Below are 55,499 nucleotides of genomic sequence, written 5' to 3' on the forward strand. Positions count from 1 at the left end.
GCCCCTCAAACGGGCCGAGCACCGCAACTGGACACCACCCGCACCGGACACCGTCACCATCACTCGGCGGGACAGAACCTAAGTCACCGGCATTGGCCCTAGCCGTCCCGCCCCCACGGCCGCAGCTTCTCCGGGTTGCGGACCACCCAGATCCGGGTGACGCGCCCGTCGGAGACGTCGAACGAGGCTACGGTCACGACGGCGCCGGCACGCTGGGCCACCAGGCCCGGCACACCGTTGACCGACCGCTCCAGGAGTTCCAGACCCGGAGCCTTGTCGGCAATGGCGGCCATGTACTGGGCGATGCGCGCGCCGCCTTCGATCGGGCGCAGGACGGTACCGACCATGCCGCCGCCGTCGGCGGTCATCACGGCGGCCGGGTCGAGGAGCCCGACAAGGGCCGCGATGTTCTTGGTCTCCCACGCCTCCTTGACATGCCTCACCACGTCGGCCTGGCCGGCCGCCGTCCCCGGAGCCCGCGCGACACTCACCCGCCGTCGGGCGGAAGCCGCCAGCTGCTTGCAGGCCGCAGGGGTACGGCCGAGAACACCGGCGATCTCGGCGAACGGATACCGGAAGACATCGTGCAGGACGAACGCCACCCGCTCGGCGGGGGTCATCGACTCCAGGACCACGAGGAAGGCCATGGTCACCGATTCGTCCAGGACCATCTGGTCGGCGGGGTCGGTGCCATGGACGCGATCCCACTCGGCGTGGTCGGGCAGCGGATCGGGCAACCACGCGCCGACATAGCGTTCACGCCGGGCACGCGCCGAGCCGAGAACGTCCAGGCAGATGCGGCCGGTCACCGTCGTCAGCCAGGCGCCGGGGGATGCGATCTCGTCCTGCCGACTTCGTGGCAGCGCGTACCAACGCGCGTACGCCTCCTGCACGGCGTCCTCGGACTCGGCCAGTGAACCGAGCAACCGGTAGGCGACATTGATCAGTTGGCGCCGCTCACCGGCTATCTCGTCGGTGCTCGTCCCAGCCGTCCCCATGCTCCCGACCACCCTCTCGCCTTACCTTTCGCAGACCCGCGTCGTCGGGTTGGTGAGACCTTATCGATCTACTGCCCCCCGGGGGCGGAAAAGGGGACCGTGGCATGGCGACCCAGGCGACGGCACGGCGTCACATCTCGTTTCTGCAGATCGCGGTCACCCTGCAGACCCTGACCATCTTCCTTCAAGCGGTCTCCGCCGGACTGCTGCTGACCTCGTCCTACGGAGAGACGCTGCACAGTGTCGGAGCCCGCGTGATGTACGGGGCGACGATGCTGTACGTGCTCGCGGCGGTGCTGGCATGGAAGCCGGGCGGCGGCTCGCCCCGGCCCGTCTGGCATGCGTCCGGCTTCCTTGTCCTCGCCTCGGTCCAGGTCGTGCTCGGCATCGCGCACATACCGTCGGTCCATCTCCCCCTGGGTGTCCTGATGTTCGGACTGAGCGTGCTGGCGCTGGCGCGGCGCTGAAGTCTGGTGCGGGGTACAGCGGCTGGGGACCTCCTTGCCCAGCGTCGGCAGCGTGGTCTGGGCGAGGCGGAGCCGATTCCTCATCGCGCGGACGCCTACACGTACTTATCCCGGCCGACCGCGCGGCCCGCGGGCGTCACACCGCGGAACCGGTGACGTCTGTCTGCACACAGCGGAACCGTCGTTGCGCTGTGGGTTCGCCACGTTGACGGCCGAGCAGGTGGCCCGGTTGTCGAGGCACTGGACATCGGCACCGTGGTGAGCAGGCGCGGCACACGTCCGGTCCCACGGATCCGTGCCACGCCACGACGGACTGGCCGGTCCCCGGGCAGCCGGCGGAAAGCCCGTCCGCTCGTCCGGCCTCCTCTCTCTCGTGCCTCACGTGTGTGCCGACAGAGCCGCGCGGAGTGCGTGCAGGAGCCCAGGAGCCACTTCAGTGCTGTCAGCCCTGCTTTCCGCGCCCGGTCAGCATGTCGCGCAGGCGGTCGACCATGCCGGTACCGGGCGCGAGGAGTTTGTTCGCGGGTGGGGTGTCCGGTGCGGACGGGTGCGGGCGGGTGGGAGCGTGCTTCTTGGCCGAGCGGACCTTCTCACCGAGCTCCTCCAGATTGTCGGCGGAGCAGGCGTCGGCCAGCATCGGGAAGAGCCGGTTCTCCTCGTCGCTGACATGGGCCGTCACGGCGTTCTTCAGCCGCAGAATCAGCGTGTCGAAACGCCCGTCGCCGGGCTGACAGCCTTCGAGTTCCTTGAGCATGCGCTCGACTTCGCCGTGGTCGGCGATCTCCTTGTCGGCGAGATCGTCGCCCCCGTCGACGTACCGGCGCACCACCGGGTACAGGTACTCTTCCTCGGCCACCGAGTGCCGGATCAGCTCCATGGTGAGCCGGTCCGCCAGATCGCGTCGCTGCGGGTCGTCCCCGGGCAACATCTCGATCTGCGAGAAGAGGTCGTCCACCTCGCGGTGATCGGCGGTCAGTTCCTGGATGACGTTTCCGCCGTGTCCCATGGATTCTCCACTCTTTGTCGTCTGAGGCCGGTCGTCGATCGCCGTGTGCAGCGCCGTGCGTCGGGCCGTCCGTTCCGCGGGGTGGGGTCTGTCGACAGGCGCAGGAGCAGGAAGGAGCAGTCCTTGTCCAAACGATCCACCGGCTGGCACCGCACGGATACTTGCCACGCACACACCGGCGACCTCGCGCTGGTCCGTTACTTCACTCCGGTGGCCGACAGGGCAGGGCCCGGCCATGTGTCGCGGAGAGCACGTCCCTGGAGCCCGTGGTCGATCGCGCTGGTCATCTCTGTCGGTCGGCGTGATCGCCGCTGTCCGGGGCGACCGTCGCACGGCATCCAGTGCCCTGGGTCCGGCGCGTGGTGCGCTTCCAGGGCCGTCCAGCAGTGTCAACCAGACAGCCGGTCAGCCGGTCGTCATCCGGTCATCCGGTCGTCCGCTGTTCGGGAGTGCCCTACGCCGGTGGTCCGTATCCGGCAGGCCAGTCGTCCACGTCTGCCCCCGTGGAGGGCCCCACAGGGGTGATACGGCGGTAGGCGGCGCGGGCATGGACGATCCTGGCCAGCACCGTGCCGACAAGAGCCGCGGCACACAGGCAGGCGAGCCAGAACGTGTCACGGTGGCCGGCCCAGCTGAGGGTGCCGACAGGCGGGATGGCGAAGCCGTTGAGGATCAGCCAGCACAACACAGCTGTACCGGGGGCCGCAGCGAAGCGCGCGTAAACACCGAGCAGGGCGGCGAGCAGGGACAGCGCGGCCAGAGCGGGCGCAGGACGGTCCAGGCCTATCAGGGTGTTGTGCAGGGCCACCAGGGGCAAGGCCCCGACGAAAGCCGTGACCCACACCAAGGGCGTGGCGACGGGCTGAGGGACGGGCCTTGCACCGACCCTGAGGGACACCAGCTGGATCACCCTCCATGCCTCCCTTCGGCCCTCCCGATGCCTGCCGGGCACCGGCCGCCACGGCAGCGTGGGCCTCCGCACAGATTGTCCCACCGGCCGTCGCGCACACTCCCCGCGGGACACGGCCACAGTGCTGAGGCCGGGTTCAGCTCTGGCGTAGGCAGGAGTGAGCCCGAAGCCGCGTGGCCCGTCTGTGGCAGGAACACCGGGACGTGGCTCTGCACAGGTTCTGCGGCGGACCACGGAGCCGGACGGTTCCACCTGCCGGCAGCGCCCGCGTCAACTGGTCCGGCTCGGATCGGATCGGATCGGATCGGGGCGGGGCGGGGCGGGGCGGAACCCGGCCGCTACCCATGGGGTGCTCGTGTCGGCCGCCGGGAGCACCATGGATCCATGGACAGTCGCACGGGTCAGGTGGATTCATCCGGGTCACTGGATGACATCAGCACGCCGGGGCGCGTCGCAGACCCCGCCGAGGGCATCAGCCACGAGGAACTCGCCCTCGCCGCCCGCAATCACGGCCTTCCCCTGGAGGCCCTGCGCTACGACGTCACACCTGCCGGGCTGCACTACATCCTGACCCATTACGACATCCCGGTTCTGGACGCCGCCGCATGGACGCTGACCGTGCGGGGCCGGGTCCGTACGCCCCTGACGCTGGACCTGGCGGCCCTACGCTCCTTCCCGCCCGTCACCCACCGGGTGACCATGGAGTGCGCGGGCAACGGCCGCGCCCAGCTCACTCCGCGCCCCGTGAGCCAGCCCTGGCTGGTCGAGGCGGTCGGCACCGCCGACTGGACGGGCGTACCGCTGCGGACGCTGCTCGGCGAGGCCGGTGTGGAGCCGGAGGCCGTAGAGGCGGTCTTCACGGGAGCCGACCACGGCGTGGAGCGCGGCGTGGAACAGGATTACCAGCGCAGCCTGTCTGTCGGCGACGCCATGGCCACCGACCCTGAAGTCCTGGTCGCGTACGAGATGAACGGCGCCCCGCTTCCTCCGCAGCACGGACACCCTGTGCGCCTGGTGGCCCCTGGCTGGTACGGCATGGCTCATGTGAAATGGCTGCGCGACATCACCCTCACCGACACGCCGTTCACCGGCTTCCAGCAGACGGTGGCATACCGCTACCGCCAGTCCCCCGACGAGCCGGGCTTCCCGGTCACCCGGATCGCGCCCCGGGCGCTGATGATTCCGCCCGGCTTCCCGGACTTCATGTCCCGCACCAGGGTCGTACGGCCCGGTCCGCTGGACCTGGAGGGCCGCGCCTGGTCAGGCCGCGCTCCCGTCACCAAGGTCGAGGTCAGCACGGACGACGGCCACACCTGGCACGAGGCGGAACTCACCCCGCCGGACTTCCACTCCTGGTCCTGGCGGCACTGGCGCGCGCCGTGGACGGCCGTCCCCGGTACCCACGTCCTGACCGCCCGCGCCACGGATGCGGAGGGCGACACCCAGCCGGTCACCCAGCCCTGGAACCGCGGCGGCTTCGGCAACAACGCGGTGCAGCGCATCGCGGTGCTCTGCGTACCTCGATGACCCCCGCCCAGCACCCTCTGGGCTGACAGGTTGTCAGCCGTTCCTTCGCGGGCGGCATGCGGTCGTGCGTGCGAGGCAGCGCACGCCCCCGTCCGCGGTGTGCCGGACAGACCGAGGCCAGAGCACAGCTCTGAGCGCTCTTCAAGACAGCAGGTGAGAGCCGACCAGGCTGCCCTCACCCCCTTCGCGTACGTTCATGTTCGTGAATAAGAATCAAGTACGCGTCTATTGACGTGTCCGCAGCAAGCACCTAGCTTCCAAAGAAAGCGCTTGCCTTGCCGCAATAAGGGATCCGGCCATCTGGGCCATTCATGTTCTCGAACGACCGCATCGTCGCATCCAGGAGCCGCCACAGAAAGGGGTCAGCCACATCGACCTGCCCTGCGGCAGGTCGGCGCGGCGGGTCGGCAACCTCGACGGCCTGCCGGACGGCCACGGCAAGTAGCAGCACCACCCACCATCCGAAGACGAATGGGGAGGCGAAGATGAGACGATCAGTCGCACTGCGACTCTATGCGGCGCTGGCCACGACGGCCCTCGCGGCCGCGACCGGTGCGGTTCTGTCGATACCCGAGGCGGCGGCAGCGACCGGCAGCGCCACCGGCTACGCGACCCAGAACGGCGGGACCACCGGCGGTGCGGGCGGGCAGACGGTGCGGGCCACCACGGGGACCGCGATCCACGCGGCACTGTGCGGCCGGGCCAGCAGCAGCACCCCGATCACCATCCAGGTCGAGGGGACCATCAACCACGGCAACACCACCAAGGTGTCGGGCGCCAGCTGCAACACCGCCGCCGGCGTGATCGAGCTCAAGCAGATCAGCAACGTCACGATCATCGGGGTCGGCAATGGAGCCGTCTTCGACCAGCTGGGCATCCACATTCGCGACGCCAGCAACATCGTCATCCAGAACGTGACCGTCCGGAACGTCAAGAAGTCGGGCTCCCCCACGTCCAACGGTGGTGACGCCATCGGCATGGAGAGCAACGTCCGCAATGTCTGGGTCGATCACACCACCCTGGAGGCTTCGGGTGGCGAGTCGGAGGGATTCGACGGCCTCTTCGACATGAAGGACAACACCCAGTACGTGACCCTGTCCTACAGCATCCTGCGCAACTCCGGCCGCGGTGGCCTCGTCGGGTCCAGTGAGACCGACCTCTCGAACAGCTTCATCACGTACCACCACAACCGGTACGAGAACATCGACTCCCGCGCGCCCCTGCTGCGTGGCGGCACAGCCCACATCTACAACAACCACTACGTGGGCCTCAACGAGTCCGGCATCAACTCCCGAGCCGGGGCTCGCGCCAAGGTCGACAACAACTACTTCAAGGACTCCAAGGACGTCCTGGGCACCTTCTACACCGACGCGGCCGGTTACTGGCAGGTCAGCGGCAACATCTTCGACAATGTGACATGGTCCAGCCCCGGTAGCGAGAACAACCCCGCCGGTCCCAACCCGCAGTCCAACACCACTGTCAGCATTCCTTACGCGTACCCCCTCGACGGTGCCAGTTGCGTGCCGAGCATCGTGAGCCAGACGGCCGGCGCCAACAAGGGTCTGCAGGTGTCGAACGGCAACTGCTCACCGCAGACGCCGACACCGACGTCAACCCCGACCCCGACCCCGACCACGCCCGGACCGACCCAGCCCAGCGGGACCAACCTCAGTATCGGGGCCGGCTCCGACGGTTCCGGCAAGGCCGACGGTACGAGCTACGGCAACGTGCGGGACGGTGATCTGAGCACCTACTGGTCGCCGGCCGGCTCGACCGGCTCCATCTCGATCAAGTGGGGCTCCTCCACACCCGTCTCCGCGATCAACATCCGAGAGGCGTCAGGCTCCGCAGGCGGCATCGGCTCCTTCAGGGTCATCAACGCCGACACCGGCGCCGTCCTCACCTCCGGCAGCGGGGCGGGACTCATCACCTTCCCCCGGACTTCGCTGCAGAAGATCACCTTCGAGATCACCGGCTCGACCGGCACGCCGAAGATCGCCGAGTACGAGACGTACTCCGGGTAGGAGCGCGCTCCCGCTGCCGCGCGGGGGTCGGCTTCCCCCCAGGACCCGCCGGGCAGCAGCGGGGGCTCGCGCTCAGCAGAAGTGCGGACAACCGTCGGACGGCGCAGGAGTTCTCAGGCGAGGCCCAGAAGGAAGTCCGAAAGGGTGGTGCACAGGGATTCAGGCTGTTCCAGGTGCAGGTCGTGGCTGGTGCCGGGGATGCTCAAGGACACGGTGGCGGGCCGCTCCCGGAGCATCTCGTCGGCTTCCTGCGCAGGAATGAAGCTGGATCGGGCCAGGACCACGAGGGTGGGGCACGTGACGTGCCTCCACTCGTGGCGGAAGGAACGCCGGGCGATGTCGGTCAGCGACCGGACCATCACGTCCCGGTCGAAGCGAGGCCACCATCCGTCCTCGCGTTCCTCCAGCCCGGCCGCCCAGCCTGCACCGACCGGCCCGCCGCCGAAGAACTCGGCTGCCGCCTCGCGTGAGGGAAACGGGGTCGGCCACGAGTCGAGCCATCCGCCCACGTCCGCGGGGGCGTTCGGGTGTGGACCGCCGACGCCGGCCTCGATGAGCACGAGCGCGCGGACCAGTCCGGGATGTGCAGCGGCCGCGAGCATGGCCGTGTGCCCGCCCAGCGACTGGCCCACCAGAACAGGCCGCCGGAGCATCAACTGCTCGGCGACGGCGAGGGCGTCGGCGACATAGGCGGCGCGCGAGACGTCCTGCGGGCGGCGCTCGCTGGCACCGTGCCCACGCTGGTCGACCGCGACGACCCGGTACCGGGAGCTCAAGCACCGTGCCGGCACGTCCCATTCACCCGCATGACCGGCGAGGCCGTGCAGCAACATGACGGGCTGTCCCGGCCCGCCCCAGTCCCGGCAGACAAGCCGGACACCGTCTCGCCTCACCACGTGCTCCGACCATGCCACCTGGGACCTCCGGAGGGATCGGCGGCCTCGATGCCGCGAGTGAATGCCGTAGGAGTACTCGTCGAAGTGCCCGGCGGCCTGCGCGAGCAGGTGCGCTGTGTCGTACACGACGACTGCGCCGGGGCCTCCCGGCCCTCAGGTGACCGGCCAGGTGACCGGCGGAACAGGGCCGTCCACCCGCGGCTTTGTCGGGACGGCCGACGCGGGCAGGGCCAGGACGCGCGCGAGGGCGGAGGTGACCGGGGTGAAGTGATCGGGCAGGTACTGAGACGCCCAGTCAGCGGCCAGGGCGAGGAAGTCGGTCAGGTCACGCTCGGCGCCGTGGAGCAGGCGGCGGAGCTCGGTGACGGACAGTTCGATCACCGGGCTGTCGCTCTGCTCCGCGTCGACGGTCAACCGGACGGTTCCGGCGAGACGCTCGGCGCATGGGTCGGGGTCGTGGCCGAAGGAAGCTCGGCCACTGCCGTCGACGACCTCGCGCCAGTCACGCCAGTCCTCCAGCCCACTGCAGCAGCCGGGCAGGAAGGTGATGCCATGGCGGCTGTCCGTGACCCGCATGCCGCCGGCCGCGAAGAGGTTGTCGAAGGTCAGCAGTCCGTGCAGGAAGGATCCCAGCGGGTCGGCAGGCCGCGGCGGTCGGTCATCGTGCTCGGGGTCGATGTCGTTGCAGTCGGCAATGCGCATCACCGCTGTCCCGACCTCGACGGGCGTGAGCTCACCGCTGAGGGGCAGATGGCTGAACGGCACGATCTCGGCGACGGGCCAGAGGGCAAAGCCGTCGGGGGTCGAGATCTCCAGGACGGGCTGCATCACGATCACCTGGGGAAGTGTTCCGCATATCCGTCCTCGTCCGCTCCCGATTTACGCCGAGCACTCACACGTCAACACGCGGAAGAGGGAAGGAACTGGGTGTTAGTCGCCGTCCAGCGCGGCAAGTTGGTAGGGGTCCGCATCCTGCTCGTGACTGCGCTGCTCCCGCGCACGAGCCGAGCCGGAGCCGCATAGTTGGGCACGGACCGCTCACCAGTGGGCTTCCCGACCCCTTTTGGTCACCTGCCGCCGACGCTCACATCGACGTCCGTCACTTCGACATGATGAAGTCCAGGGCATAACCGGAGGCCGTCGTCCAGTAGGTGACCAGTTGACCGTCGTCCGCGTACAACATGTCGACGGGCATGGGGACGTCGATCGGCTCGCCCGCCTTGCTGCCGAGCTTGCTGCCCTGGAGGGTGAGGGTGATGCTGTTCGCCTCGTACTCGTCCCTGGCGCCGCCGGCGACGAGCAGAGCGGCGTGCGCCTCCTCACCCGGAGCGATCGTCGTGGGCTCCCCCGGGTCCGTGCTGCTGTCCTTGATCACGGGGGTCGAGGCCTGTGCGTCACCGATCTCGATATGGGGATAGTGGTAGACGTCGCACTTCTTGTCGCCGGCGTTCTGGACGGTGATGAGGAGGTGCCTCGCGTCGTCGTCGTCCGCGCGTTCCATGGTCGCGGAGACCCCGAGTTCGTCCGCGGTACAGGCAGCGATGGTGCCACTGTCGCCGGTGCTGTTGTCCTCACTGCCGCCGGTGTTCCCCGTGCCGCCGCCCGGCTTCGCCGAGCCCGTCGCGCTCGCCCGGTCCACGGGCTTGTCGTCGCCCGAGCCCTCGGCCGCGCCCGGCTCGCACGCCGTGGAGGCGAGCAGCGCGGCGACCGCCGCGGCTCCGAGGACGCAGGACTTCCAGCCCCTGGGGCCTTTGTGGTTCTTGCGGGCAGCAGCATTCATGGTGTTCCCCCGTTGTCGGACGTACGCGTCCGCTTTCGACTCTCGTTCGCGAGCAGAGTCTGCACCAGGAATTCGCCTCAACGCGTTGCCCCGTAGGTCTGTTACCGAGCACGTACAAGGAAGGGGAGATTCCGCCAGAAGTTCACAGACATGGGTTGGCTGTGCGATCAACCGGTGTGCGTCTCGTCCACCTCGACGCGAACAGCGGGGGCGGGGAGATTCACCTGACCCCCGGGTCGCTGGGCGCTCGGGGCGCGGCCGCCCGCGCCCTCACGGGGCGCACGCCTCGGCGATCGACAGGCTGTTCTCGTAGAGGTGGTGCCGGGTGATCCGGCCGTCCTCGACGGTGAGGTGCAGCGCGAAGGGGCCCTCGAAGGACTTTCCGGTCGCACGTACGGTCCCCGACAGATGCCCCATCAGGACGGCGTCGGTGCCGTCGACCAGGAAGGTGTCGACGGAGGCGCGCGCGTCCTCGGGCACGGTGTGTTCCATGAGGTCCGTGAACTGGGCGGCGCATTCGGCGGCGGTGGACCGCGGGCGGATCCACGGCACGGCGGGGTTCTCGGCGAGCAGCCAGTCGACGTCGTCGGCGAAGAGCGCGACGAGCCGCCCCGTGTCCCCGGCCAGCCGGGCGGCAAGGAACTCCTGCACAACGGCCCGGGTGGCCTCGGCGACGGAGCTCGCGGTGGTGACTGAACTCGTCGTGATCGTGGCTGATTTGACGGACATGACGCTCTCCTCGCGGGTGCGGCTGGATTCCGGCGGGGATCCCGCCGATGTGCTTGATCCTGCCGGGGGAAGGGAGGACGGTCGATTACCCCGGAGGTAAGGGCCCGTCCACGTGTGTTCGCCGGTGGTGGAGCCGGCAAGGATGCGCCCGATCCACGCGGGGACGGCCCCCGTTCGGATGTCGCTCCGTCCGCCTGCCCCACCCTTGTGTGGAGCGTCTCGCTGCGGCCGGCGCACCCGCTCGTCAGCTCTGCACGACACCCGAGGCCGCCTGACGCCGGTGCGGACCTCCGCCGAACCGCTGCGCCCGCCGACGGCGCCGTCAGCGAGTCGCCACCGCTCTGCCTGAGCCGGTACGGACGGCTGTCGCAGAGGGTAGCTGCCGAAGAGCCGAAACTTTCGTGTAGCCGGCAACCCTTTCCTGAGCGAGGGTGACTGACGCATCCTCAAGGCGAGCACCTCCGACCCAGACCGGGGCGACGGCCCCATGAAGGAAGCAGATGACGCGGAAGAACGCCCTGGTCGTCCGAGGCGGATGGGAGGGACACCAGCCGGTCGAGGCCACGGAGCTGTTCCTCCCCTTTCTCCAGCACAACGGATACGACGTCCGCGTCGAGGAGTCGACCGACGTCTACGCCGACGCCGCCGAAATGGCCGTCACCGATCTCGTCGTGCAGTGCGTCACGATGTCGGAGATCACCGCCGGGCAGCTGTCGGGACTGCGTGCGGCGGTCGTGGCCGGCACCGGCTTCACCGGCTGGCACGGCGGCATCGCCGACTCGTTCCGCGCCTCGTCCGACTATCTGCACCTGGTGGGAGGCCAGTTCGCGACCCACCCGGGCAAGGAGCCGTGTGAACGTCAGGGGGACGCGGCGGACAACTACCTGCCGCACACCGTCAACATCACCGAGCTCGGCCGCGAGCACCCCATCACCGCGGGCATCGAGGACTTCGAGCTGTACACCGAGCAGTACTGGGTGCTCCACGACGACCTCATCGACGTCCTGGCCACCACCACCCACCCCACCCGGCCATGGCACCCCTGGCACCGGCCCGTCAGCTCGCCGGCCGTCTGGACCCGTCGGTGGGGCGCCGGGCGCATCGTGGTGACGACAGCGGGGCACAGCCTCGACGTGCTCGAGAACTCCCAGGTCCGCACCATCATCGAAAGGGGCATGCAGTGGGCGACGCGCACCGCATCGGCGTCGTAGGGCTCGGAGTCATCTCCCGCGCGTACCTGGACACTCTGCTCGGCCATCCCGCGGTGCGTGTCACCGCCGTCGCCGACCTCGACGCCTCCCGGTCGGCCGCCGTCGCCGCCGAGCTGCCGGGCGTCCAGGCGCTGACGGTCGAGGAGTTGCTGAGCAGCCCGGACGTGGACACGGTGCTGAACCTGACCGTCCCCGCCGCACACGCCGAGATCGCCCTCGGCGCCATCGGCCACGGCAAGAACGTCTACGGAGAGAAGCCGCTGGCCGCCAACCTTGTCGACGCCCACAGCGTCCTGGAGGCCGCCGCGAAGGCGGGAGTCGGTGTGGGGTGCGCGCCGGACACCGTCCTGGGCACCGGAGTCCAGACGGCGCGGGCGGCTGTGGAGGCCGGAAGCATAGGACGCCCCCTGTTCGCCTCGGCCGTGATGGTCACCCCGGGACACGAACGCTGGCACCCCCACCCCGACTTCTACTACACCGCCGGGGGTGGCCCCCTGTTGGACATGGGGCCGTACTACCTCGCGTCCCTGGTCCACCTGTTGGGTCCGGTGCGTGCCGTGATCGGCGCGTCCAGCCGGCTGCGCGCCGAGCGCGTCATCGGTTCCGGCCCGCGCGCGGGCGAGCGGATACCGGTCGAGGTGGACAGCCATGTCTCCGGGGTGCTCGAGCACGTGAACGGGGCCCTGACGACCATCACGACGAGCTTCGACGGCGTGGCCACAGCGGCGGCTCCGATCGAGGTCCACGGCGAGGCGGGGACGCTCACGGTTCCGGATCCGAACCGCTTCGACGGCGACGTACAGCTCTTCGAGCTCGGCGACAAGCGCCGGCGCACGCTCCCGACGTCGGCCGGCTACGTCGGCAGCGCACGGGGCATCGGTCTGCTCGACTTCGTCGCCGCCGACGGGCAGCGGGCGCCCCGCGCGAACGGCGAACTCGCCCTGCACGTGCTCGAGGCCATGAGTGCTCTGCTCCGCTCGTCGGCCGAGGGGCGACGCATCGAACTGACGACGTCGACAGCGCCGCCCGTCCCCGTTCCGCTGACAGCAGCCGAGGAGTGGAGGGGACACACACCCCGCCGACCCACCTCGCCGTGAAGGACGAGGGCTTCGATCGGCGCGGCAGGCCCCGCCACCCGGTTCGCACCGGCCGCCTCCGTGCGGTGCGCGTGGCAACCGGACGGAGAAGTGATGGTCAAGACTTGCACATGAACGCTTGTGGGCCCCTGGGAGGCGGCAGATCATTGGCCGGATCCCGCCCGTCCCACGAGCACGCAGGAGCTCCACGTGGCCGCTGGCCCCATCACGTCCGAGCATGCCGAGGCACCGACCGCGGCCCGGACGGAGCGCCAGAAGCTGCGCAAGCACTTCGGCCGCTTCGACATCCTCTTCTTCCTCCTGTGCACCATCGTCGGGGTGGACACCATCGGCACGGTGGCCTCGTCCGGTGCCGAGGCGTTCACCTGGCTCATCGTGCTGGCCGTCGTGTTCTTCGTGCCCTCCGCACTGCTGACCGCCGAACTCGGCGCCGCGTTCCCCGACGAGGGCGGCCCCTACATCTGGACCAGCCGCGCCTTCGGGCGTCTGGCCGGTGCCGTCAACAACTTCCTGTACTGGATCACCAACCCGGTGTGGCTCGGCGGCACGCTCTCCGTTTCCGCCGTCACGGCCTACACCACCTTCTTCAACGACGGAAAGGACCTGAGCACGCCGGCCTTCTACGCCTTCACCCTCGTGTTCGTCTGGGTGGGCGTGCTCGCCGCGATCCTCTCCTTCGACGTCGGCAAGTGGATTCCCACCATCGGCGCCTGGAGCCGTTTCGTCCTCCTGGGCCTGTTCACCCTCACCGTCGTCATCTACGGCGTCCGGCACGGCCTGCACGGATTCGGCCTCGGTGACTTCTCCCCGACCTACGCGGGATTCGTCGCCCTGGTGCCCGTCCTGATGTTCAACTACGTCGGCTTCGAGCTGCCCAGCACCGCCGGCGACGAGATGACCGACGCCCAGAAGGACGTGCCCTTCGCCATCTTCCGCAGCGCCGTCCTCGCCGTCGTGCTCTACGCGCTGCCGATCCTCGGCATCCTGCTCGTCCTGCCCGTCAAGGCCATCACCGGTCTCGGCGGCTTCATCGACGCGATCCGGCAGGTCTTCACCGTGTACGGCGGCCACGTCTCCGCCGACGGCACCGCCACGCTCACCGGCACCGGCAGCCTGCTCGGCGACCTCGCCGCGCTCCTGTTCTTCCTCACGGTGCTGTCCTCCGGCGTCACCTGGGTCATGGGCTCCGACCGCGCCCTCGCCGTCTCCGGTTACGACGGCGCCGCGCCCCGCTTCCTCGGCGTCATCTCCAGCCGGTTCGGCACCCCGGTACGGGTCAACATCCTCAGCGGGCTGGTCTCCACCGTCGTCCTCGTCCTGGCGCACCAGCTGACCGACGGCAGCGCCGCCAAGCTCTTCGGCGCCGTCCTCGGCCTCGCCGTCTCCACCACCCTGGTCAGCTACCTGGGCATCTTCCCCGCACTCGCGGTACTGCGCCGCAAGGCCCCGGACGTGCCGCGCCCCTACAAGGCACCCTTCCCCCGCACGATCAGCGTGGTCCTCACCCTGCTCGTCCTGTTCGCCGGCGTGCAGCTGGTCGCCCCCGGACTCGGCGACCACTGGTTCGGCTCCGCGTACGCACCGGACGGCTGGAGTCACGGCGAGCGCTGGAAGTACCTGCTGACGGAGGTCGTCCCAATCATCGGGTTCGTGCTCCTCGGCGTGCTCTTCTGGGCTCTGGGCAAGCCGACGCGCACGGCATCCGCCGCCGCCCGGTAGCGCACGGCGTCGCTCTTCCTCCGGGCGGGCGGACCGGCGAGCTGCCTCACCGGTCGGCCGTGCGGCTCCCCTTCTGTCACTGGGTCCCGTCGCTCACCTCCGGCAGGGTGCCGGTGCGGGCCACGTCGGCGTACCACCGCGCGCTGGCCTTCGGAATGCGCTTGCCGGTCGGGTAGTCGACGTAGACGGCACCGAAACGCTTGCTGTAGCCGTAGCCCCACTCGAAGTTGTCCAGCAGGGACCACAGGAAGTAGCCCCGCACGTCGACGCCGGCCACCATCGCCCGGTGCACGGCCGACAGATGGCCGTGGAGGTAGGCGATGCGTTCGGGGTCGGACACCTCGCCCTCCGGGTTCACATAGTCGTCGAACGCGGCCCCGTTCTCGGTGATCATCACAGGCAGCGCGGGGAAATCGGCCTTCAGCCGCATCAGCAGGTCGTACAGGCCGCTGGGGTCGACCGCCCAGCCCATCGCGGTCGTACTGCCCGGGGGCCGGTGGAAGGCGACGTTGTCGGCGCCGGGCCAGGGGCTGTGCTCGCTCGCCCCGTGGCCGTCGGAGCCGTGGCTGGCCTCGCCGTCGGCGGCGGACACGACCGTGGGCGTGTAGTAGTTGACGCCCAGGAAGTCCAGCGGCTGGTGGATCGTGGCGGTGTCGCCGTCCCGCACGAAGGACCAGTCGGTCAGGCTCGCCGTGTCCTGGAAGAGATCCTGCGGGTACTGACCCTCCAGCACGGGGCCGGTGAAGACCCGGTTGGCCAGGGCGTCGATCCGGCGGGCCGCGTCGACGTCCTCGGCGGAGTCGGTCAGCGCGCGGAGGTGGTGGATGTTGAGGGTGATGGACGCCTGCGCCCGGGAGGGCAGTTCGGCGCGCAGCGCCTGAACGGCCTTGCCGTGGGCGAGGTTGAGGTGGTGCGCCGCGCGCAGGGCCGCGACCGGGTCGGTGCGGCCGGGCGCGTGGACACCCGAGCCGTATCCGAGGAAGGCGCTGCACCAGGGCTCGTTGAGAGTGATCCAGGTCTTCACCCGGTCCCCCAGGGCATGTGCCGCCAGAGCCGCGTAGTCCGCGAACCGGTCCGCGGTGGCGCGCTCCGGCCAGCCACCGGCGTCCTCCAGCTCCTGCAGCAGGTCCCAGTGGTACAGCGTGACGACGGGTTCGATGCCCTTCTCCAGCAGTGCGTCGGCCAGGGCGCGATAGAAGTCGAGTCCCCTTTCGACGGCCGGGCCACGGCCGGTCGGCTGCACGCGCGGCCACGACAGGGAGAACCGGTAGGCGCTCACGCCGAGGTCCGCCATGATCGCGACGTCCTCGCGCCAGCGGTGGTAGTGGTCGGTGGCGATGTCACCGGTGTCGCCGTTGCGCACCCTGCCGGGCGTGTGCGAGTACGTGTCCCAGATCGAAGGGGTACGTCCGTCCGCGGAGGCGGCACCCTCGATCTGGTACGCGGCGGTCGCCGTGCCCCAGGTGAATCCCTGCGGGAATGTGAGGGCGGTGGTGTTCTCCGGGGCGGGCTCGACACGACGGGTTGCGGTGGTCACGTGGGTCCTTCCAGATGGGCTGCGAGGAGGGAGGGGCGAAGCGGGGTGGCCGGCGTCGAAGGGCCGCGGCAACGGGGAGAGGGCAGGGTGCTCACCCCTTGACCGCGCCCTGCATGATTCCGCCGACGATCTGACGGCCGAAGATGACGAACATGGCGAGCAGGGGCAGCGTGCCGAGCAGAGCGCCCGCCATGATCAGTGACTGGTCGCGCACGTACCCCGCGCTGAGCTGGGTGAGGGCGACGGGCACCGTCGGATTGGTCATGTCGAGCACGATGAACGGCCAGAAGAAGTCGTTCCAGGCGTGCACGAACGTGATCATGAACAGCACGGCCATGGGAGGCCGGGCGATCGGCAGCACGATGCTCCAGAAGATGCGCAGGGAGTGCGCACCGTCCACACGGCCGGCCTCGATGAGTTCGTCGGGCAGCGCCTCGGACAGGTACTGGCGCATGAAGAACACGCCGACGGCACTGACGAGCGTGGGGAAGATGACGGCGGGCAGCTTCTGCCCCCAGCCCAGCTCGGTCATCATCATGAACAGCGGTACGACACCGAGTTGCGGCGGCACCATCATGGTGCCGATGACGAGCATCAGCAGGATGTTGCGGCCCTTGAAGCGGAGTTTGGCGAACGCGAAGCCGGCGAGGGTGGCGAACAGCACCGTGGACAGGGCGATCACGCCGGCCACGATCAGGCTGTTGAGCATGGCCTTGCCCAACGCGGCGTCCTGCCAGGCCTTGCCGAGGTTCTCCAGGAGGTGGGGTCCCGGCAGGAAGGGCGGGGGCGTCTGGGTGACGCGCGTGTTGTCGGTCGACGCCGCCACCATCGTCCAGTAGAGCGGGAAGAGGGAGAACAGGGCCGCGATCCCCAGCAGGATGTAGGCGACGGGACCCGCGTGGTGCTGACGTCCGGCACCCGGGTGCCGGAACAGTTGTCGGCTCCGTCCACCGGACACCGTGCCGGTGCGGGTCTTGCGCGCGGTCCCGGGGCGCTCGTCCGCCGTCTGGGCCGGGATGCTGTCTGTGGTCATGGAAACCTCCCGGTCAGGCCTTGCGCGCGGTGACGCGCTTGACGACTCGTTGGACGACGAACACGAGAATGAGCAGCAGGAACATCGCCCAGGCGACCGTGGCGGCCCGGCCCATCTGGTAGTTCTTCCAGCCCTCCTCGTACAGCAGCAGTCCCAGCGTCTGGTACTGGTTGTCCGCTCCGCCGGTGATGCCGTTCGGTCCCTGGCCGAAGATCAGAGGCTCACCGAAGAGCTGGGTGGCGCCGATCGTGGACAGGACGATGGTGAACACGATGGTGGAGCGGATGCCGGGGACGGTGACCTTCAGGAACTGCTGCCACCGCGAAGCGCCGTCGATGGCCGCGGCCTCGTACCGGTCGCGCGGGATCGCCTGCATCGCCGCGAGGTAGAGCAGGGCGTTGTAGCCGGTCCAGCGCCAGATGACGATCGAGGAAATCGCCGTCTGCGCGGCCCATTTGTTGTTCTCCCAGTCGATGTTGTCGACACCGACCAGGCTCAGCATCCAGTTGATCATGCCGAAGTCGCGTTCGAAGAGCATCGTGAAGACCAGGGCCGCGGCACCCACCGACGTGGCGTACGGCGTCAGCGCGGCGACACGGAAGAACGTCGAGCCGCGCAGCCGGTAGTTGAGCAGGTGCGCCAGCCCGAGCGCCATCAGCAGCTGCGGCACGGTCGACAGGACGCCGATGGTGATGGTGTTGAGCAGCGCGTTCCAGAAGCGGGCGTCGTCCCACAGCGCCGTGTAGTTGTCGAAACCGACCCACTCCATGAAATTCAGGGTGGACAGTTCGACGCGGTGCAGGGAGATCCACGAGGTGTAGATGAGCGGGTAGAAGCTGAACGCGGCGAAGACGACGAAGAACGGTGCGATGAAGGCGTACGGCGCGCCGCGGACGTCGAGGCGGTGCAGCAGCGTTCGGCGCCGCTGACGGTCCTCGCCGGTGCCGGTCCCGGCCGGCAGGGCGGTGCCGGGCGCACCGTCTGGGGGTGTCGAGGTGGAGATGGCCACCGGAAGGCGTCCTTCCTGGGATGAGGGAGGCGGGCAGGGGCCCGGCGGCCCACATGGGCCGCGCGTGGGACGCCGGGCTGCTGCGGAGTGGGGCAACGGGGCCCGAGGTCAGCCGGCGGCCTTCTCGATGCGCGTCTCAGTGGTCTTCCACGCCTCGTTCGGGCTCTTGTTCTGCGCCTCGATCAAGGTCAGGCCCTGCGAGAAGATGTCCTTGATGGTGCCGTCCTTGCGGCCGAGTACCTGCTCGTCGGGGATCTCCTGGGCGGCGGCGCTGAAAATCTTGCCGATGGGCGCGCCACTGAAGTAGTCCGACTTGGCATCGACCACTTCGGGCAGGGACAACGCGGTCTGCGACGAGGGGAAGTTGCCGATCTCCTTGAAGAGGTAGGCCTGCTGCTCGGGGGCGGTGAGCCAGGCCACGAGCTCCTGCGCCTCCTTCTTGACAGGGCTCTTCTCCATCACGCCGAGGAACGCTCCGCCCCAGTTGGCGCCCTTGGGCGCCTTGGCGACATCCCACTTGCCCTTGTTCTTCGGGCCAGCCTTCTCGCTGATGTGCGCGAGCATCCACGCGGGGCAGACGGTGGTGGCGAAGGTGCTGTTGGCCAGGCCGGGGTCCCAACCGGGCTGGAACTGGCGGAGCTTCGCGGTCAGATCGGACGTGGCCGCCTCGGATGCCAGCTTCCACGCGTCCCTCACGACAGGGTTGGTGCCGTAGATCAGCTCGCCCTCCTTGTCGTAGAACTGCTGGGAGTTGCCGTAGATCATGGCGTTGAACAGCCCGCTGGAGCTGTCCATGAAGGCGACCTTGTCGGCCTTCGACTCCTGCTTGAACCGCTTGCCCGTGGCGACGTACTTCGACCAGTCGCCCTCCCACAGCTTGGCGACCTCGTCGCGGTCGGTGGGCAGGCCGGCCTGTTCGAAGAGGTCCTTGCGGTAGCAGACCGCCATCGGGCCGATGTCGGTGCCGAGGCCGATGACCTTCTTGTCCGCGGTGGTGACCTGGCTCTGCTTCCACGGAAGGAAGTGGCCCGTCCCGGTGACGCCGGCCAGGTCGACGAACTTGTCCTTCTGCGTGTCGGACAGTTCCTTGGCCCGACCAATCTCTATGCCCTGGATGTCCTTCAGTCCGCTGCCGGCTGCCAAGTGGGTCTGCAGGGCGGTGTAGTAGGTCTGCTCGTCGCCCGCGACGTCCGCCTTGATGACGACGTTCGGGTGTTCCTTCATGTACTGGTCCAGCAGACCGGTCTCCTTGAAGCCCATGACGCCGAAGAGCCCCATGGTGATGGTGACCTTGCCGTCCTTCTTCCCGCCACCGGTCCCCCCGTCGCTGCCCCCGCAGCTCACGACGAGACCGAGAGCCGACACGGCCGATACGGCGGCCATGACTCTCGTACGCGACTTCATTCGGAGCTTGTCCATTTCGTCCTCCTAGCGGCGGCGCTGACGCACCGGAGTTCGAGCCCCACGGTCCGCTCCGTAGGCAAGATTTGTCCGGTGGGTACGTTCCCAAACTGCGATGGGAACGTACCCACTCAGGAGCTCGAAGCCTGGCCGCCGCGAAAGGCGTCTGTCAAGAAGTCGAAACCACTTCGTTGCGGGAGGATTTCCTGCCCCCGCGCTCGGCCCCTGCGGACACGCGATGCCGTCTGACACAATGCGCGCAGGTGAGAGCCGTCCGGGCACCGAAGAAGCGAGGGAGGCGTCATGGCTGGCAGGCAACGCCCGACCATCAAAACCGTGGCAGCGCGCGCCGGTGTCGGACGCACCACGGTTTCACGAGTCATCAACGGCTCGGAGCTCGTCAGCGAGAAAGCCAGGGCCGCCGTGCTCGCCGCCATCGCCGAGCTGGACTACGTACCGAACTCGGTCGCCCGGGGGCTGGTGACGAGCAGAACGAACTCCGTGGCCCTCGTGATCCCCGAGTCGGCGAGCCGACTTGGCTCGGAGCCCTACTTCTCGGCCGTCATCCGCGGGGTCAGCACCGCCCTCGCCGAGACCCGGACACAACTGCAACTGGTGCTCGTACGCGACCAGGCCGAGCGGGACCAGCTCACCGAGTCGGTGGCGGAGCGGCGTGTCGACGGCGTGCTCCTGGTGTCGGTGCACGAGCACGATCCACTGCCGGGCCTGCTGGAGGACATGGGACTGCCCACGGTCCTCGCCGGACGCCGCTCCCCCGACGAGTCACTCAGCCACGTGCACTCCGACAACACCGGCGGGGCCGCAACGGCCGTCAGCCACCTCCTCTCCCGCGGGCGGCGGACCGTCGCCACCATCAGCGGACCGCTCGACATGGACGTGGCGCGCAGCAGGCTCCTGGGCTGGCGCGAGACCCTCGAGAAGGCGGGCCACGAGGCCACGGACCGACTCGTGGCCTCGGCCGACTTCACCGAGGAGGGCGGCGAGGCCGCGATGCGTTCACTCGTTGAACGAGTCCCCGAACTCGACGCCGTGTTCGTCGCCTCGGACGTCATGGCGGCGGGGGCGCTGGCGGAGCTGCGCAGGCAGGGCAGACGCGTCCCCGACGACGTGGCCGTGGTCGGATTCGACGACTCCATCATCGCCCGCCACAGCAACCCGCCCCTGACCACCGTGCGTCAGCCCGTCGAGGAGATCGGCAGCATGATCGCCCACATCCTTCTGGAAGAGATCGGCAACCCCGAGGAACCGCGTCGGTACGTCACGCTTCCCACCGAGCTGGTCGTCCGCGAGTCGGCCTGAGCCTGTGGGGCGGCGCCGGCAGTACGCGGTTCGTCCTGAGCCCGTGGGGCGGCGCCGGCGAGTCAGGCGGAGCGCGTCGCCACGACGCGCGTCCGCGGTAGAGCCGCGCCGAGTACTGAGCACCGAGCGCCGAGCGCCGAGCCGAAAGCGTCGGCTCGGCCGGCCTGGCCCTTCGAGCGGCCGGCCGAGTCCAGCGCCATCAGTTCCACAGCCCCACCAACCCCCCGCGACGGTCAAGGCAGTATCGGGCTGGAGACAGGCGTGCCGAGGTCCACTCTGCGGCCGGGCGGATACGGAGCGGCAGGCACTGGAGAGGTCCGCTGCGACTTCACGGGGAGCACTCACGCACGGTCAGGTGGGCAGGCGGGATCGGCTGGTGGATTCCGTTCGCAGCCACTCGTTGAGGGCGGTGAAATCGGCGTCGGTGAGGCCCCGGGCGGGATCGACGCGATGGCGCAGGGCCTGCCCTCGATGGTGCTCCGACACCCAGGCCCGATCAGTGTCGGTGATCTCGTCGTCGACCCAGATGAAGGAGCGGCCGGCTGCCCGCTGGACGAGGGTGCGGGTCTTCCAGTGCAGACCGTCTCGCTCGTCCTGGTCCTCCTGGTCGCAGGGATCGGGCCACATCACCACGGCCAACTCGGGCAGGCCGAGCCGCGGTGCGATGCTTTCGTTCGCGTCGGCCATCCATGTCGTGGCCCAGACCAACTCGCACGGCAGAGCCGTCAGCCGCGGCCCGTGCCCGGGATTGATCCTGGCCAGAAGCGGATGCCCGTCGGTCCCAGGTGACGCGGGGCCCGCCGGATACGTCGGATATCCCTCCGGATACAGCTCGGGCGCCGCCCCGAACGGAATCAGCGGTCCGTCGACATCAAGGAAGAGCAGGGGACGCTCGGCACAACCGGTCACGGCAGCAACGATAACGGCGTCAAGAGGAGCAGGAGTCTGCGCAGGTCACGCGCGCTCGTGACAGCAAAATCCACGCCAGGCAGCAGACAGGGCCTGTGAGATCAATGAGCGGCTGCGACGGCGGTTTCGGCCATGGAGGACTGACCTCCCACTTGCCTGCTTGAGGCAGTCGAACGGGAGACCTCTCAGCCGGCCCGGCGGTAGAGTCCACACGTGCGTTGATCTTCCGGGCGGCGGCCAAGCACCGCCGCAGACGGTGCCCGCGACCCCGCGACTTCGGGGCCGCCTGGCGCGGCATACCCGTCATCCCACACCGGAGATCACGCAATGACTGCTCAGCAGCCCCTCACGTACGACGCGTTCGTCGAACTCGCCACCGCTGACCCAGCTGTCGGCGGTCTTGTCCTCAAAGGGTCACAGGCCCACGAGGGCATGAGTACCGAGCACTCCGACCACGACCTCTACGTCGTCCTCGCCGATCGCGCGACAACCGCCCTCACCCGGTTCACAGGACACCGCTCCCCAGGACTCGACCTCGTCGTCCTGACCCTCGCCGAGTACCGCACCGCTGCAACCGGATTCGAGCGGTACGCCCTCGCCCGCGCCCGGATCGTGCTCGACCGGCTCGACGGAGGCGTCGCGCAGATCCTGGCCGACGCGGCACGGCTCGACGCCGATGACGCATTCCGCCAAGCGGGCCAGTGGCTCGACGCCTACGCCAACTCTCTCTACCGTTCGCTCAAGAACGACCGCGACGGACATGCGCCTGCGGCCCGACTCGACGCCGCCGACAGCATCCGGTTCTTGCTGGAGCTGCTCTTCACCCTCGACCTTCGCCCCCGTCCCTACAACAGGTACCTGCAGTGGGAGCTTGACCGCTTCCCCCTGCCCGGCTGGGACACCGGCACGCTCCTCGATGCTGTGGACCGCGTCTCACGAACGGGCGAGGTGTCCACACAGCGTCATCTCTTCGCGCACGTCGAGGCAGTCGCCCGCCGGGCCGGGCACGGCGCGGTGCTGGACGCATGGGGTGAGGACCTGCACCTGATGCGACCGCGGTGAAGCGCACCGCGCGAACTCCCGCACCGCCACCCCCGGTCCTGTGGCGCCTTCTCCAGCTCGTGGGGTTCGAAGCGACCGCTTCGGCCAGGGGCCGCGGCATGCCGCGGGAGAATCCGGGCGCATCCCGTCAACTGCGCCCCCGGGCGTTGAGCCGGGCTGCCTGGCGGGTCAGATGGCTGCGCTCGGCGAGGTTGGGTGCCTTTTGGGCCGCCTCCGCGTACAGCCGTGCCGCCGTCGCCAGGTCGCCGTCGCGCTCGTGGAGGTACGCCGCGACAGCGGTGTGGCGGGGCAGCGTGTCCTCCAGAGCCGCGAGTGCCGCAAGGCCGGCGCGCGGTCCGTCCGCCTCACCGACGGCCACCGCGCGATTGAGACGGACGACCGGGCTGTCGGTCAGGCGCGCGAGTTCGTCGTACCACTCGACGATCTGCACCCAGTCGGTCTCCTCGGCGGTGGGCGCGTCGGCGTGGAGTGCGGCGATGGCGGCCTGGGCCTGGAACTCGCCCAGCCGGTCCCGGGCGAGCGCCGCCTGCAGGATGCCGACACCCTCGGCGATCGACTCGGTGTCCCACCGGCCGCGGTCCTGCTCGGCGAGCGGCACCAGGCTGCCGTCGGGCGCGGTCCGCGCGGCGCGCCGGGCGTGGTGGAGCAGCATGAGAGCGAGCAGCCCCGCCACCTCGGGATGGTCGATCACGGCCGCGAGCTGCCGAGTGAGCCGGATGGCCTCGGCGGCGAGGTCGACGTCGCCGGAGTAGCCCTCGTTGAAGACCAGGTAGAGGACGCGCAGCACGGTGGACACGTCGCCGGGCTGCTCGAACCGCACGCCGGAGACCGTGCGCTTGGCCCGGCTGATGCGCTGCGCCATGGTCGCTTCGGGCACCAGGTAGGCCTGGGCGATCTGGCGGGTGGTCAGCCCGCCCACGGCGCGCAGCGTGAGCGCGACCGCGGACGACGGCGTCAGCGACGGGTGGGCGCACAGGAAGTACAGCTGGAGCGTGTCGTCCACCGCGGGCGCGGGCGCGGGTCCGGGCGCCGGCTCCTCGTCGACGCTCTCCTCACGCCGGCGGCGGGCGGCGTCCGCCCGAGTCGCGTCGAGGAACCGGCGCCAGGCCACGGTGACCAGCCAGCCCTTCGCATCTCGCGGCGGGCCGGCCGGCCAGACGCGGACCGCCTCGACCAGTGCCTCCTGCACGGCATCCTCAGCCGCCGCGAAGTCGGCTCCGCGGCGGACGAGGATGGCGAGCACGCTCGGCGTGAGGCTCCGGAGCAGGGCTTCGTTCATCTCGATGGTCACTCCGTGATGGTGGGCGACACACCGTAGAACGGGCGCAGTTCCAGCCACTCGTGGATCGGCTTTCCGCCCGCCCCGGGGGCGGCCGACAGTTCCCCGGCCAGCTCGACGGCGCGCGCGTAGGTGTCGACGTCGATCACCATCCAGCCGGCGATGAGGTCCTTGGTCTCGGCGAACGGGCCGTCGGTGACCGGCGGGCGCCCTTCACCGTCGTACCGGACCCACGTCCCCTCGGGGGCGAGCGCCTGGCCGTCGACGAACTCTCCGGTCTCCTCGAGCCGGGCCGCGAAGTCGTTCATGTACTGCACGTGAGCCGAGATCTCCTCCGGCGTCCACTTGTCCATGGGGACGTCGTTGGCCGGAGCCGGGGCGCCGCGGTAGTGCTTGAGCAGCAAGTACTTGGCCATGATGTTTCTCCTCGGTGCTACTGCGGCCCATTGTGGTCGCGTTCATAGCAGGGACGGAGCCGATCACGGGTTCTCGACATCACTGCCCGATTTTTTTCTGAGCTCCTGTTGATGAGCACGCGTGAGGAGGCCCTCCACATGAAGAGCCGGCACGGCCGCGGCCGACGAGGGACACGGCAACGGTCCGTGCCGCACCTACCACCGAGGAGCCAACCCGCCGGTGGCCGGCCGTCAGGGTGCGGATGTCTCACGTCTTGCGGTCTTCTTCCGGGAACCGGCCCAGGCAGCATCGGGTTGCAACCGGTACCCAGGTACGGGTCTACCGTCGGAGTGGTCCCACCTGTGGGACGTGATGGAGGGAGTGAGCGCGATGAACGATCCGGCGTGGGTGCCACAGTCCTGCACGCTGCCCACCCCAGAGCAGCCCTTGCGGGTCGCGGAGTGGGATGCGCTGTTCTCCGAGCGGCTGAGGTCGCTGTCCCGGCCCCAGCCGCTCCAGCTGCGTCTTGTGCTGGCGGGCGGGCCGGGAGTCGAGGAGCGGGTTCGTGACCTGGTCGAGCGGGAGAGCGGCTGCTGCTCGTTCTTCTCCTTCATGACCACCCCCGGTGAGGACCTGGTCCGTCTGGACATCTCGGTGAACCAGCCGCATGAGGCGGTCCTGGACGCCCTCGTCGCACGGACCGCCACCGTGAAAGGGCACCGGTGAGCGCGGGCCTGCGCAGCGGTCAGGTCGCCGAGGCCGCAGGGGTGAACATCCAGACCCTGCGCTACTACGAGCGGCGCGGCTTGCTCGCCGAACCCGACCGCAGCCCCGGCGGTCATCGCCTGTACGGCGAGGAGGCGGTGATCGCGCTGCGCGTCATCAAGGCCGCTCAACGGCTGGGGTTCACTCTGCGAGAGGTCGCCGAGCTGCTGGAGTCCGGCCGCCACCGCCACGGCCGCCCGGTGACGGGGTTGCAGGAGCGGGCGCAGGCCAAGCTCACCGAGGTGGACGCCAAGATCGCGGACCTGACCACCATTCGCACCGCCCTGGCCGCCGCCGTCGATGCGGGCTGCGACGACCTGACCGCCTGCGCCTCAAGCTCTCACTGCCCCGTCCCCTTCACCGACCTCGCCGGGCAGAGCCGCCACGCCGGCTCCCGTTGCTGACCCCCTTCCTCACCGCTTCCGAAGGCGCTCGGGGCCGGCCGGGCCCTGCCGCCCTGGCCTGTCGGGCGTGCCGCGCGCTGCCCGTCCTGCTCACGGCGGGCGCGGTCGGCGAGGCGAACCGCCTGCTGTCCGTTCCGTCATGGCGGTGCCGAGTCCGCGTCGTCGTACACAAGGAGTCCGTCACTGCGAAGGCGCACGCCCGGTGTCGGCGTGTGAGGTGTGAGGCGTCCGTCGTGCATCAGGTGGTGGACGAGCATGCCGCGGGCCAGGACAGCGAAGTCGGCGATGAGGCGCCGGTGGCATCGCCACCACACCGCTTCGCTGCACATCACCGCGGTGCGTTGCGCTGCCGCTTGCTGCACGACTTGGTTCATGGCGGCGACGAAGTCCGGACTGCGGGTATGAGCGGCGTAGCCGCGGAAGGAAGCGTTGCGCCATATCGTGTCGGGCGAGTCCGGCGGGGTCTTGCGGAAGCCGCCCAGGCGCGGCTCCCACCGGTAGGCGATGCCCTCTTCGGGCATCCAGCGGGCCAGGCGCTGCCGTGACAGATCCGGGTCCCGACGGCTGCCGGGAGCGGTCCTGACGTCCACGACGGCGACGACGTCGGCTTCCCGGAGGAGCCTGGCCAGCGTTCCCCGCTCCGCGGTGCTGTGGCCGAGTGTGATCAGTGCGGGCCGGGGTGCCGGGAACGGGTCTGCGGGGTCGGTCCGGACATGGTCCATACAGGGAGTGCAGCACCTCCTGGCCCGACCGGCACGGTCCGATCCTGTCCCGCTCGGCTGTGCGGGTCATCGGGGCAGGCCGGTCGGGGCCAGGCATTCGCTGCGGGAGCGGGCGGGGCGTCGTCGCGCAGCAGCCCGAGGAGCGTGGAGGCCATGGTCGTGGCTCCGGTGGCCTGGATGACGCGCAGGGTCATGAACTCGCCGCTGCCGGCGAGCCTCTGACACACATCGCGGGGCGCCCAGTCGGGGCCAGCTGAACCGGACGCCGAAGAGACAACCGTCGGCTTCGGCGCGAAGCTCGGCTTTCCGCGTCCCTTCCCTTCCCGATGCAGGCGGTCCGTTCGGCCGGCGGTCAGACGGGACCCGTCGCGGGGGCGGGCGGGGTCCAGCGGTGGGTGCGGGGCACGGTCGAGGAGAGGCCGTACTCATTCTTCAGCTGCTCCGGGATCGCGTAGTGCATGACGCGGCCACGGGTGAGCGAGGACAGTTCGAGGATCGTGGTGAGGTGGCCGAGGCGGTCCAGGGCCCAGGCGCCGAGCGGTGAGCGGTCCTCGACGGTCTCCAGTACGCCCAGCAGGTGGGGTACGGCTTTGACGACGGTGTCCCAGGCGGTGCGCGGCACGTCCAGCCAGTCGGCGCACGTGTCGCCGACGAGGTGGCGGATCAGGGCGGAGACGATCGGGTCGAAGAAGGTGCCGGGCACGACTTCCTCGTAGAGGTCGATCAGCTGCCGGGTGAGATGCGCGCCGTCCTCACTCGGCCCCATGTGCCGGATCATGTACAGATCGAGGAACTGGCGGGCGGACTCCATGTCCTTGGGCACCTTGCTCTGGTCGACGCCGAGCATCGCGCCGACCACCCGCCAGGCGTACAGGTAGGCCTCCGCGCCGTCGATGCTCATGTGGATGTTCAGCCGGTGCAGGGAGTCCAGGACCAGCAGTGAGAAGAACATCTGCCCGCCGATCATGTCCTCCTGACAGATCGGCACGCCCAGGCTGTCGGTGTCCCAGCGGTTGTCCCTTCTGAGGTGGTGGCGGATGGATGCGTGCAGCAGACGGACCTTCTGAGCGGCGGGGATGAAGGTGCTGCCCGCCTCGAAAGCGCCGGGCTGCATGAGGTACACGGTGAACTGCCCGGTCTCCGCCATCCGCTTGGAGGGGTACTCCAGCGCGTGCGTCGTCGCCAGCAGCTTCGCCACGTGCGGGACCAGGTAACACGCGGGCATGGAGGCGAAGGACAGCGCCGTGGAGATGTGCACGTTGTTGTCGATGAAGAACAGCCTGGCCTTCTCCATCTCGCCCCAGTCGACCCACGCCGGTGGTGCGCTGGTGGCATGCAGATACTCCCGCGCCACCTCGGGAAGGCCGTCGGGCAACGGCGCGCCGGCGGTCGACACGTAGCGCATCAGCGTGTTGAAGGTGCCCACCTCCCCGCGTTCGAAAAGGGTCGCCACCGTCGCGTCGGCGAGTTCGTCACCGCTGCTGCGCAAGGCGTCCATCGACGCCTCGGTGTAGGTCATCACAGGCTCTTCGTCTCCAGTCGGAACAGGCAGGGCAGGAACAGGAATCACACGTGGCGGCGCCCGCGTCGCATGTCAGTGCCGGCGGACTGCGGCCGCGTGCGCCAGATCGGTGAGGGCTCGTGACGCGGGTACGGGGATGTCCAGGTCGTCCAGAGTGCGGGTGGCTTCCTCGACCCGGGCGGTGATCATCGCTTCGATGCGGTCGGGCGCTTTGAGCCGGGTCATCACTTCGCGCACCGCCTCCAGGCCGTCCCGGCCCACGTCGCGCCGGCCAGACAGCGCGCGCAGGCGCTCCCGGTCGGCCCCGTCGGCCACTCTCCAGGTTTCCGCCAGCAGGGCGGTGGGCCGGTGAGCCCGCAGGTCGTCCGTGTTGGCCTTGCCGGTGAGGGCCGGATCCCCGAACAGGCCGAGCAGGTCGTCACGCAGCTGGAACGCCTCGCCCAGCGGCAGCCCGTAGCGGGAGTAGCCCTCTCTCAGCTGCTGCCCGGCGCCGGCCAGCAGGCCTCCGATCAACAGAGGCTGTTCGACGGTGTACTTAGCGGTCTTGTACCGGATCACCTGCAACGACTGTGCCGTGTCCGGATCTCCGCCCGTGCGCAGAAGCTCCAGGCACTCACCCGCGATCAGCTCCCGGGCCAGCGTCGCCCACAGGGGACGGGCCCGGGCCAGGTAGGCCGTGGGCAAGCCGCTGCCGGCGAACAGCTGGCCGGCCAGCGACATGAGCAGGTCCCCCACCAGCATCGCCAGCGCCCTGGCGGTGGGCGCGGCACGGGGACGACCACGCAGCGCGGCTTTGAGGGCGACGTGCGCGGTCGGCCGGCCCCGCCGTACCGCGCTCTCGTCGATGATGTCGTCGTGTACGACGGCGGCGGCGTGGACCAGCTCCATGGAGGCCGCCGCCCGCACCAGCGCGTCGCTGTCAGGCTGGCCCGCCGCCCGCCAGCCCCAGTAGCAGAACGCCGCCCTCAGCCGCTTGCCGCACGCCACGGCGGCCTCGACCTGGTCCGCCACCGGGCCCAGATCGGGGTCGATCGCCAGCAGGTGGTCCGCCTCCTGCGCCACGAACCGGCTCAGAACCTCGTCGACGCGCATTCTGAACACGGCCGGGTCATCCCGGTCAGCCACCGTCGACGCCCCGCCGGGCCAGGACGCTCTGAGCAAGGACCTCGAGATGGGCAGGCGGCACCACCGCGTACCGGTCCACGGCCAGCCGCCCGCGCGCCGTGAGGTCCCGCTGCGCGTCAGCCGCCAGCTCCGCCGTGTCGGAGCGGCTCAGCAGCCCCCGTACGCTGCCCACGGCCGAGCCGAGAGCGCTCACCGCCAGGTCGGCAAGCCCCGCCGCCAACAGCACCGCCTGCTCGACTGAACCCCCGCCACGCCCGGCCTCTCGCGTCATACCGTCCCCTGCCCCTTCGTCGTCCAGGCGGCACCGGTCACGCGCCACCGCCTCCAGCGTCGCGCCCCGCCGACGGACACCAGGGACGAACTCACCATCGAGTGATCGCATCGCAAATATGTACGACCCTTCACCCGCGCAGCGACAACCGTCCACGCGGCGGACCGGCGCGGTCCTCGCGGCCCGGCATCGCGTGTCAGTGGACCTCACGGGCCGCGCGTGAGGAGGGTGCCCATGGGGGCCGGACGGGACGGGACGGGGTCGGTCCGGTGCTCGAGAGGACGTGCGGGCAGTCGCTGCCGACGCTCCTCAGTCGGGCTTCTCTTCCTGGTTGGTGATGAAGTCGGCCGGCATCTCGGGGCTCCACACGGCGGCCGGGCAGTCCCAGTCGTTCGGCTTCCAGTTGTCGGTGATGCGGTCCATGTCGCCGGAGTACTCGATCCAGCTGCCCCAGGGACCCTGGATGTAGTGGAAAAGCTTCGGCCCCAGGGTGTGGCGCCCCAGACCCCAGCCCTTCGCATGGCCCGCGGCGGCCATGGTCCGCGCACCCATGGCGATCCGGTCGATGTCCGCCACCATCCAACTGGAGTGGTGCAGACCAGGGTCCGCTCCCGGAACGAACCCGAAGACGTGATGATCGCCCGGCCCCGAGTTCATGAAGGTGGCGATGCCGGGGATGCGGTCCGACAGGCGCAGCCCCAGAGTGCGGGCGTAAAAGGCCTCGGAGGCGGCCAGATCGGTACTGAATATCAGCACGTGCCCAAGGCGCTGAGGGCGGGCCTCCTCGCTCGCGGTCAGCCAACTGGCCCGGTCGACACGACGGATGCGGTCGCCGACGTTGACGTCCTGGCCGTCCGTCGTACCGAACTCACGCCACGGGGCGATCCCCTCGTCACGGAGGTTGATCAGATTCCCCTCATGATCACGCAGCCACAGCCCCCCGGGCACCTCGGCCGGCGCGTCCAGCAGCTTCAGCCCCATGCCCTCGACGTGGCGCTGCCACTCCCCCAGCGAACCCGGCTCCACCGTGAAGAAACGGCGTGGCCCCGGGGCGACGGTCTGTCGGCCCCTTCGCACCGTCTACTGGCGTGCCGACGGGCGGAACGCCCCGGCAAGTCAGCGGGGAGGGACCGGACGGTCGTAGACGTTGTTCGGGGTCACGATCTCGGTGATCGCCCGGGCGACCAGCGAGGACGGCTCCTGCCCCTCGTGGGTGATGTCGGTGTTGAGCATGACCACCAGTGTGGCCTTGTGCGAGGGCAGGTAGACGGTCACGGTCTCGTAGCCCGGGATGGAGCCGTTGTGTCCGATCCAGCCGCCGGATTCGAAGATGCCGAGGCCGTAGCTCGTGCCGGGATAGCCGGTCGGCAGTGTCCTGAGTCGCTGCGCCTGGGTCTCCGGGCTGAGCAGCGTGCCGGTGGCGACGATCTTCGCCCAGCGACGCAGATCGTGCAGGTCCGAGATCATCGCCCCGGCCGCCCAGGCCCAGCTGGGGTTCCAGTCCGTGGCGTCCTCGATCTCTCCGCTCAGCGTCTGGTTGGTGTAGCCGCGCGGGTGCGGCTCGGGAAACTCGGGGCCTTCCGGGAAGAACGTGTGGCGCAGGCGGGCCGGGCGGAGCACCCGCTTGTCGATGAAGTCGGCGAGGCGGTGACCGCTGACCGTCTCGATCACCAGGCCGAGGAGGACGAGGTTGCTGTTGGAGTACTGGAACTCCTTCCCCGGCGCGAAGGTGTTCGCGTGCTTGAAGCCGTACGCGAGCACCTCCTGCGGCGTGAACGAGCGGCTGGGGTCGCTCAGCAGATCGTGCACGAAGTCCGGGTCGGCGCTGTAGGGGAACAGACCGCTGCGCATCTCGGCCAGATGCCTCAGGGTGATCCGGTCACCATTGGGCACGCCGTCGATGTAGGCGGAGATCGGGTCGTCCAGTCCGATACGACCGTCGTCGACGAGCTTGAGCAGCGCGGTGACCGTGAAGGTCTTGGTCTCGCTGCCGATCCGGAAGAACTGGTCGGTGGCCATCGGTCTGCGGGTGGTGGTGTCGGCGACCCCCGTCGCGCGCACGTAGCTCCCCTTGCCCGGCATCCACAGTCCGACGACGACGCCGGGGATGCCGGCCTGTCGGCGGACGCCCTTGATGGCCCTGTCCAGCCGAGCGGTCAGCTCGGGATCCAGGCCGTCCGGTGGGCACTCGTCCTTGTCGTACCGGTCGGCGCCGGCGGCGTGGACGGCCGTGGCGGGACCCGCTGTCATCGGGGTCAGCACGGACGCCGCCAGCAGCGCTGCGGCGAACTGACGGCGGGACGGAGTACGTCGCATGTCGGGGTGCCTCTTCCAGGTCAGGGGTCGGTGACCACGTCACCATCCGGACCCTGGGCGCGGATCCTCGTCCGGTACGCGTTCCTGCGAGTCCACCCGTTCGGCGCCACACCGGTATCCGAGACGGCCCTGGCTCAGGCGGGCTCACCCGGTCGTTTCTCGCACCGCGTGGGGAGGTGCTCAGCGCCGGATCCCTTTCCCCGCCGACCCGTTGCCCTAAATGTCGGATATGCGCGTATAGGCGGAGTTCAACCGGATACTCGTGCCGCATGACACGGACGATAAGAAGGCATGGAAGGCACACCGAGCAGGCTGCGGCGGGCCAGGAGCAGGAGACCGAGGCCGTGCGCGCACCTAATGCCGGGCCGGACGAGCAGGTGGAGCGGCAGGCGCCGGACAGGCCGAAAGACCTGCCCAAAGGCTCCTGGGGGACGGTGCTGAAAGGCACGCTGAAGGAGTTCAAGCGGGACGAGTTGACCGACCGGGCCGCGGCGCTGACCTACTACGGGATCCTGGCGCTGTTCCCGGCGTTGCTGGCGCTCGTGTCCCTGCTGGGGATCGTCGGCCAGTCGGCGACGCAGCAGGTGCTGGACAACATCCAGACGCTGGCCCCGGGCGCGGCGCAGGATGTCCTGACCAACGCGGTGCAGCAGATGCAGGGCAACGCGGGACTCGGCTCGGTCATGGCGATCGTCGGTCTGCTGCTCGCGGTGTGGTCGGCGTCCGGCTATGTCGCCGCGTTCATCAGGAGCGCCAACGCGGTCTACGACGTCCCCGAGGGCCGTCCGGTGTGGAAGGTACTGCCGGTGCGGGTGGGCGTGACCGTGGTGCTGATGGTCATGGCCGTGATCAGCGCGCTGATCGTCGTGTTCACCGGCGGTCTCGCCAAGGAGCTCGGCACCGCCCTCGGCGTGGGTGACACAGCGCTGACGGTGTGGTCGATCGCGAAGTGGCCGGTGCTCGTGGTCCTGGTCACTCTCATGATCGCACTCCTGTACTGGGCGACCCCGAACGCGAGGATCCGCGGCTTCCGCTGGATCACGCCAGGGAGTTTCCTCGCGCTGGTGATCTGGATGATCGCCTCGGCGGGTTTCGCTTTCTATGTGGCGAACTTCGGCTCGTACAACAAGACCTACGGCGCCATCGCCGGCGTGATCATTTTCCTCGTGTGGCTGTGGATCACGAACCTGGCGATCCTGCTCGGCCTGGAATTCGATGCGGAGCTGGCCCGGCAGCGGGCTGTCGCGGGCGGCCATCCGGCCGGAGACGAGCCGTACGTCCAGCCGCGCGACACGCGGAAGTGGGACGAAGAGGACCGTCGGCGCCTTGAACGCTGAGGCCGCAAGACTGCCGACGCAGTCGCCACGCACTCCGGAAGCACTGATGAAGGACAGGTGAACACCCATGACAGCAGACGGCTCCCACCGCACCCGCCGGGCAGAGCAGGAACCGGTGAGCGACCTGGTCCAGCATGCCTCGCGGCAACTGTCAGAGCTGGTCCGGGACGAGATGCGGTTGGCGCAGGCGGAGATGACCGAGAAGGGCAAGCGGTTCGGCAAGGGCGGCGGTCTGTTCGGCGGCGCCGGCCTGATGGGTGTCCTCACCCTGCAGGCACTGGTGGCCACGGTGATCGCCGCCCTGTCACTGGTCATGGATGTGTGGGTGGCGGCGCTGATCGTCACCGGCGCCCTGGCCGCCGTGACCGCCGTGATGGCTGCGCTCGGCAAACAGCAGATCGGCAAGGCCTCTCCGCCGGTACCGGAACGGACCATGGGCAGCGTCAAGGCCGACGTGGCCGAGATCAGGGAGAAGGCACAGCGATGACCCAGGACAAGTCGCAGCCGGGCAAGGAGGCGGGACCCTCCCCGGAGGAACTGCGCGAGCAGGTCGAGGCGACGCGCGAGGAACTCGGTGAGACCGTCGAGGCGCTCGCGGCGAAGACCGACGTGAAGACCCGTGCCCACGACAAGACGACGGCCGTCAAGCAGCAGGTCTCCGAGAGGACCACCCAGGTCACACACCAACTGCGGGACAAGGCGACGCACGCGGCCCACCTGGTGCAGGACAGGACCCCGGAGCCGGTACGCACGAAAGCGGCCGCGGCCACTGTGCAGGTCCGCGACAAGGCCGTGCACGTCGGAGAGCTGGCCCGCGAGAAGGCCCCCGAACCGGTCCGTGAGAAGGCCGACCAGGGCATGCGGATGGCGCAGGCCAACCGCACACCTCTGTTCGTCGCGGCGGGCGCGGTCGTCGCGCTGCTGATCGTGCGTCGCGCCAGGAGGCGGCGATGAAAGCCTCGAAGATCGCCTACAAGCCCGTCGGCCTGGCACTTGGCGCCACCAGCGGCGTACTGGCCGGCGGAGTGTTCAAACAGGTCTGGAAGAAGCTCGGACACGAAGGGGACGCCCCCGACGCCACCGACGAGAACCGCACCTGGCGCGAGACCATGTCGGCAGCCGTCCTCCAGGGCGCGATCTTCGCCGGTGTCAAAGCCATGGTCGACCGCGGCGGCGCCGCCGCGGCCCGCCGCCTGACCGGCACCTGGCCCGGCTGACGCGTCGGTCCATACCCACCGCCGCCGCCAACTCCGTCGTCGGCAGCGGGCGTCGACGTCCGACCCGTTCCCTCCAGGAGCGGGATCCTCGGCCGCACCGGGGCAGGCGGTCCTCACAGCGACGCTCAGGCGGGCTTCAGTCTCACACGGAGGTGACGCCCGACCGCGCCCCGCGGCTGAAGTGCACCTCCTCGACACGGACGGGGCATCGAGAGCGACGTCCTTCCACCATCACGGGCTTCGGTGGCCGCGAAGGGCGGTCGCCGAAGGCGGGCCTCCGGAGTCCGCCTCCGAGCCGCGAAGGTGCTCAGCGCCTCACGCACGCCTCGATGACCGCTGCGACCTGTTCCGCGGCCGGCGAGTTCAGGCCCGCTCGGCGCGCCAGGCCCAGGCCGACGGTTTCCGTCTCGACGAGAGGCAGGTAGGTCACACCGTCGAGGCGGAGACTCTGGACGGACTCCGGGACCAGGGCGACGCCGTGCCCCGCGGCGACGAACACGACCAGCGTCGCGGTCTCGCCGACCTCGACCAGAGCAGAGGGTTCGAAGCCGGCCCGGGCGCACGCGGCGAGAACCCGGCCGTGCATGGAGGAGCGGTCCCGCGACGGGTGGACGACGAGGGGCTCGTCGGCGAGTGCCGCGAGGGGAATCTCGCTGCGGCCTGCCAACGGATGGCTGCTGGGCAGGACGGCCACCAGTCGTTCAGTCCGGAGGGTGGTGACCTCGACTGCGGCGTCCACAGGAGTGTCGGTGCGCAGGAGGGCCAGGTCGTAGCTGCCTCCGAGCAGACCGTCGACCAGTTCGGGATTCAGCAGCTCACCGCGCAGTTCGAGGGACACCCCCGGCAGTTGCGCCCGGACCGTGCGGGCGATCCGCGGCAGGACGTCGTAGGTGGCGGTGCCGACGAACCCGACGGACACCCGTCCGGCACGGCCACTGGCCAGCAGGGTCATCTGCTCCTCCGCCCGCTCCACCTCGCCCAGGATCGAGCGCGCATGGGTGATCAGCTGGCGGCCGGCCTCGGTGAGCTCCACACGCCGCGTGGACCGGGTGAAGAGGGGTGTGCCCAGCTGCCGCTCCAGCTGTTTGAGCTGCTGGGAGAGGGCCGACTGTGCCACGTGCAGGCGCTGGGCCGCGCGGCCGAAGTGACACTCCTCGGCGAGAGCGAGGAAGTATCGGACCTGCCGGAGTTCCATGACCACACCTTATCTGCCCAAGTGATTAGTCGAGCAGAACTGTGTATTGGACGAGATCAATCAGCGGACCTACGTTGAGTGCCATGGTTGCCAGCTTCGTTTACACCACAGTGAGAACCCCGTTCGGACGGTTCGGTGGAGCGCTCGCGGAGGTCCGACCCGACGACCTCGCCGCCGTCGCCGTCTCCGGAGTCCTCGCCAAGGCCCCGTCGCTCGACCCCGCGCTGATCGGCGACGTGTTCTGGGGCAACGCCAACGGCGCCGGCGAGGACAACCGGAACGTCGGCCGGATGGCCGTTCTCCTGGCAGGGCTACCTACGTCGGTGCCGGCCACGACCGTCAACCGGCTCTGCGGCTCCTCGCTCGACGCGGCGATCATGGGTTCGCGGGCCGTCGAGAGCGGGGACGCCGACATCGTCCTCACCGGCGGGGTGGAGTCGATGACGCGTGCGCCCTGGGTCCTGCCGAAGCCGTCACGCGCCTTCCCCGCCGGCCACGTGACCGCCGTGTCGACCACCCTGGGGTGGCGGCTGGTCAACGAGCGCATGCCGCAGGAGTGGACCGTCTCCCTGGGCGAGGCCAACGAGCAGCTGGCCGAGCGGTTCGGCGTCACCCGGGCACGGCAGGACGAATTCGCCGCCCGCTCGCACCGTCTCGCGGACGATGCCTGGAACTCCGGCTTCTACGACGACCTGGTGGTTCCCGTGGTGCTGGACGGCGAGGTCCGTCTCTCCCGCGACGAGGGCATCCGGCCGGGGACCTCGCCGCAGAAGCTGGCCGGCCTGAAGCCGGCGTTCCGCCCCGACGGCGTCATCACCGCCGGCAACGCCTCACCGCTCAACGACGGCGCGTCCGCCGTGCTGATCGGCTCGGAGGAGGCGTCGTCCCGCATCGGCCTCGCGCCGCTGGCTCGCATAGCGGGTCGCGGAGTGTCGGCACTCGAGCCGCAGATGTTCGGGTTCGCTCCGGTGGAGGCGGCCGAGCGGGCACTGAAGAGGGCGGGGATCTGCTGGTCGGACGTCTCGGCGGTCGAACTCAACGAGGCGTTCGCCGTTCAGTCGTTGGCCTGCGTGGATGCCTGGAAGATCGATCCGGCCATCGTCAACACCAAGGGCGGTGCGATCGCGATCGGCCATCCGCTCGGCGCTTCCGGCGGCCGGATCCTCGGCACCCTCGCCGCCCGGTTGCGCGCGTCGGGGAAGCGGTGGGGCGTCGCCGCGATCTGTATCGGTGTCGGACAGGCCCTGGCGGTCGTCCTGGAGAACGTGACGGATGGAGTCCGATGACTGTTCAGGTGTGTGCGGATGCCGATGAGGCCGTGGCCGGGATCAGGGACGGTTCGACCGTGCTGGTCGGAGGGTTCGGCATGGCCGGCATGCCGGTCGAGTTGATCGACGCGCTCATCCGGCAGGGTGCGAGCGATCTGACCGTGGTGTCGAACAACGCCGGCAACGGCGACACAGGGCTGGCCGCGCTCCTGGCCAAGGGACGGGTACGCAGGATCGTGTGTTCCTTCCCGCGCCAGTCCGACTCGTGGGTCTTCGACCAGCTCTACCGCGAGGGACGTATCGAGCTCGAAGTGGTGCCGCAGGGCACGCTCGCCGAACGGATGCGCGCGGCCGGTGCGGGCATCGGTGCCTTCTTCTCGCCCACGGGCGTCGGCACACCCCTGGCGGAAGGGAAGGAGACCCGCGAGATAGGCGGCCGCACCTACGTCCTGGAGCACCCCATCAAGGGTGACGTGGCGCTGATCGGCGCCCACATCGCCGACCGCATGGGCAACCTCGTCTATCGCAAGACCGCCCGCAACTTCGGACCGGTCATGGCCACCGCCGCGACCACGGTCGTGGCCCAGGTCCGCGAGATCGTCGAGACCGGTGCGATCGACCCCGAGGTCGTCGTGACGCCGAGCATCTACGTCGACCGCGTCGTGCAGGCGGGGGTGACCGCATGAACTCGACTACTTCACTCGTGGAGAACCTCGGCCGCGGGCCGCTGAGCAAGGACGAGATGGCCGCCTCGGTGGCGCGCGACATCCCGCACGGCTCCTACGTCAACCTGGGTATCGGGCAGCCGACGCTCGTCGCCGACCACCTCCCCGAGGGATCGGGGGTCGTGCTGCACACCGAGAACGGCATGCTCAACATGGGCCCCGCGGCCACGCCCGGTCAGGTGGACCCCGATCTCACCAACGCGGGAAAGATCCCGGTCACCGAGCTGCCGGGAGCGGCCTACTTCCATCACGCCGACTCCTTCGCGATGATGCGCGGCGGTCACCTGGACGTCTGCGTGCTCGGCGCTTTCCAGGTCTCGGCGGTCGGGGACCTGGCCAACTGGCACACGGGTGCGCCCCACGCGATCCCTGCAGTCGGGGGTGCGATGGACCTTGCGATCGGCGCCAAGAAGGTGTTCGTCATGATGACGCTCTTCGCCAAGGACGGCTCGCCCAAACTGGTGCGGGAGTGCAGCTATCCGCTCACCGGGCTGGGGTGCGTAGACCGTGTCTACACCGACCTGGCGACTTTCCGCGTCGGTCCCGAAGGGACCACCGTGCTCGAGACCTTCGGGGTCACCTATGACGAGCTCGCGGCACGTCTGGACCTGGATCTCGCCCCGGCGAGCGTGGCCGGGCAGGTGCCGCCCGGTCGGCCTTCCTGATACATACAGCCGGAGCGCGAAGGGGCACCGGGTTCCGCGTTCAACGGCACGTTCGGTGAGCTGACGGCCGTCGCGCTCACCGAGCTGGCGGGCGACGGTGCGTATGGGGTCAACGCGACGTTGGAGGCACGTTTCTCGCGCGGTGTCCCGTGGCGGATCGATGTGATCACGCACGACAGCCCTTTGCTGTCGAACGCCTCCGGCAGCATCAGCGGTCTGACCATCCCCACCCGGTTCCGCGGCGTCATGCCGCGACCATGGAGGCCACGTACGACGACGGGAGCAACGCGGGCCCGGCGAGCTGGACTCCGTACCGGCAGTGGGACACCGCATTCTCGGCGTACACAGGCGACTCCATCAAGCTGAGCTCCGAGATCGTCAACTCGCTGAAGGACGATGCCCGGGTGACGCTCACCTTCCGCTCCTGGAGCGGCGCCACGGCGACCTAGCACGTCACCAGGCCACCAACCGGCCAGATCCGTGACGGCCCGCCGACGAAACCGGCGGACCGTCATGAAGGCTCGGACTGACGGATGGCGCGAGCCGCGCTGTCGGCACTCGCCGACTCGCGGCAGCCCGACGGCCGCACCCCCAGGTCCCGGTCCTGGGCTGCGATGCAGCGACAGAACTATCCGGCATACAGTCGGTAGGTGCCCGGTGCGCAGTATCCGACGTGAATGCTGCCGTCGCCGGACCGGACCAGTATGCATTCCTGGAGTTCCCAATAGCGCAGGCTGGAAGCGAAGTTGTACTCGCCGATCGGCTCGATCTTGCCGAAGCCGCGGGTGTTCCACACCTCTTCGTAGCGCTCTCCCCCGTCGGCATACACCGCCTTGATCTTGAAGGCGGCACCCTTGCCGTCGTTTTCCCCGGTGTCCTTCAGCTCGCCCTTGAGGTGGTATCGGCCGTCCGAGCTCTTCCAGTAGCTGCCGTGCGCCCAGGCACCGCCGATATCCCCCGCGGTCGGGGTGAGGTCGTAACCGCCGTCCGCGTGGGCTGAGCCGGTGAAGGAGATGACGAGTCCGGCGGTCACCGCTGCGATCGCCAGCTTGCTCCGAACGCCTGTGAGTGTGATGCCCTTGACCATGACAGTCCTCCTGGATACCGGTGGTGTGACGGGAATACGGCGCCTCGCCTGCCGGACAGACCCAGCTGGGTGGACGACACGACAAGAGCTCACGTCCATGTCATCCGCCCGATGAGCCTGTCCCCCTCCCGGACAGGGTCGGCGCCTGCCCGAGGCACTGTTGCCCCGGTGCCTGGAAAACTAGAGGCAAAGGCCCTCCCCTCTCGCCCAACCAGGGGTTGAACCGTGCCTGCAACCAGAGTGGTTGTCGATGTACCACCAGGGGTGTAGCCGTGGGTGAAAGCCGGGTGGTGCGATCGCGCCCAGGGAGGGGAACGCGCGGGCGACTACACCGCGCCCTGGACTCGGGCGGCTGGACCGGTTGGCCCGGCGGGTCACAGCCGCGGGCGTTCCCCTCGAAGTCCGGACCGCAGGCGCCCCGTTCGCGCTACCGCCAGGCTCGACCTGTGCACCTACCGGGTCATCCGGGAAGCCCTCACCAACGTCGTGAAGTACGCGCCGGCCGCGAACGCGAGCGAGTTCCGGCCGTCATCACCGCTGAGTCCGCTGCCCATGGTTTGATCGGCATGCGCGAGCGGGCTGGTGTCCACGGACGATGTCCGCCGGCCCCGGCCCGCGAGGCGGGTTCGACGTGGAATTGACCGTTCCCGTGACCCGCGACAGGTGAGGAAGTGTCTCGGCTCCCGGCGGGGCAGCCGTGGAGGAGGGGGAAGCCACGCATGCCCAGAGTGCTCGTCGCAGACGACCAGTTCCTGATCCGCTCGGGGCTCATCGCGCTCCTGCGGGCCGCACCGGGCGTCGAGGTCGTCGGCGAGGCGCAGGACGGCGAGGAGGCGATCGAGCTGGCCGCGCGGACCAGACCGGACGTCGTCCTGATGGACATTCGGATGCCGGGCATCAGCGGGATCACCGCCACCGAGCGGATCCTCGCCCAGGCTGCGCCCCCGCTCCCCAAGATCCTCGTCCTGACCACCTTCGACCTCGACGAGTACGTCCACGGCGCGCTGAAGGTCGGCGCCTGCGGCTTCCTGCTCAAAGACACCCCGCCGGACCGGCTGCTCGCCGCCATCGACACCGTGCACGCCGGCGACATGCTGTTCAGCGCCCCGGTGATCAAAGGGCTGATCGAGACCTACACCCCCCGCCCGGCCGTACCCGAGCCGCACTGCGGACTGGACACCCTGACCCCCAGGGAGTTGGAAGTCCTCGGGCTGGTCGGGGCGGGCATGTCCAACGCCGACATCGCCCAGCGACTCGTACTGAGCACAGCGACCATCAAGACACACGTCCACCGCTGCATGAGCAAGCTCACGCTGAACAGCCGGGCCCAGGCCGTCGTGTTCGCGTACGAGACGGGACTGATCTCCCGCGGCCCCGCGGCCTGGGGTACGGACAACACCTGACTCGGCCGGCGCCAGGGTGCGCTCACCGGAACACCACGCCGGCATGGCACCGCGGATCCGCGGCCGACGGGGGGTACGGCCCACGCCCGCGGGAACGACCCTGGCCCGCCACGCACGCGACGTACTCGCCCGGACCGCCCGGCTCGAAAGCGCCGTCGCGAGCTGCACCCGGTCTCCGGTGGCCTGGGGCGTCAAGGACCACGCCGAGTCGACGGCCGTCGCGGCGCTCGCCGACCACCTGCGCCACGCGGCCCGTTCCGAGCCGCCCTCCCGCCACCCCCACGCAGCCCCCGTGGTGCAGCGCCCCTTCCCCGACAGGTGACCGGACATGGGCGCGAGGTAGCGACGCCTGTCTGCGCCCTGCCGGGCCGACAGCCGGTCTAAGACGCCTCCACCGCCGCCTTGATCCGCTGCCCGAACGCGGGCGCGTCCTTGCGTGCCGCGACCAGCGCGAAGCCCACCAGCAGCTTTCCGATGCCATGGCCTTCCAGGGCGTTGAAGATCCGCACCCTGGTCGTGGCCGGGCCGGTTGCCTCCAGGTCATAGCCACCCTGGTCAGCCGTCACGAGGTTCTTCGAGATTTCCGTCCAGCGGATCCGATGGGGCGCCTCGAACTCGGTGATCCGGAACTCGCGGCCCGTCTTCATACCGGCGTCCTTGACCGTGCTCGTGAACACCGTGCCCACTGCCGTCGGTCCCTGCGGAGTCTTGGTGATCTTCTGGACCCTGGGGCTGAACCTGGGGTCGTTCGTGCCGTCGGCGAGGAAGGCGAAGACTTCCTCGACAGGGCGGCTGATCTCGGTCGTCGCCTCGAACTGACCGGCCACGGTTCCTCCTGTGCTGCGGTCGCTGGAGCTCCGGCTGAGTGCACGCCTGATGGGCCAGGCACGCACAGCGTATCGGTCCGCAAGGCGTCGTAGTCGGTGCCGGCGTCGTGTTGTGGCGGGCGGAGGGACGGTGACCCGGTCTGTCGGAGCGGAGATGACCGGCCGCTCTCGCGCCCGGCCCGTCCCTCGGTGGATGATCTCCTTGAGCCGGTCGCATCAGCGGCCGGCTCAGGCGGGATCATGAGACACCTACGCTACGAGGGGTTCAACGATGGAATACCGGCATCTCGGCAACAGCGGCATGATCATCAGCGAGATCGCCTACGGCAACTGGCTGACCCACGGCTCGCAGGTCGAGGAGGAGGCCGCCGTCGACTGTGTGCGAGCCGCTCTCGACGCGGGCATCACGACGTTCGACACCGCTGACACCTATGCCGAGACACGCGCCGAGTCGGTGCTCGGGCGGGCGCTGAAGGGTGAGCGTCGCGAGGGGATCGAGATCTTCACCAAGGTGTACTGGCCCACCGGCCCCGGGAAGAACGACCGCGGGCTGTCGCGCAAGCACATCATGGAGTCGATCGACAACTCCCTGCGCAGGCTTGAGACTTCCTACGTGGATCTCTACCAGGCGCACCGGTTCGACCGGTTCACGCCGCTGGAGGAGACCATGGAGGCGTTCGCCGACGTCGTCCACTCCGGCAAGGCCCACTACATCGGTGTCTCCGAGTGGACGGCCGATCAGATACGGCGGGCGCACGCGCTGGCGCGGGAGCTGCGGGTCCCGCTGGTGTCGAGTCAGCCCCAGTACTCGATGCTGTGGCGGGTGATCGAGGGCGAGGTCGTGCCGACCAGCGAGGAGCTGGGCATCGGGCAGATCGTGTGGTCGCCGATCGCCCAGGGTGCGCTGACCGGCAAGTACCTTCCCGGGCAGCAGCCGCCGGCCGGCTCACGGGCGACGGACGACAAGGGCGCGGCGATGATCAGCCGCTTCCTGCGCGACGAGGTGCTGGACGCGGTGCAGCGGCTGAAGCCGCTGGCCGACGAGGCCGGCCTGACCCTGGCTCAGCTGGCGGTCGCGTGGGTGCTGCAGAACAGCAACGTGTCCGCCGCGATCGTCGGCGCCTCCCGGCCCGAGCAGGTGGCGGAGAACGCGAAGGCGGCCGGTGTGACGCTGGAGGCGGACCTGATGGCGCGCATCGACGAGATCGTGCTGCCGGTGGCGGTGACGGATCCGCATCTCGTGCATCAGAACGTGCCGGCGCAGCGTCCCTGAACCGGCTTCAGCGCAGCGCGCTGTCGGGTGCCCGGACCCCGGTACGCCCGCTGTCCGCGGTTCGGGCCGGAGATCGCTGGGGCGTAGCAGCGCCGCGCCGTGGAAGGCGGGCCACCATTGGCCTGGCCCGGCGCGAGTCCTGCCGAGCTCCGGCCCGCGCCGGGCCTACAGCGCGCTGACGGCCTGCCGCGCACTGACGGCTCGCTTCCCCTGGCGGCGCCGCGCACCAGTCGTACGGTGGCGGCGTCGCCGAAGTCCTGTGCCGGCAGGGCCTGGCGCAGGCGCTGCCGTTCCACGCCCCGCCACGGACGTGCCACGCATCGGTCTTGCTGCGGCTCCCCTGTTCCCGGCCTGCGCCCAGTCCTCAGTGCCGCGCGACGACCCGCAGCGTCCTGACCGAGGGGTCGGCCGCGTCCGGGATCAGGACGCCGTGTTCGACGCCGCTGCGCAGGTAGTCGAGGACCTCGTCGGTGATCACTTCGCCGGGCGCGATCACGGGCACGCCCGGCGGGTAGGGGCTGATCATCTCCGCGGCGATCCGTCCCGCGGCGCGCTCCGCGGGCACGTGGTCCACCTCGGCGAAGAACGCCTCGCGGGGCAGCATGGCCTGCTCCAGCTCCAGCGTCGAGGACTCCGGCAGGTGGACCGGCGGCTGGTGTTCGATGGAGTCGGCGCCGTCGACGAGGGCGCGCAGGGCGTCCAGCAGGATCTTCTCGGTCTCGTCGTCGTCGGCGTGCGTGATGGAGGCGCTGATACGGCAGGTGTCGGAGCCGCCCACGTCCACATGCCGGTGGGCCCGCAGCCACTCGGCCGCCTGCATGCCGCTGACACCCAGTTCCCGCACGTCGATCACGATCTTCAGGGGGTCGAACGAGGCGGCGAGCCCTTCGTCGACGACCTCCTGTCCCATGGGCCGCAGCCCCGGCAGCTCACCGGCAGCGACCCGGATCCGATTCGCGCGGTGCAGCGCGGCGTCCAGGAGTTCGTGCCCGTGCTGGACCATCTGGCGGCGCCAGCCGTCGAGGGTCGCGTACACCAGGGACGAGGCGCTGGTCGTGCCGAGCAGGTCCTCCCGCTGCTTGAGAGCCTCGGGCGACACCCGGTCGTACTGAAGGTGGAAGACGGAACTCTGCTCGATCGCGCTGCCCATCTTGTGGACGCTGGTGACCACGAGGTCGGCCTCGGCGTCCATGCCCCAGGCCGGCAGGTCGGGGTGGAACGGCAGGTGGGCGCCCCACGCCTCGTCGACGATGAGAGGGACGTCGAACTCGTGGCACACCCGCGCCACGCCTTGGACGTCCGCGCAGGTGCCCCAGTCGGTCGGCGTGATCAGCAGCATGCCCTTGGCGTCCGGGTGCTCCTGGAGGCGGCGGCGTACGTCGTCGGGCTCCGGTGGGTGGGCGACGTGCCGCTCCCGGTCGAACTTCGGGTGGACCCAGATCGGCTCGACCCCGTTGACGACGACGGCCGCGACCACGGCCTTGTGCGCGTTGCGCGACAGCAGCAGCTTCTCACCGGGCCCGGCCACGGCCAACATGGCGGTCTTCACCGACAGGGAACTGCCGCACGTGGAGAAGAACGCCTGGTCGGCGCCGACCGCGTCGGCCATGAGTTCCTGGGCCTGGCTGAGTACGCCCTGGGACTGGCGGCGGTCGTCCAGCCCGTTGAGGGACAGGACGTCCGAGCGGAACACGTCCAACCCGACGATCTCCAGTACCCGCGGGTCCACGCCGCGGCCCTGCTTGTGACCCGGCGGACCGTAGGCCACCTCTCCACGCCGCCGGAACTCCTGCAGCGCCTCCAGCCACCGGCACCCGCGAATGATCCATCGTTCCTCCCGAGTAGGTCCCCTGCCGACGTCCGGTCTGCTGTACGCCGATACGTGAGCCGGACGTCCCGGGCCCGGACCGGAACGGCCGGTCCGGGCCCGGAGGGGGGCGGCAGACGTGGCGCTACGACGGCCCTCGGCCTACGGGGCGGACATACCGCGTCCGGCCCGCGACGACCGCTTCTCGCCGGCAACCGCGCTGGCGGCCAGGCCCATCAGGAGGCCGATGACACCGACGATGACGTTGTTCCAGATGGTCCTGGTGGTGCTGACGTCACCGGAGACGACCCACGGCGCGATGATGGTCCACGCCCCCAGTGCGCAGGCAGCCCACGCCATGCTGTGCGTTCGCTCGTAGGCGCGGCCGAATCCCCCGCTCATCAGCAGCGCGTAGGCGATGCCGACGAGAAGGTTGTTGACCGCCAGAGCGGACAGGTTGCTGAACCCCGCGATCCACGGGGACGCCGCCAGATACACACCGGTGAGGAAGGCCATGGCTTCGATGGCCTGTGCCCTGGGTGTACTGGTGGCGCGCTCCGCCATCTCATGACGGTTGCGGATGTCGACGATGTCGGGATGGGTTTCCATCGACGACCTGGGAGAGGTTGCCACTCCCATCACCTCCTGGCAGCTCCGGGCTCCGGCCGTACACGACCGGTGTGTGGAACTCCACGAGTACCCCCCTCGCCCGACAGCCGAACCACCCCGAGTGAGGACAAAAGGCTCACACCTGGAGGTGCCGCTCCATCCAGTCCGCCGCGGCCCTGCGGAACAGTCGCCGGTTGTCCGCGCGCAGGAAGTCGTGGCCCTCGTCGCGCAGGGTGAGGAGTTGGGCGGGGATGCCGCGTTCGCGTGCGGCCCGTACGAACTGCTCGGACTCCCCCGGTGGCACGTTGGTGTCGTGTTCGCCGTGGACGGCGAGCAACGGAGCGCGCAGGGCATCGATGCGGCTCATCGGGGACAGGGCGTGCAGCAGCTCACGGTCGTACTCGGGGTGGCCGTACTTGTGCGCCGCCGACTCCGCGAGCCAGGGCTCCGTACCGGCGAAGAAGGTCAGCAGGTCGGACATGCCGCAGACGGCGACTCCGGTGCGGAACAGGTCCGGGTGCCACACGAGGGAGGCGAAGGTCAGATAGCCGCCGTAGGAACGGCCCATGACCGCCAGGCGTGTCGGGTCGGCGGGGCCCGCCGTGACCGCGTGGGCGGCGCAGTCCGCGACGTCGTTCAGGGCGGCGAAGCGGCCGGCGCCCAGGTCGGCGTCGACGAACGACCTGCCGTGTCCCGAGGAGCCGCGGACGTCGGGGGCGAAGACGTCGAGTCCACGGCCGAGCAGTTCGTGGTAGAGCGGGTTGAACACGGGGCGTTCCTGTTCCTCTGGACCGCCGTGCAGGTGGATCACGCAGGGCGCCGGCTCGCCCGCGGCGCGCCCGGGCGCCCTGTAGTACCAGCCGCTCAGGGGCAGTCCGTCGCGTGCCGTGAGGCGCAGGGCGACGGGGCGCACGGGCGGGCGGCCGGGCGGGACGGCGTCCTCGTCGTGGGAGGACCACGGGGTGCGGAGCGGGGACGCGCCGTCGTGGGCCCACACTCCCGGCCGGCGTTGGGACCCGGACAGCGCGAGCAGCAGTCGCCCCGGGCCGGCCGCCCTGATGCGCGTGACGACCTCATGGGGCAACGGAATCGGCCTGGTCGCCCCGGTGCCGTCCGGAGCCTGGTGTGCCGGGAAGGTCTCCAGCGATTCGAGTCGGCTCGCGCCCAGCACGTTCCACGCCAGCACGGCGGTGCGGCCGTCATGGGCGAAGGCGAGCAGTTCGAGGTCGCTGCCCTCGCGCTCCGCCACGACCGACCTGCCGCGCGGTTCGCCGTCGGCGCCGAGAGCGACGGCGAACAGTGCCGCGTACTCGCGGTCGGCGTTGCTGCGCAGCCACAGCGTCGTCGCGTCGGGAGAGAACCGGCCGATCCACGGATCGCCGTCGGCCACCTGAACGGTGCAGGTCGTCGTCGAGTCGGCCGTGCGCCGGAGAACCGCCTCCCGGCGACCGCGCGGTCCTCGGCGCAGCAGCACGAGTGCGCCGTCACGGCTGAGGTCGCACACGCGCAGGGTGGCGGCGTGCGTCTCCGTGGCGAGCAGGACGGGCGATGCGAGGCCGTCGGGATCGATCAGGTAGGCCGACAGGCCGCCACCGGACCGGATCGCCGGTGCCGCGGGAGCGGTGAGGTCGATCGGCGTCGCCTCCGGCCCCGTGCCCGGTCCCACGTCGTAGGTGGCTGAGCCCAGGAGGGTGGCACGGCCGTCGCGCTCGGCCCAGTCGGCCGGCAGGCGGGTGCCGTCGGGGTCGCTGTCGGCCGGGACGAGCTGTGCCGGCTGCCCCGTGCCGTCCCCGTGGGTGGGGCCGACCGGTGCGGCGACGGTGACGGCGACGGCCGAGCCGTCGTGCGCCCAGCAGCCCAGGTAGGCGGAGCCGGCCGGGTCGGCTCCGGCCAGGATGCGGCGGCCGGTGCCGTCGGGCCGTACGCACAGCACCCGGGTGTGTTCGCCGCCTCCTGGTGCGGTGGTGTACGCGATCCAGTGGCCGCCCGGTGACCAGGACACCTCTTTGACGGGATCCGGGGAGGAGTCGAGCAGGCGCACGTCGTCACCGTCGACGGGCCCGGCCCACAGCTGGGGGACGCCGCCCCGGTCGCAGACGAAGGCCACCCGGGTGCCGTCGGAGTTGGCCGAGGGATACCAGCAGCCGTGGGCGTGCAACCGGGTCACTGCATCCCGTGGGCCTCCCGCCTCGGGCAAGGGCACCGGGGCCGGGGCCGGGGCGGCGGCGGCAGAACCATGTGCGTCCGGCGGGCGGGGGTCCGGCGACGGCGCGGCCTCCCGGGCCGCGGCGGGCGTCCGGGGTTGAGGGGCGACGGGCGGCCGGGCGGGCGCCGCTTCGTGCGAGGCCCACGAGCTCGGCTCGTCGGTCACTTGATCCCGTGCGTCTGCAGCCATATCTCCAACAAAGCTACCTGCCACAGGGCGTTGGCTCCGCGCTTGGTGCGGTGCTCGTCGGGCGCCGCGAGGAGGTCGGCCACGTACGGCTCCTGGAAGACACCGCGCTTCTTCGCTTCGGGGGCCTCCAGCGCCTCGCGTACCCGGTTCAGGACGGGGCCCGCCATGTGCTTGATGGCCGGGACCGGGAAGTAGCCCTTGGGCCGTTCCACGACCTCCCGGGGCAGGACCTTGCGGCCGGCCTCCTTCAGCACGCCCTTGCCGCCGTCGGCCAGTTTGAGTTCGGGCGGGCAGGCCGCCGCCAGCTCCACCAGTTCGTGGTCGAGGAACGGCACTCGGGCCTCCAGGCCCCAGGCCATGGTCATGTTGTCGACCCGCTTCACGGGGTCGTCCACGAGCATGACGTGGGTGTCCAGCCGCAGGGCCGCGTCCAGGGCGGTCTGCGCTCCCGGGGCCGCCATGTGCTGCTTGACGAAGCGGCCCGAGATGTCGTCCTGGGGCAGCATGTGGGGCTGCAGGATCCGGGCGAGGTCGGCATGGGGCCGGTCGAAGTACGTCTCGGCGTACCGGTCCGGTTCCTCCTCGCGGGCGACCGCGGCCAGCTGTGGGTACCAGTGGTAGCCGGCGAACACCTCGTCGGCGCCCTGACCGCTCTGGACGACCTTCACGTCCTTGGACACCTGCTCGGACAGCAGATAGAAGGCGACCACGTCATGGCTGATCATCGGCTCGCTCATCGCCGCGACCGCCCCGTCCAGAGCCGTCGAGACCCGGTCGGAGGGAACCATCAGCCGCCGGTGGTCGGTGTCGAACTCACGGGCGACCAGGTCCGAGTACCGGAACTCGTCGCCCTCCTCCCCGCCCTCCGCCTCGAATCCGACACTGAACGTCATCAGGTCGCGCTGGCCCTCCTCGGCCAGCAGCGCGACGATCAGGCTGGAGTCCAGACCGCCGGAGAGCAGGACCCCGACCGGTACGTCGGAGACCATCCGACGGCGTACGGCCGTGCGCAGCGCCTCCAGGACGGCGTCCCGCCATTCGTCCGGGCCCATGCCGGCGTGCTGCGCCTGCCGCGTGTAGGGCGGCTGCCAGTAGCGGTGGTCGCGGTGGGTGCCGTCCGGCTCGATGACGCGCACGGTGGCCGGGGGGAGCTTGCGCACGCCTTGGAGGACGGTGTGCGGCGCCGCCACGGTGGCGTGCCAGCTCAGGTACTGGTGGACGGCCACCGGATCGAGCGAGGTGTCCACGTCCCCGGCGGCGAGGAGGGCCGGCAGCGAGGAGGCGAACCGGAGCCGGCCGGGTGTCCGCGCCAGGTACAGGGGCTTGATTCCGAGCCGGTCACGGCCCAGCACCAGGCGGCCGGTGCGGTGCTCGACGAGGGCGAAGGCGAACATGCCGTAGAAGTGCTCGACACAGGCGGTTCCCCACTGCTGGTAGGCCTTCACCACCACTTCGGTGTCGGACGTCGACGTGAAGCGGTGGCCGAGGCCCCGGAGCTCTTCGCGCAGCTCCTGGTAGTTGTACACGCAGCCGTTGAAGACGCCGGTGAGTTCGCCCGCGGCGTCGGTCATCGGCTGTGCTCCGCGGTCCGACAGGTCGATGATTTTCAGTCGTCGATGTCCCAGCGCCACCGCGCCCCGCGTCCAGATGCCCTCGCCGTCGGGTCCACGCGCGGCCAGCCGGTCGCTCATGCGCTCGACGGCCGCGGGATCGGGCCGTCGGCCGTCAAAGCGGATCTCCCCGCTCAAACCACACATGACGGGCCGCCTCCCTCACGCGCGTCTCGGGCCGCGTGCCGGAACGGGGGTGCCGGATCGCGCCTGCCGGTCACGACCCGGGCGATGCTGCTGGACATGACGAACGCCCTCCTGGACGGGTGGGTGAGGATGGGATGCGGTACGGCTGAGGAAGGTGGAGGCGACCGGTTCGCGGCGTCCATCGGCACCTCGCCGCGTCGGCTGCTGCCTGCGGCACGCCGACGGCCGGCTGCCGCGAGTGGACGCGGCTCACCCCCGAAGCCTTGGGGTGCGCTGCTGGGCTCATGACGTTCACCGGTGCCTCAGCTGCCGATGGCCTCCGGTGTTCCGGATCCGACAGGCGGGGCTGTCATGCCGCTGCCGGACGAGAGCCCGTTCTTACGACGGGCGGGTGCCGACCTGCGTCCCCTGCGCTCACCTCGGGTCTCGGCGATCAGCATGTCGACACAGGCGAGCAGGTCCTCCTCCCGGGCAGTCAGGCGCATACGGCGAGCGGCACTGCCGTCGGCGAGGGCCGCCTCGGTCAGCGTTCCGACGGTCTGCCAGTCCCCGTGGGCCTCGAGCGCGGGACGCAGTCGCATGAGCAGCTTCCGTACGACCTGCGGCGCAGGTGTTTCGCGGTGGGTCTCGGGGTCGACCAGGGTGCCCTCGAGGCCGGACCGGGCGGCCCGCCAGGCGGCGCCCCGCAGCCATTCGTGCCGTCCCTCGCAGGGCCGCGCCTCGCCCGTGCGAAGCCGCTCGCGGGCCTCGGTCACCAGAGCGCGGAACAGTCCGGCGATGAGCACGACGGTCTCCACACGCGGGCAGGCGTCGCAGATACGAAGTTCCAGCGTCTGCAGATGCGCGGACGGCCGTATGTCGTAGTAGATCATCCCGGCGTCGCTGATGATCCCGGCCCGGACGAGATCGCGCACGGCGGCGTCGTAGTCGGCCGCGCTCGCGAAGCAGCCGACCGGGCCCGCGGTCGGCCAGCGCTGCCACAGCAGCGTGCGCCAGCTGGCGTAGCCGGTGTCGGATCCCTGCCAGAACGGTGAGCTGGCCGACATCGCCAGGAGCACGGGCAGCCAGGGAGAGACCGCGCACATCACCCGTACCGCCGTGTCCCGGTCGGGGATGTCGACGTGGACCTGGGCGCCGCAGATGAGCTGCTCGTCGGCGACCTTGCCGTACTCCTCGACCATGTGGAGGTACCGCGCGTCGGCGGTGGGGTGCGCGGAGGCCCCGGGCGCCAGCGGCGCCGTACCCGCGGCCACCACCGCGAGCCCCAGTGAGGAGGCGGCGTCATCGAGCCGCCGTCTGGTTCTGGTGAGGTCGGCGTACAGGTCGTGCAAGGACGCGTGCACTCCGCTGTTCGACTCCACGGTGGACTGGTGGAGTTCGGTCGTGAAGTTCCGCTGGGGAAGCCGTCGCAGTACGGGGTCGGCGCGCGGCACGAGCAGCCCGCTCTCCACCTCCAGGATGTGGAACTCCTCCTCCACTCCGATACGAATGCTCACGGTCGCTCCTTGGGATGCCTGAACGCCTTCCCACCCGGGGTACGGTCCCTCACCGGGGGATACGGCGGCGTGTGGTGACCTCCAAGTGCCCAGGACGGCGAAGCGTAAGCGCAGCGACGAGCGTCTGTCGCAGGCGCATCACAGATGAGCGGCCATCCCTTTCGTGCCGGAACGTCCACCGAGAGAAGTGCCGGCTGTCACCCGCCTGCGGCCGGGCGCGACAATGGGGGATACGGGATGTTGCCCGGGACGCGGAGGGTGGCCGTCGTTTTTCCCGTTCGGGGAATGAACTCCCGGTTGCGGGAGACTCGGCGTATCCCCTCTCGTGGTACGTGGCCAGGGCGGTGATCATGACCGGCGACGGCACAGCCCGGATGCTGGGCGGTCTTCTGGACGCCGCGCACCTGGCCGCGCTGGAGGACCTGCCTGATCTGCTGACTGAGCACGCGTCCGCCGCCGGCCTCGACGATGCCCGGCTCTACGTGGCCGACCTGCGCCAGGTGACGCTGCGGGAGCTGACCGGGCGGGGCCTGGACGCGTGGGAAGGCGGCCAGGAGTACCCGATCGATTCCTCCGTGCCGGGGCGGGCCTTCCGGTCCACGCGCACCCTGACCGGCCCGGCATCCGCCGGTGGGCGCCACGTGTACTGGGTGCCGGTGCTGGACGGCACGGAACGCCTGGCCGTTCTCCGCGTGGAGGCCGCCGCCGGATCGGACACGGCGATACGCCACCTCGCGTCACTGATGGGTCACCTACTCGTCAGCAAGCGCCCCTTCAGCGACTCCTACGCGCGCCTGGTGCGAAGCCGTCCCATGAACATCGCCGCCGAGATGCAGTGGAAGCTGACTCCTCCCCTGACCCACGCCAACCGTCATGTGGTGATCGCGGCCGCGATGGAACCCGCGTACGACATCGCCGGCGACGCCTTCGACTACGCCGTGGCCGGCGACACCGTCCATCTGGCGATCTTCGACGCGATGGGCCACGACACCGCCGCCGGCCTGACCGCGAACCTGGCGGTCGCCTCCTGCCGCGCGGAGCGCCGCCAGGGCACCGGCCTGGCCACCATCAGCGAACGCATCGAGCAGGTCATGCTGCAGGAGTTCGGCATCCACCGCTACGTGACCGGGATCCTCGCCGACCTCGATGCCGCCACCGGCTCCCTCACCTGGGTCAACCGCGGTCACCATCCCCCCGTGCTGATCCGTGACGGCCGCTGGACGACGACCCTGCGGTGCCCGCCCGCACACCCCATGGGCACCCGTCTCGGACTCGATGTCACGCTGTGCACCGAACAACTGCAGCCCGGTGACCGGCTGCTGCTCTACACCGACGGCATCACCGAAGCCCGCGACCTGCGCGGCCGTGAATTCGGCCTGGCCCGGTTCACCGACTTCATCATCCGACACCACGCCGACGGGCTACCCGTCCCCGAAACACTGCGCCGTCTCATGCAGGCCGTCCTCGACCACCACCACGGCCATCTCTCCGACGACGCCACCGTCCTCTTCCTCGAATGGCACGGGCCCGCGCGAAACACGCAGTTGGCCTCCCCGACCGTGCCCTGAGTCGTGGGTTATTCGGTTGCCCGGCCACGCGTCACGGGATAGGAAGCCGTGATGACGTTGTTCGAGTGCCGGGAATGCGGCAGAAAACTCACCGGCACGCTGCATGTGCTGTCTGCGGTCCCCGAGGCACCCGCCCCGAATCCGGACCCGGTGACCGCGGAAGGCCGGCGTGCCCCGGCGACCATGCCCAGGGGCCGCTATGCGGTCGAGACGGAGCCGTGGGGGCCGCCCTTCGTCCCGGCGGAGACGGAGGGACCCGCATACCCGCGCGGTCCATGGATGGACGACGAACGTGGTCCGCTCACCTCGGCGGGCCCACGGGGCGATTTCGTCCTCCACCCGGAGGACGCCCGTGATCTCGTCACGCGTCCGAGCAGCGGGATGGCATGCTGCGGTCCCAGCGCGGACGGTGGGATGAACCTGGCCTGCACCTGCGGGGTGCTGGTCGCGACCCTTGCCGCTGACTGCTGGGGGCCGTACGAGCTCCATCTGGCAGCGGGCCGGGTCCGAGCGCTGCACCCGGACTGAGCGAAACGGTCACCGATGGCAGGGCGGACGGCCGGGTGGCAGAGGTGGCAGATGTGGCAGATGTGGCAGAGCAACTGCCTGCCGGGGTGCGCGGTGGCGGGGCTCGGTGGACCCTGAGAAACATGCAGCACAAGAGCGGCCGGGGCGGCGCGGGGCACGACGTGGAGGCCGCTCTGGACGAGCTGTACGCCACGGCGCCGTCCGACTTCGTGGCCCGCCGGGAGGTCCTGGCCGCCGCGGCCAGGACCGGCGGCCACGTGGAGGATGCCCGCCTCATCCATGCCGCCCGCCGCCCCACCCTCGCGGCCTGGGCGGCCAACCTGCTGCTGCGCTCCAAGCCGGACGAGAGCCGGCGCTTCCTCGAGCTGGGGCAGGCGCTGCGCGACGCCTACCAGACCCTGGACCCCGACGGGGTCAAAGAGCTTTCGGAGCAGCGCCGCAGTATCGTCTCCGCCCTGTCCCGGCAGACCGCCCAGCTCGCCCGGGACGCCGGTCACCGGCTGTCGGACACCGCTCAGCAGGACGTCGAATCCACCCTGCGCGCCGTACTCGCCGACCAGGGCGCGGCCGGTCAGTGGGCCACCGGCCGCCTGACATCCGCTCTCGTCCCGCCATCGACGTTTCCCCCCGCCACTCCCGCGTCAGCCGGCCCGTCGTCCAGGCCTCCCGAGCCGTCCCGGCGGTCCCGGGGAAAGGCCGCGCAGTCGTCGGCGCGGCCCAAGGCGAAGGACGAACTCGCCGACCGGCGGCGCCGCCGACAGGAGGAACTGACCCGAGCGCGAAAGGCGGCCAAAGCGGCCGAGCACCATCTGCGTAGTCAACGCACAGCCGAGTCGGACGCGGATGCGCAGCTGGAACGTGCGCGGGACCGTCAGGTTCAGGCCCGTCGACAAGTGGCCGCGGCCGAACAACAACTGCAACAGGCACGCGAAACCCTCCAGCGAGCCGAGCAGGAGCAACAGGAAGCCGAGGAACGGCGGCAGGCGGCGGCCGACGCCGTGGCCCGCGCCGAACGGCAGGCACGCGAGGCCGCCCAGGAGGTGGACCGCCTCGACGCACCCGGCACCTGAGCGCCGTACCGCGAACGCATGTCGCCGCGACGGTCGCCCCGGCGCACGGCTCGGTCATGCTCCCCCGCTCGCATGCCCCGAGCGTGCGAACTGGACCGGCGTGATCACTTCGGGCCGCTCACTCCGTGAGCCCGGCCGGTAGGCGTGTCGGCCGGGCTCAGGCGTCACACAACAGGGCCATGCCCGGGTGCTTTGGGGGCCGGCCTCTTCGTTGTGTGCGGGCGGCGGCGTCTGCGCCCCCGAGCACATCCTCGGTCAAGGGGAGAGTGCGGCCCGGTGTTATGCCTGGGTGTCCGCCGGGTCGACGATCTCGTCCTGAGACGGGGGCTGCACCGAGACCTTCTCGCCGTAGTCGTCAAAAGTCAGGGTGCTGTCCTCGGAGCCCGCGGTCGCGGCCTTCAGGATGTAGGGCTCCCCCTCGGTGGCGACATGCATGCTGATGCGGTTGCCCTCCTGCTCCTTCTCCAGGGTGAGGGCATCCTCGCCATCGACCTCGGTCTCTGTCCCGCGTTTCATCCCCTGCCGTTCGGTCTTGTCCTGGTCCATGGAGGCCAAGAACCGCTTCTTGTCGCAGAAGGCGGCGTCCGGTCCGTCCGCGGGAGCGGTGACCCACTTGCCCGCCAACCTGCCGGCAAGTTGCTCCCCCTGCTTGGCGTCACTGCCGCTCGCGCGCGCCGAGTTGGTCCAGAAGGCGCGGTCGCCCTTGATCAGGACGTCGCCGCCCTTACTGCGTAACAACTGGGCCCGGGCGCCGTCGCCGCTGATGCTTCCTGTGCAGTTGCCCTGGTCGTCCACTCGGATGTCGAGTTCGACGGTGCTTGCCCCCTTGACCTGCGCGGTTCCCTTCATGTGGACAGAGGACGCCTTGTCTGTGGCAGCAACCGCCTTGGCCGCGATGTCATCGGCCTTCTGCCCCGAGAAGGCCTCGTCGGGGGAATCGTCGCCGCACCCGGAGACAAGGAGCGCGCCCCCGAGGAGCGCACCGAGCACACAAGTGGTCCGTGTCCTGACTACCACCATGTTTCCGCCCTTCCGGCCGGTCCTCGCGCCGGCCATGCCGTGTCGTGTGACGCCCGTGAAGTCCGGACGCATGTCCCCGGATACCCCCAAGTCCCGCGTCTTCACTGCCACTTCACAGGAAGTCCGGGCCGACTCGAGCCGGCTGTGGCCGGGTGCTCGTTCCGGGGCTCACACACTGACCGAGGTTGCGGCTTAGTCGATCAGCTGACCTGGGCGGCGATGGTCCGTGCACACATCAGGGATTCGGTGTGCGTCGTGTCGACCTCCACGTCATAGGCCACTCCCTGGTGAACCACATCCGCCTGCAAAGCGGCCATTCCCTGGACGCGGTCTCCACGTGCGACCTCACGGCCTGCGGCGACAGCACTCTCGCACCTGACGCCGACCCACAGCACGTCCAGTCCGCCGAGAGCCTTCTGCCACCGTTCCCGGGATGCCGCGCCGCCGAGGAACACGTCATCGACGATGACCCTGGCGCCGGCACGGGCCATGGCCGCGATGCCCTCGATCCAGGCCGCGTCGAGCGCCCGGAAGTCCGCTCCGACGCTCACTCGGCCGTCCGGGGCGAACGTGATCCCCTCGTCCGACGCCCGCATCCGCGCGGGCATCGCGTCGACGAACGAATCGACCCCGAACGCCAGCCACGGATGGGGCAGTACGGCCTGCAGACACCGGACGATCCCGGACTTGCCCGAGCTGGAACCACCGTTGAGAAGGATCACCTGAGTCGTCACCGCGCCACAATAGGGCGTCTTCGACACGGCACCCATCGAATTGCGGCAGCACTTCGGGGCCGGCACACCCGCCCCGCGCGATC

Annotated in this window: 53 protein-coding genes and 1 pseudogene; 24 read left to right on the forward strand and 30 right to left on the reverse strand. The window is 69.9% G+C overall.

Annotated elements, in window-relative coordinates; genetic code table 11:
* Positions 1–98: 98 nt before the first annotated feature.
* The gene (gene sigJ, locus ACZ5XS_RS20300; RefSeq protein WP_468653159.1) at positions 99–998 is read right to left on the reverse strand and encodes an RNA polymerase sigma factor SigJ; all 900 of its coding nucleotides are present in this window, start codon (positions 996–998) and stop codon (positions 99–101) included.
* A 104-nt stretch (positions 999–1,102) separates the two neighbouring features.
* Here sigJ and ACZ5XS_RS20305 point away from each other — a divergent pair, with 104 nt between their 5' ends.
* Positions 1,103–1,465, forward strand: a complete 363-nt coding sequence (locus tag ACZ5XS_RS20305; RefSeq protein ID WP_468653161.1) for a hypothetical protein — start codon at positions 1,103–1,105, stop codon at positions 1,463–1,465.
* Positions 1,466–1,907: 442 nt separating this feature from the next.
* On the opposite strand, the gene ACZ5XS_RS20310 is transcribed toward ACZ5XS_RS20305, so the two are convergent.
* Both ACZ5XS_RS20310 and ACZ5XS_RS20315 read right to left on the reverse strand, forming a co-directional pair.
* Positions 1,908–2,471: a hemerythrin domain-containing protein gene (locus ACZ5XS_RS20310; protein ID WP_468653163.1), complete on the reverse strand. Its 564-nt coding sequence runs from the start codon at positions 2,469–2,471 to the stop codon at positions 1,908–1,910.
* Positions 2,472–2,925: 454 nt separating this feature from the next.
* Positions 2,926–3,381, reverse strand: a complete 456-nt coding sequence (locus ACZ5XS_RS20315; protein ID WP_468653165.1) for a hypothetical protein — start codon at positions 3,379–3,381, stop codon at positions 2,926–2,928.
* Between the two features lie 384 nt (positions 3,382–3,765).
* Between ACZ5XS_RS20315 and ACZ5XS_RS20320 the strand changes: the two genes are divergently transcribed.
* Entirely contained in the window at positions 3,766–4,908 is a 1,143-nt protein-coding gene (locus ACZ5XS_RS20320) for a sulfite oxidase (protein WP_468653167.1), read from the forward strand.
* 485 nt (positions 4,909–5,393) lie between these two features.
* Entirely contained in the window at positions 5,394–6,932 is a 1,539-nt protein-coding gene (locus ACZ5XS_RS20325) for a pectate lyase family protein (protein WP_468653169.1), read from the forward strand.
* Between the two features lie 113 nt (positions 6,933–7,045).
* Here ACZ5XS_RS20325 and ACZ5XS_RS20330 read toward each other — a convergent pair whose 3' ends face one another.
* The 4 genes from ACZ5XS_RS20330 to ACZ5XS_RS20345 all read right to left on the reverse strand — a co-directional run bounded on the left by ACZ5XS_RS20330 (position 7,046) and on the right by ACZ5XS_RS20345 (position 10,337).
* Entirely contained in the window at positions 7,046–7,846 is an 801-nt protein-coding gene (locus ACZ5XS_RS20330; RefSeq protein WP_468653479.1) for an alpha/beta fold hydrolase, read from the reverse strand.
* A gap of 135 nt (positions 7,847–7,981) precedes the next feature.
* On the reverse strand, positions 7,982–8,656 hold the full coding sequence (locus ACZ5XS_RS20335; protein WP_468653481.1) for a hypothetical protein: 675 nt from the start codon (positions 8,654–8,656) through the stop codon (positions 7,982–7,984).
* A gap of 271 nt (positions 8,657–8,927) precedes the next feature.
* Entirely contained in the window at positions 8,928–9,608 is a 681-nt protein-coding gene (locus ACZ5XS_RS20340) for a DUF4232 domain-containing protein (RefSeq protein WP_468653171.1), read from the reverse strand.
* Positions 9,609–9,878: 270 nt separating this feature from the next.
* On the reverse strand, positions 9,879–10,337 hold the full coding sequence (locus tag ACZ5XS_RS20345) for a nuclear transport factor 2 family protein (protein WP_468653173.1): 459 nt from the start codon (positions 10,335–10,337) through the stop codon (positions 9,879–9,881).
* A 500-nt stretch (positions 10,338–10,837) separates the two neighbouring features.
* Between ACZ5XS_RS20345 and ACZ5XS_RS20350 the strand changes: the two genes are divergently transcribed.
* The 3 genes from ACZ5XS_RS20350 (at position 10,838) to ACZ5XS_RS20360 (ending at position 14,364) form a co-directional block, all read left to right on the forward strand.
* A complete protein-coding gene (locus tag ACZ5XS_RS20350) occupies positions 10,838–11,548 on the forward strand; it encodes a ThuA domain-containing protein (protein WP_468653175.1) in 711 nt (236 codons plus the stop codon).
* The gene (locus ACZ5XS_RS20355) at positions 11,518–12,645 is read left to right on the forward strand and encodes a Gfo/Idh/MocA family protein (protein WP_468653177.1); all 1,128 of its coding nucleotides are present in this window, start codon (positions 11,518–11,520) and stop codon (positions 12,643–12,645) included. The genes ACZ5XS_RS20350 and ACZ5XS_RS20355 overlap by 31 nt, the downstream gene beginning before the upstream one ends.
* 189 nt (positions 12,646–12,834) lie before the next feature.
* Positions 12,835–14,364, forward strand: a complete 1,530-nt coding sequence (locus ACZ5XS_RS20360; RefSeq protein ID WP_468653179.1) for an APC family permease — start codon at positions 12,835–12,837, stop codon at positions 14,362–14,364.
* 76 nt (positions 14,365–14,440) lie between these two features.
* On the opposite strand, the gene ACZ5XS_RS20365 is transcribed toward ACZ5XS_RS20360, so the two are convergent.
* From ACZ5XS_RS20365 to ACZ5XS_RS20380, 4 genes are all read right to left on the reverse strand, one after another.
* Positions 14,441–15,901: a GH1 family beta-glucosidase gene (locus ACZ5XS_RS20365; protein WP_468653181.1), complete on the reverse strand. Its 1,461-nt coding sequence runs from the start codon at positions 15,899–15,901 to the stop codon at positions 14,441–14,443.
* 91 nt (positions 15,902–15,992) lie between these two features.
* Positions 15,993–16,934 (reverse strand): carbohydrate ABC transporter permease, encoded by a 942-nt coding sequence (locus ACZ5XS_RS20370; RefSeq protein ID WP_468653183.1) that lies wholly within the window; start codon positions 16,932–16,934, stop codon positions 15,993–15,995.
* 13 nt (positions 16,935–16,947) lie between these two features.
* Complete coding sequence (locus ACZ5XS_RS20375; RefSeq protein WP_468653185.1) at positions 16,948–17,943, reverse strand: carbohydrate ABC transporter permease; 996 nt, start codon at positions 17,941–17,943, stop codon at positions 16,948–16,950.
* A 108-nt stretch (positions 17,944–18,051) separates the two neighbouring features.
* Positions 18,052–19,326 carry an extracellular solute-binding protein gene (locus ACZ5XS_RS20380; RefSeq protein WP_468653483.1) on the reverse strand — a complete coding sequence of 425 codons (1,275 nt, stop codon included), beginning with the start codon at positions 19,324–19,326 and terminating at the stop codon, positions 18,052–18,054.
* A gap of 321 nt (positions 19,327–19,647) precedes the next feature.
* Here ACZ5XS_RS20380 and ACZ5XS_RS20385 point away from each other — a divergent pair, with 321 nt between their 5' ends.
* Positions 19,648–20,664 carry a LacI family DNA-binding transcriptional regulator gene (locus ACZ5XS_RS20385; RefSeq protein WP_468653187.1) on the forward strand — a complete coding sequence of 339 codons (1,017 nt, stop codon included), beginning with the start codon at positions 19,648–19,650 and terminating at the stop codon, positions 20,662–20,664.
* 351 nt (positions 20,665–21,015) lie between these two features.
* Here ACZ5XS_RS20385 and ACZ5XS_RS20390 read toward each other — a convergent pair whose 3' ends face one another.
* Complete coding sequence (locus tag ACZ5XS_RS20390) at positions 21,016–21,573, reverse strand: HAD domain-containing protein (RefSeq protein WP_468653189.1); 558 nt, start codon at positions 21,571–21,573, stop codon at positions 21,016–21,018.
* Between the two features lie 327 nt (positions 21,574–21,900).
* Between ACZ5XS_RS20390 and ACZ5XS_RS20395 the strand changes: the two genes are divergently transcribed.
* Positions 21,901–22,635 carry a hypothetical protein gene (locus ACZ5XS_RS20395; protein WP_468653191.1) on the forward strand — a complete coding sequence of 245 codons (735 nt, stop codon included), beginning with the start codon at positions 21,901–21,903 and terminating at the stop codon, positions 22,633–22,635.
* 127 nt (positions 22,636–22,762) lie between these two features.
* On the opposite strand, the gene ACZ5XS_RS20400 is transcribed toward ACZ5XS_RS20395, so the two are convergent.
* Both ACZ5XS_RS20400 and ACZ5XS_RS20405 read right to left on the reverse strand, forming a co-directional pair.
* Positions 22,763–23,914 carry an RNA polymerase sigma factor gene (locus tag ACZ5XS_RS20400; RefSeq protein ID WP_468653484.1) on the reverse strand — a complete coding sequence of 384 codons (1,152 nt, stop codon included), beginning with the start codon at positions 23,912–23,914 and terminating at the stop codon, positions 22,763–22,765.
* 8 nt (positions 23,915–23,922) lie between these two features.
* Complete coding sequence (locus tag ACZ5XS_RS20405; protein ID WP_468653193.1) at positions 23,923–24,330, reverse strand: YciI family protein; 408 nt, start codon at positions 24,328–24,330, stop codon at positions 23,923–23,925.
* Between the two features lie 370 nt (positions 24,331–24,700).
* On the opposite strand from ACZ5XS_RS20405, the gene ACZ5XS_RS20410 reads away from it, so the two are divergent.
* Entirely contained in the window at positions 24,701–25,036 is a 336-nt protein-coding gene (locus ACZ5XS_RS20410) for a hypothetical protein (RefSeq protein ID WP_468653195.1), read from the forward strand.
* Entirely contained in the window at positions 25,033–25,479 is a 447-nt protein-coding gene (locus tag ACZ5XS_RS20415; protein ID WP_468653197.1) for a MerR family transcriptional regulator, read from the forward strand. Before ACZ5XS_RS20410 ends, ACZ5XS_RS20415 begins: the two co-directional genes overlap by 4 nt.
* A gap of 137 nt (positions 25,480–25,616) precedes the next feature.
* On the opposite strand, the gene ACZ5XS_RS20420 is transcribed toward ACZ5XS_RS20415, so the two are convergent.
* The 6 genes from ACZ5XS_RS20420 to ACZ5XS_RS20445 all read right to left on the reverse strand — a co-directional run bounded on the left by ACZ5XS_RS20420 (position 25,617) and on the right by ACZ5XS_RS20445 (position 31,435).
* The gene (locus ACZ5XS_RS20420; protein WP_468653199.1) at positions 25,617–26,201 is read right to left on the reverse strand and encodes a DUF488 domain-containing protein; all 585 of its coding nucleotides are present in this window, start codon (positions 26,199–26,201) and stop codon (positions 25,617–25,619) included.
* Between the two features lie 352 nt (positions 26,202–26,553).
* Positions 26,554–27,720: an oxygenase MpaB family protein gene (locus tag ACZ5XS_RS20425; protein ID WP_468653201.1), complete on the reverse strand. Its 1,167-nt coding sequence runs from the start codon at positions 27,718–27,720 to the stop codon at positions 26,554–26,556.
* A gap of 75 nt (positions 27,721–27,795) precedes the next feature.
* Complete coding sequence (locus ACZ5XS_RS20430; RefSeq protein WP_468653203.1) at positions 27,796–28,815, reverse strand: polyprenyl synthetase family protein; 1,020 nt, start codon at positions 28,813–28,815, stop codon at positions 27,796–27,798.
* A gap of 25 nt (positions 28,816–28,840) precedes the next feature.
* On the reverse strand, positions 28,841–29,119 hold the full coding sequence (locus ACZ5XS_RS20435; RefSeq protein WP_468653205.1) for a polyprenyl synthetase: 279 nt from the start codon (positions 29,117–29,119) through the stop codon (positions 28,841–28,843).
* A 309-nt stretch (positions 29,120–29,428) separates the two neighbouring features.
* The gene (locus ACZ5XS_RS20440; RefSeq protein WP_468653207.1) at positions 29,429–30,196 is read right to left on the reverse strand and encodes a VOC family protein; all 768 of its coding nucleotides are present in this window, start codon (positions 30,194–30,196) and stop codon (positions 29,429–29,431) included.
* Between the two features lie 39 nt (positions 30,197–30,235).
* Positions 30,236–31,435, reverse strand: coding sequence for a serine hydrolase domain-containing protein (locus ACZ5XS_RS20445; protein WP_468653209.1), 1,200 nt, complete (start codon positions 31,433–31,435; stop codon positions 30,236–30,238).
* Positions 31,436–31,704: 269 nt separating this feature from the next.
* Here ACZ5XS_RS20445 and ACZ5XS_RS20450 point away from each other — a divergent pair, with 269 nt between their 5' ends.
* The 4 genes from ACZ5XS_RS20450 (at position 31,705) to ACZ5XS_RS20465 (ending at position 33,989) form a co-directional block, all read left to right on the forward strand.
* Positions 31,705–32,772 carry a YihY/virulence factor BrkB family protein gene (locus tag ACZ5XS_RS20450; RefSeq protein ID WP_468653211.1) on the forward strand — a complete coding sequence of 356 codons (1,068 nt, stop codon included), beginning with the start codon at positions 31,705–31,707 and terminating at the stop codon, positions 32,770–32,772.
* Positions 32,773–32,839: 67 nt separating this feature from the next.
* Complete coding sequence (locus ACZ5XS_RS20455; RefSeq protein WP_468653213.1) at positions 32,840–33,259, forward strand: phage holin family protein; 420 nt, start codon at positions 32,840–32,842, stop codon at positions 33,257–33,259.
* Positions 33,256–33,726 carry a DUF3618 domain-containing protein gene (locus tag ACZ5XS_RS20460; protein WP_468653215.1) on the forward strand — a complete coding sequence of 157 codons (471 nt, stop codon included), beginning with the start codon at positions 33,256–33,258 and terminating at the stop codon, positions 33,724–33,726. The genes ACZ5XS_RS20455 and ACZ5XS_RS20460 overlap by 4 nt, the downstream gene beginning before the upstream one ends.
* Positions 33,723–33,989, forward strand: coding sequence for a DUF4235 domain-containing protein (locus ACZ5XS_RS20465; RefSeq protein ID WP_468653217.1), 267 nt, complete (start codon positions 33,723–33,725; stop codon positions 33,987–33,989). Before ACZ5XS_RS20460 ends, ACZ5XS_RS20465 begins: the two co-directional genes overlap by 4 nt.
* A gap of 307 nt (positions 33,990–34,296) precedes the next feature.
* Here ACZ5XS_RS20465 and ACZ5XS_RS20470 read toward each other — a convergent pair whose 3' ends face one another.
* Positions 34,297–35,184 (reverse strand): LysR family transcriptional regulator, encoded by an 888-nt coding sequence (locus ACZ5XS_RS20470; RefSeq protein WP_468653219.1) that lies wholly within the window; start codon positions 35,182–35,184, stop codon positions 34,297–34,299.
* An 83-nt stretch (positions 35,185–35,267) separates the two neighbouring features.
* On the opposite strand from ACZ5XS_RS20470, the gene ACZ5XS_RS20475 reads away from it, so the two are divergent.
* The 4 genes from ACZ5XS_RS20475 (at position 35,268) to ACZ5XS_RS20490 (ending at position 38,291) form a co-directional block, all read left to right on the forward strand.
* On the forward strand, positions 35,268–36,470 hold the full coding sequence (locus ACZ5XS_RS20475; protein WP_468653221.1) for a thiolase family protein: 1,203 nt from the start codon (positions 35,268–35,270) through the stop codon (positions 36,468–36,470).
* Positions 36,467–37,138, forward strand: coding sequence for a 3-oxoacid CoA-transferase subunit A (locus ACZ5XS_RS20480; RefSeq protein ID WP_468653223.1), 672 nt, complete (start codon positions 36,467–36,469; stop codon positions 37,136–37,138). Before ACZ5XS_RS20475 ends, ACZ5XS_RS20480 begins: the two co-directional genes overlap by 4 nt.
* The gene (locus tag ACZ5XS_RS20485) at positions 37,135–37,842 is read left to right on the forward strand and encodes a 3-oxoacid CoA-transferase subunit B (RefSeq protein ID WP_468653225.1); all 708 of its coding nucleotides are present in this window, start codon (positions 37,135–37,137) and stop codon (positions 37,840–37,842) included. Before ACZ5XS_RS20480 ends, ACZ5XS_RS20485 begins: the two co-directional genes overlap by 4 nt.
* 257 nt (positions 37,843–38,099) lie before the next feature.
* Positions 38,100–38,291 carry a hypothetical protein gene (locus tag ACZ5XS_RS20490; protein ID WP_468653227.1) on the forward strand — a complete coding sequence of 64 codons (192 nt, stop codon included), beginning with the start codon at positions 38,100–38,102 and terminating at the stop codon, positions 38,289–38,291.
* A gap of 179 nt (positions 38,292–38,470) precedes the next feature.
* Here ACZ5XS_RS20490 and ACZ5XS_RS20495 read toward each other — a convergent pair whose 3' ends face one another.
* Positions 38,471–38,929, reverse strand: coding sequence for a hypothetical protein (locus ACZ5XS_RS20495; RefSeq protein ID WP_468653229.1), 459 nt, complete (start codon positions 38,927–38,929; stop codon positions 38,471–38,473).
* 719 nt (positions 38,930–39,648) lie between these two features.
* Between ACZ5XS_RS20495 and ACZ5XS_RS20500 the strand changes: the two genes are divergently transcribed.
* Positions 39,649–40,332 carry a response regulator transcription factor gene (locus tag ACZ5XS_RS20500; RefSeq protein WP_468653231.1) on the forward strand — a complete coding sequence of 228 codons (684 nt, stop codon included), beginning with the start codon at positions 39,649–39,651 and terminating at the stop codon, positions 40,330–40,332.
* A 43-nt stretch (positions 40,333–40,375) separates the two neighbouring features.
* Positions 40,376–40,654, forward strand: coding sequence for a hypothetical protein (locus tag ACZ5XS_RS20505; protein WP_468653233.1), 279 nt, complete (start codon positions 40,376–40,378; stop codon positions 40,652–40,654).
* A 58-nt stretch (positions 40,655–40,712) separates the two neighbouring features.
* Here ACZ5XS_RS20505 and ACZ5XS_RS20510 read toward each other — a convergent pair whose 3' ends face one another.
* Complete coding sequence (locus tag ACZ5XS_RS20510) at positions 40,713–41,159, reverse strand: SRPBCC family protein (RefSeq protein ID WP_468653235.1); 447 nt, start codon at positions 41,157–41,159, stop codon at positions 40,713–40,715.
* Between the two features lie 271 nt (positions 41,160–41,430).
* Between ACZ5XS_RS20510 and ACZ5XS_RS20515 the strand changes: the two genes are divergently transcribed.
* Positions 41,431–42,432, forward strand: a complete 1,002-nt coding sequence (locus ACZ5XS_RS20515; RefSeq protein WP_468653237.1) for an aldo/keto reductase family protein — start codon at positions 41,431–41,433, stop codon at positions 42,430–42,432.
* A gap of 364 nt (positions 42,433–42,796) precedes the next feature.
* Here the strand turns inward: ACZ5XS_RS20515 and ACZ5XS_RS20520 are convergent.
* From ACZ5XS_RS20520 to ACZ5XS_RS20540, 5 genes and pseudogenes are all read right to left on the reverse strand, one after another.
* Positions 42,797–44,261: pseudogene (locus ACZ5XS_RS20520) on the reverse strand (aminotransferase class I/II-fold pyridoxal phosphate-dependent enzyme).
* Positions 44,262–44,401: 140 nt separating this feature from the next.
* Complete coding sequence (locus ACZ5XS_RS20525; RefSeq protein WP_468653486.1) at positions 44,402–44,848, reverse strand: SPW repeat protein; 447 nt, start codon at positions 44,846–44,848, stop codon at positions 44,402–44,404.
* 136 nt (positions 44,849–44,984) lie between these two features.
* Entirely contained in the window at positions 44,985–47,243 is a 2,259-nt protein-coding gene (locus ACZ5XS_RS20530) for a S9 family peptidase (protein ID WP_468653239.1), read from the reverse strand.
* The gene (locus ACZ5XS_RS20535; RefSeq protein WP_468653241.1) at positions 47,216–49,000 is read right to left on the reverse strand and encodes an N-acetylglutaminylglutamine amidotransferase; all 1,785 of its coding nucleotides are present in this window, start codon (positions 48,998–49,000) and stop codon (positions 47,216–47,218) included. The genes ACZ5XS_RS20530 and ACZ5XS_RS20535 overlap by 28 nt, the downstream gene beginning before the upstream one ends.
* A 302-nt stretch (positions 49,001–49,302) precedes the next feature.
* Positions 49,303–50,496: a carboxylate-amine ligase gene (locus ACZ5XS_RS20540; RefSeq protein WP_468653243.1), complete on the reverse strand. Its 1,194-nt coding sequence runs from the start codon at positions 50,494–50,496 to the stop codon at positions 49,303–49,305.
* 350 nt (positions 50,497–50,846) lie between these two features.
* On the opposite strand from ACZ5XS_RS20540, the gene ACZ5XS_RS20545 reads away from it, so the two are divergent.
* From ACZ5XS_RS20545 to ACZ5XS_RS20555, 3 genes are all read left to right on the forward strand, one after another.
* Positions 50,847–52,064: a PP2C family protein-serine/threonine phosphatase gene (locus ACZ5XS_RS20545; protein WP_468653245.1), complete on the forward strand. Its 1,218-nt coding sequence runs from the start codon at positions 50,847–50,849 to the stop codon at positions 52,062–52,064.
* A gap of 51 nt (positions 52,065–52,115) precedes the next feature.
* A complete protein-coding gene (locus ACZ5XS_RS20550; protein WP_468653247.1) occupies positions 52,116–52,592 on the forward strand; it encodes a hypothetical protein in 477 nt (158 codons plus the stop codon).
* A gap of 122 nt (positions 52,593–52,714) precedes the next feature.
* Complete coding sequence (locus ACZ5XS_RS20555) at positions 52,715–53,662, forward strand: hypothetical protein (RefSeq protein WP_468653249.1); 948 nt, start codon at positions 52,715–52,717, stop codon at positions 53,660–53,662.
* Between the two features lie 279 nt (positions 53,663–53,941).
* Here the strand turns inward: ACZ5XS_RS20555 and ACZ5XS_RS20560 are convergent, their stop codons facing one another.
* The gene (locus tag ACZ5XS_RS20560) at positions 53,942–54,652 is read right to left on the reverse strand and encodes a hypothetical protein (RefSeq protein WP_468653251.1); all 711 of its coding nucleotides are present in this window, start codon (positions 54,650–54,652) and stop codon (positions 53,942–53,944) included.
* Positions 54,653–54,882: 230 nt separating this feature from the next.
* Complete coding sequence (cpt, locus tag ACZ5XS_RS20565) at positions 54,883–55,416, reverse strand: chloramphenicol phosphotransferase CPT (protein WP_468653488.1); 534 nt, start codon at positions 55,414–55,416, stop codon at positions 54,883–54,885.
* Positions 55,417–55,499 lie beyond the last annotated feature (83 nt).

Source organism: Streptomyces sp. NPDC033131 (genome assembly GCF_055578365.1).

Bases quoted from the DNA above. Each gene is read 5' to 3' on its own strand.
- sigJ (WP_468653159.1), bottom strand. From the start codon at position 998: ATGGGGACGGCTGGGACGAGCACCGACGAGATAGCCGGTGAGCGGCGC.
- ACZ5XS_RS20305 (WP_468653161.1), top strand. From the start codon at position 1,103: ATGGCGACCCAGGCGACGGCACGGCGTCACATCTCGTTTCTGCAGATC.
- ACZ5XS_RS20310 (WP_468653163.1), bottom strand. From the start codon at position 2,471: ATGGGACACGGCGGAAACGTCATCCAGGAACTGACCGCCGATCACCGC.
- ACZ5XS_RS20320 (WP_468653167.1), top strand. From the start codon at position 3,766: ATGGACAGTCGCACGGGTCAGGTGGATTCATCCGGGTCACTGGATGAC.
- ACZ5XS_RS20325 (WP_468653169.1), top strand. From the start codon at position 5,394: ATGAGACGATCAGTCGCACTGCGACTCTATGCGGCGCTGGCCACGACG.
- ACZ5XS_RS20335 (WP_468653481.1), bottom strand. From the start codon at position 8,656: ATGCAGCCCGTCCTGGAGATCTCGACCCCCGACGGCTTTGCCCTCTGG.
- ACZ5XS_RS20340 (WP_468653171.1), bottom strand. From the start codon at position 9,608: ATGAATGCTGCTGCCCGCAAGAACCACAAAGGCCCCAGGGGCTGGAAG.
- ACZ5XS_RS20345 (WP_468653173.1), bottom strand. From the start codon at position 10,337: ATGTCCGTCAAATCAGCCACGATCACGACGAGTTCAGTCACCACCGCG.
- ACZ5XS_RS20350 (WP_468653175.1), top strand. From the start codon at position 10,838: ATGACGCGGAAGAACGCCCTGGTCGTCCGAGGCGGATGGGAGGGACAC.
- ACZ5XS_RS20370 (WP_468653183.1), bottom strand. From the start codon at position 16,934: ATGACCACAGACAGCATCCCGGCCCAGACGGCGGACGAGCGCCCCGGG.
- ACZ5XS_RS20380 (WP_468653483.1), bottom strand. From the start codon at position 19,326: ATGGCCGCCGTATCGGCCGTGTCGGCTCTCGGTCTCGTCGTGAGCTGC.
- ACZ5XS_RS20385 (WP_468653187.1), top strand. From the start codon at position 19,648: ATGGCTGGCAGGCAACGCCCGACCATCAAAACCGTGGCAGCGCGCGCC.
- ACZ5XS_RS20395 (WP_468653191.1), top strand. From the start codon at position 21,901: ATGACTGCTCAGCAGCCCCTCACGTACGACGCGTTCGTCGAACTCGCC.
- ACZ5XS_RS20400 (WP_468653484.1), bottom strand. From the start codon at position 23,914: ATGAACGAAGCCCTGCTCCGGAGCCTCACGCCGAGCGTGCTCGCCATC.
- ACZ5XS_RS20405 (WP_468653193.1), bottom strand. From the start codon at position 24,330: ATGGCCAAGTACTTGCTGCTCAAGCACTACCGCGGCGCCCCGGCTCCG.
- ACZ5XS_RS20410 (WP_468653195.1), top strand. From the start codon at position 24,701: ATGAACGATCCGGCGTGGGTGCCACAGTCCTGCACGCTGCCCACCCCA.
- ACZ5XS_RS20420 (WP_468653199.1), bottom strand. From the start codon at position 26,201: ATGGACCATGTCCGGACCGACCCCGCAGACCCGTTCCCGGCACCCCGG.
- ACZ5XS_RS20425 (WP_468653201.1), bottom strand. From the start codon at position 27,720: ATGACCTACACCGAGGCGTCGATGGACGCCTTGCGCAGCAGCGGTGAC.
- ACZ5XS_RS20430 (WP_468653203.1), bottom strand. From the start codon at position 28,815: ATGCGCGTCGACGAGGTTCTGAGCCGGTTCGTGGCGCAGGAGGCGGAC.
- ACZ5XS_RS20435 (WP_468653205.1), bottom strand. From the start codon at position 29,119: ATGACGCGAGAGGCCGGGCGTGGCGGGGGTTCAGTCGAGCAGGCGGTG.
- ACZ5XS_RS20445 (WP_468653209.1), bottom strand. From the start codon at position 31,435: ATGCGACGTACTCCGTCCCGCCGTCAGTTCGCCGCAGCGCTGCTGGCG.
- ACZ5XS_RS20450 (WP_468653211.1), top strand. From the start codon at position 31,705: ATGACACGGACGATAAGAAGGCATGGAAGGCACACCGAGCAGGCTGCG.
- ACZ5XS_RS20455 (WP_468653213.1), top strand. From the start codon at position 32,840: ATGACAGCAGACGGCTCCCACCGCACCCGCCGGGCAGAGCAGGAACCG.
- ACZ5XS_RS20460 (WP_468653215.1), top strand. From the start codon at position 33,256: ATGACCCAGGACAAGTCGCAGCCGGGCAAGGAGGCGGGACCCTCCCCG.
- ACZ5XS_RS20465 (WP_468653217.1), top strand. From the start codon at position 33,723: ATGAAAGCCTCGAAGATCGCCTACAAGCCCGTCGGCCTGGCACTTGGC.
- ACZ5XS_RS20470 (WP_468653219.1), bottom strand. From the start codon at position 35,184: ATGGAACTCCGGCAGGTCCGATACTTCCTCGCTCTCGCCGAGGAGTGT.
- ACZ5XS_RS20475 (WP_468653221.1), top strand. From the start codon at position 35,268: ATGGTTGCCAGCTTCGTTTACACCACAGTGAGAACCCCGTTCGGACGG.
- ACZ5XS_RS20480 (WP_468653223.1), top strand. From the start codon at position 36,467: ATGACTGTTCAGGTGTGTGCGGATGCCGATGAGGCCGTGGCCGGGATC.
- ACZ5XS_RS20485 (WP_468653225.1), top strand. From the start codon at position 37,135: ATGAACTCGACTACTTCACTCGTGGAGAACCTCGGCCGCGGGCCGCTG.
- ACZ5XS_RS20490 (WP_468653227.1), top strand. From the start codon at position 38,100: ATGGAGGCCACGTACGACGACGGGAGCAACGCGGGCCCGGCGAGCTGG.
- ACZ5XS_RS20495 (WP_468653229.1), bottom strand. From the start codon at position 38,929: ATGGTCAAGGGCATCACACTCACAGGCGTTCGGAGCAAGCTGGCGATC.
- ACZ5XS_RS20500 (WP_468653231.1), top strand. From the start codon at position 39,649: ATGCCCAGAGTGCTCGTCGCAGACGACCAGTTCCTGATCCGCTCGGGG.
- ACZ5XS_RS20505 (WP_468653233.1), top strand. From the start codon at position 40,376: ATGGCACCGCGGATCCGCGGCCGACGGGGGGTACGGCCCACGCCCGCG.
- ACZ5XS_RS20515 (WP_468653237.1), top strand. From the start codon at position 41,431: ATGGAATACCGGCATCTCGGCAACAGCGGCATGATCATCAGCGAGATC.
- ACZ5XS_RS20525 (WP_468653486.1), bottom strand. From the start codon at position 44,848: ATGGAAACCCATCCCGACATCGTCGACATCCGCAACCGTCATGAGATG.
- ACZ5XS_RS20530 (WP_468653239.1), bottom strand. From the start codon at position 47,243: ATGGCTGCAGACGCACGGGATCAAGTGACCGACGAGCCGAGCTCGTGG.
- ACZ5XS_RS20535 (WP_468653241.1), bottom strand. From the start codon at position 49,000: ATGTGTGGTTTGAGCGGGGAGATCCGCTTTGACGGCCGACGGCCCGAT.
- ACZ5XS_RS20545 (WP_468653245.1), top strand. From the start codon at position 50,847: ATGACCGGCGACGGCACAGCCCGGATGCTGGGCGGTCTTCTGGACGCC.
- ACZ5XS_RS20550 (WP_468653247.1), top strand. From the start codon at position 52,116: ATGACGTTGTTCGAGTGCCGGGAATGCGGCAGAAAACTCACCGGCACG.
- ACZ5XS_RS20555 (WP_468653249.1), top strand. From the start codon at position 52,715: ATGCAGCACAAGAGCGGCCGGGGCGGCGCGGGGCACGACGTGGAGGCC.